Source organism: Xanthomonas cissicola (assembly GCF_008801575.1).
Taxonomy (GTDB): Bacteria; Pseudomonadota; Gammaproteobacteria; order Xanthomonadales; family Xanthomonadaceae; genus Xanthomonas; species Xanthomonas cissicola.
In genome coordinates this window covers 1-57,671 of record NZ_VZPL01000020.1, presented here as the reverse complement: position 1 = coordinate 57,671, position 57,671 = coordinate 1, and the positions used below count along the sequence as shown (strand labels likewise).

At 64.1% G+C, this 57,671-nt stretch carries 48 protein-coding genes and 2 tRNA genes (1 of these 50 running past the window's edge); 10 read left to right on the top strand and 40 right to left on the bottom strand.

Annotation, left to right across the window (positions count from 1 at the left end):
• From pilH to F7R02_RS10855, 3 genes are all read right to left on the bottom strand, one after another.
• Positions 1-186: the 5' portion of a twitching motility response regulator PilH gene (gene pilH / locus F7R02_RS10865; RefSeq protein WP_003483927.1), read on the bottom strand. The gene continues 201 nt to the left of window position 1, outside the view; only the first 186 of its 387 coding nucleotides appear in the window; the start codon lies at positions 184-186; the stop codon falls past the left edge of the window.
• 476 nt (positions 187-662) lie between these two features.
• Positions 663-1,562 (bottom strand): DnaJ C-terminal domain-containing protein, encoded by a 900-nt coding sequence (locus F7R02_RS10860; RefSeq protein WP_078590460.1) that lies wholly within the window; start codon positions 1,560-1,562, stop codon positions 663-665.
• A 411-nt stretch (positions 1,563-1,973) separates the two neighbouring features.
• A complete protein-coding gene (locus tag F7R02_RS10855) occupies positions 1,974-2,450 on the bottom strand; it encodes an Hsp20/alpha crystallin family protein (protein WP_005913951.1) in 477 nt (158 codons plus the stop codon).
• Positions 2,451-2,612: 162 nt separating this feature from the next.
• Between F7R02_RS10855 and F7R02_RS10850 the strand changes: the two genes are divergently transcribed.
• Complete coding sequence (locus F7R02_RS10850; protein ID WP_078590459.1) at positions 2,613-3,095, top strand: peroxiredoxin; 483 nt, start codon at positions 2,613-2,615, stop codon at positions 3,093-3,095.
• 42 nt (positions 3,096-3,137) lie between these two features.
• Positions 3,138-3,698, top strand: a complete 561-nt coding sequence (locus tag F7R02_RS10845) for a ferritin-like domain-containing protein (RefSeq protein ID WP_003483923.1) — start codon at positions 3,138-3,140, stop codon at positions 3,696-3,698.
• Positions 3,699-4,045: 347 nt separating this feature from the next.
• Here F7R02_RS10845 and pbpC read toward each other — a convergent pair whose 3' ends face one another.
• The 13 genes from pbpC to prpB all read right to left on the bottom strand — a co-directional run bounded on the left by pbpC (position 4,046) and on the right by prpB (position 27,168).
• On the bottom strand, positions 4,046-6,436 hold the full coding sequence (gene pbpC / locus F7R02_RS10840) for a penicillin-binding protein 1C (RefSeq protein WP_167521012.1): 2,391 nt from the start codon (positions 6,434-6,436) through the stop codon (positions 4,046-4,048).
• 435 nt (positions 6,437-6,871) lie between these two features.
• A complete protein-coding gene (locus F7R02_RS10830; protein ID WP_033481687.1) occupies positions 6,872-7,819 on the bottom strand; it encodes a glycerophosphodiester phosphodiesterase family protein in 948 nt (315 codons plus the stop codon).
• 147 nt (positions 7,820-7,966) lie between these two features.
• Entirely contained in the window at positions 7,967-10,954 is a 2,988-nt protein-coding gene (locus F7R02_RS10825; protein WP_078590476.1) for a TonB-dependent receptor, read from the bottom strand.
• Positions 10,955-11,280: 326 nt separating this feature from the next.
• Complete coding sequence (locus F7R02_RS10820; protein ID WP_172397265.1) at positions 11,281-16,182, bottom strand: alpha-2-macroglobulin family protein; 4,902 nt, start codon at positions 16,180-16,182, stop codon at positions 11,281-11,283.
• Positions 16,183-16,905: 723 nt separating this feature from the next.
• Positions 16,906-17,904 (bottom strand): nucleoside hydrolase, encoded by a 999-nt coding sequence (locus F7R02_RS10810; RefSeq protein WP_139371037.1) that lies wholly within the window; start codon positions 17,902-17,904, stop codon positions 16,906-16,908.
• Between the two features lie 77 nt (positions 17,905-17,981).
• Positions 17,982-20,198 carry a TonB-dependent receptor gene (locus F7R02_RS10805; RefSeq protein WP_078590456.1) on the bottom strand — a complete coding sequence of 739 codons (2,217 nt, stop codon included), beginning with the start codon at positions 20,196-20,198 and terminating at the stop codon, positions 17,982-17,984.
• Positions 20,199-20,411: 213 nt separating this feature from the next.
• Positions 20,412-21,611 carry a 2-methylaconitate cis-trans isomerase PrpF gene (gene prpF / locus F7R02_RS10800; RefSeq protein ID WP_078590455.1) on the bottom strand — a complete coding sequence of 400 codons (1,200 nt, stop codon included), beginning with the start codon at positions 21,609-21,611 and terminating at the stop codon, positions 20,412-20,414.
• 93 nt (positions 21,612-21,704) lie between these two features.
• Positions 21,705-21,848 carry a hypothetical protein gene (locus F7R02_RS26340; protein ID WP_157383730.1) on the bottom strand — a complete coding sequence of 48 codons (144 nt, stop codon included), beginning with the start codon at positions 21,846-21,848 and terminating at the stop codon, positions 21,705-21,707.
• Complete coding sequence (locus tag F7R02_RS10790; protein ID WP_016849835.1) at positions 21,845-22,021, bottom strand: type II toxin-antitoxin system RelE/ParE family toxin; 177 nt, start codon at positions 22,019-22,021, stop codon at positions 21,845-21,847. Before F7R02_RS10790 ends, F7R02_RS26340 begins: the two co-directional genes overlap by 4 nt.
• Positions 22,018-22,260, bottom strand: a complete 243-nt coding sequence (locus F7R02_RS10785; RefSeq protein ID WP_167521011.1) for a type II toxin-antitoxin system ParD family antitoxin — start codon at positions 22,258-22,260, stop codon at positions 22,018-22,020. The genes F7R02_RS10790 and F7R02_RS10785 overlap by 4 nt, the downstream gene beginning before the upstream one ends.
• Before the next feature lie 85 nt (positions 22,261-22,345).
• Positions 22,346-24,937, bottom strand: a complete 2,592-nt coding sequence (gene acnD / locus F7R02_RS10780; RefSeq protein WP_078590453.1) for a Fe/S-dependent 2-methylisocitrate dehydratase AcnD — start codon at positions 24,935-24,937, stop codon at positions 22,346-22,348.
• 104 nt (positions 24,938-25,041) lie between these two features.
• The gene (prpC, locus tag F7R02_RS10775) at positions 25,042-26,196 is read right to left on the bottom strand and encodes a bifunctional 2-methylcitrate synthase/citrate synthase (protein ID WP_033485130.1); all 1,155 of its coding nucleotides are present in this window, start codon (positions 26,194-26,196) and stop codon (positions 25,042-25,044) included.
• Between the two features lie 75 nt (positions 26,197-26,271).
• Complete coding sequence (gene prpB, locus F7R02_RS10770; protein WP_005913929.1) at positions 26,272-27,168, bottom strand: methylisocitrate lyase; 897 nt, start codon at positions 27,166-27,168, stop codon at positions 26,272-26,274.
• Positions 27,169-27,295: 127 nt separating this feature from the next.
• Here prpB and prpR point away from each other — a divergent pair, with 127 nt between their 5' ends.
• Complete coding sequence (prpR, locus tag F7R02_RS10765; RefSeq protein ID WP_139371036.1) at positions 27,296-28,912, top strand: propionate catabolism operon regulatory protein PrpR; 1,617 nt, start codon at positions 27,296-27,298, stop codon at positions 28,910-28,912.
• A 233-nt stretch (positions 28,913-29,145) separates the two neighbouring features.
• On the opposite strand, the gene F7R02_RS10760 is transcribed toward prpR, so the two are convergent.
• The 14 genes from F7R02_RS10760 to F7R02_RS10695 form a co-directional block, all read right to left on the bottom strand.
• Entirely contained in the window at positions 29,146-29,472 is a 327-nt protein-coding gene (locus F7R02_RS10760) for a hypothetical protein (protein ID WP_033485132.1), read from the bottom strand.
• 392 nt (positions 29,473-29,864) lie between these two features.
• Positions 29,865-29,939 (bottom strand) — tRNA-Val (locus tag F7R02_RS10755).
• Positions 29,940-30,103: 164 nt separating this feature from the next.
• Positions 30,104-30,457: a PilZ domain-containing protein gene (locus tag F7R02_RS10750; protein WP_078590452.1), complete on the bottom strand. Its 354-nt coding sequence runs from the start codon at positions 30,455-30,457 to the stop codon at positions 30,104-30,106.
• A complete protein-coding gene (locus F7R02_RS10745) occupies positions 30,454-31,413 on the bottom strand; it encodes a DNA polymerase III subunit delta' (protein ID WP_007969013.1) in 960 nt (319 codons plus the stop codon). The genes F7R02_RS10750 and F7R02_RS10745 overlap by 4 nt, the downstream gene beginning before the upstream one ends.
• Positions 31,410-32,483, bottom strand: a complete 1,074-nt coding sequence (gene mltG / locus F7R02_RS10740; RefSeq protein WP_005928095.1) for an endolytic transglycosylase MltG — start codon at positions 32,481-32,483, stop codon at positions 31,410-31,412. The genes F7R02_RS10745 and mltG overlap by 4 nt, the downstream gene beginning before the upstream one ends.
• Positions 32,484-32,543: 60 nt before the next feature.
• Positions 32,544-33,899 carry an aminodeoxychorismate synthase component I gene (locus F7R02_RS10735; RefSeq protein ID WP_078590451.1) on the bottom strand — a complete coding sequence of 452 codons (1,356 nt, stop codon included), beginning with the start codon at positions 33,897-33,899 and terminating at the stop codon, positions 32,544-32,546.
• Positions 33,900-34,065: 166 nt separating this feature from the next.
• Positions 34,066-35,301, bottom strand: coding sequence for a beta-ketoacyl-ACP synthase II (gene fabF, locus F7R02_RS10730; RefSeq protein WP_016850015.1), 1,236 nt, complete (start codon positions 35,299-35,301; stop codon positions 34,066-34,068).
• A 141-nt stretch (positions 35,302-35,442) separates the two neighbouring features.
• Positions 35,443-35,682, bottom strand: coding sequence for an acyl carrier protein (gene acpP, locus F7R02_RS10725; RefSeq protein ID WP_078590450.1), 240 nt, complete (start codon positions 35,680-35,682; stop codon positions 35,443-35,445).
• 204 nt (positions 35,683-35,886) lie between these two features.
• A complete protein-coding gene (gene fabG / locus F7R02_RS10720) occupies positions 35,887-36,630 on the bottom strand; it encodes a 3-oxoacyl-ACP reductase FabG (protein WP_003483876.1) in 744 nt (247 codons plus the stop codon).
• An 82-nt stretch (positions 36,631-36,712) separates the two neighbouring features.
• Positions 36,713-37,657, bottom strand: coding sequence for an ACP S-malonyltransferase (gene fabD / locus F7R02_RS10715; protein WP_078590449.1), 945 nt, complete (start codon positions 37,655-37,657; stop codon positions 36,713-36,715).
• A gap of 282 nt (positions 37,658-37,939) precedes the next feature.
• The gene (locus tag F7R02_RS10710) at positions 37,940-38,380 is read right to left on the bottom strand and encodes an MEKHLA domain-containing protein (protein WP_005913914.1); all 441 of its coding nucleotides are present in this window, start codon (positions 38,378-38,380) and stop codon (positions 37,940-37,942) included.
• 239 nt (positions 38,381-38,619) lie between these two features.
• A complete protein-coding gene (locus F7R02_RS10705; RefSeq protein ID WP_078590448.1) occupies positions 38,620-39,597 on the bottom strand; it encodes a beta-ketoacyl-ACP synthase III in 978 nt (325 codons plus the stop codon).
• A gap of 90 nt (positions 39,598-39,687) precedes the next feature.
• The gene (rpmF, locus tag F7R02_RS10700; protein WP_003483870.1) at positions 39,688-39,882 is read right to left on the bottom strand and encodes a 50S ribosomal protein L32; all 195 of its coding nucleotides are present in this window, start codon (positions 39,880-39,882) and stop codon (positions 39,688-39,690) included.
• Between the two features lie 97 nt (positions 39,883-39,979).
• Positions 39,980-40,489 carry a YceD family protein gene (locus F7R02_RS10695; RefSeq protein ID WP_005913909.1) on the bottom strand — a complete coding sequence of 170 codons (510 nt, stop codon included), beginning with the start codon at positions 40,487-40,489 and terminating at the stop codon, positions 39,980-39,982.
• A gap of 110 nt (positions 40,490-40,599) precedes the next feature.
• On the opposite strand from F7R02_RS10695, the gene F7R02_RS10690 reads away from it, so the two are divergent.
• On the top strand, positions 40,600-41,175 hold the full coding sequence (locus F7R02_RS10690; protein WP_078517611.1) for a Maf family protein: 576 nt from the start codon (positions 40,600-40,602) through the stop codon (positions 41,173-41,175).
• A gap of 287 nt (positions 41,176-41,462) precedes the next feature.
• Here the strand turns inward: F7R02_RS10690 and F7R02_RS10685 are convergent, their stop codons facing one another.
• Genes F7R02_RS10685 through F7R02_RS10675 form a run of 3 tightly spaced genes read right to left on the bottom strand, consistent with a single transcriptional unit; the run spans position 41,463 to position 46,140 of the window.
• Positions 41,463-43,295: a hypothetical protein gene (locus tag F7R02_RS10685; protein ID WP_078590447.1), complete on the bottom strand. Its 1,833-nt coding sequence runs from the start codon at positions 43,293-43,295 to the stop codon at positions 41,463-41,465.
• On the bottom strand, positions 43,295-44,290 hold the full coding sequence (locus F7R02_RS10680) for a glycosyltransferase (RefSeq protein WP_005920495.1): 996 nt from the start codon (positions 44,288-44,290) through the stop codon (positions 43,295-43,297). The genes F7R02_RS10685 and F7R02_RS10680 overlap by 1 nt, the downstream gene beginning before the upstream one ends.
• The gene (locus F7R02_RS10675) at positions 44,287-46,140 is read right to left on the bottom strand and encodes a glycosyltransferase family 39 protein (protein ID WP_139371035.1); all 1,854 of its coding nucleotides are present in this window, start codon (positions 46,138-46,140) and stop codon (positions 44,287-44,289) included. Before F7R02_RS10675 ends, F7R02_RS10680 begins: the two co-directional genes overlap by 4 nt.
• Before the next feature lie 37 nt (positions 46,141-46,177).
• Between F7R02_RS10675 and F7R02_RS10670 the strand changes: the two genes are divergently transcribed.
• The 4 genes from F7R02_RS10670 to F7R02_RS10655 are packed head-to-tail and all read left to right on the top strand — an operon-like array spanning position 46,178 to position 50,568.
• A complete protein-coding gene (locus F7R02_RS10670) occupies positions 46,178-47,131 on the top strand; it encodes an AAA family ATPase (protein ID WP_003483851.1) in 954 nt (317 codons plus the stop codon).
• Positions 47,132-47,136: 5 nt separating this feature from the next.
• Positions 47,137-48,093: a DUF58 domain-containing protein gene (locus F7R02_RS10665; protein WP_078590445.1), complete on the top strand. Its 957-nt coding sequence runs from the start codon at positions 47,137-47,139 to the stop codon at positions 48,091-48,093.
• Positions 48,086-50,038, top strand: coding sequence for a transglutaminase TgpA family protein (locus tag F7R02_RS10660; RefSeq protein WP_078590444.1), 1,953 nt, complete (start codon positions 48,086-48,088; stop codon positions 50,036-50,038). The genes F7R02_RS10665 and F7R02_RS10660 overlap by 8 nt, the downstream gene beginning before the upstream one ends.
• Positions 50,035-50,568, top strand: coding sequence for a Slp family lipoprotein (locus F7R02_RS10655; RefSeq protein ID WP_016850005.1), 534 nt, complete (start codon positions 50,035-50,037; stop codon positions 50,566-50,568). Before F7R02_RS10660 ends, F7R02_RS10655 begins: the two co-directional genes overlap by 4 nt.
• Positions 50,569-50,686: 118 nt before the next feature.
• Here the strand turns inward: F7R02_RS10655 and F7R02_RS10650 are convergent, their stop codons facing one another.
• The 4 genes from F7R02_RS10650 to dnaX form a co-directional block, all read right to left on the bottom strand.
• Positions 50,687-51,037 carry a histidine triad nucleotide-binding protein gene (locus F7R02_RS10650; RefSeq protein ID WP_078590443.1) on the bottom strand — a complete coding sequence of 117 codons (351 nt, stop codon included), beginning with the start codon at positions 51,035-51,037 and terminating at the stop codon, positions 50,687-50,689.
• A gap of 105 nt (positions 51,038-51,142) precedes the next feature.
• Positions 51,143-51,736: a recombination mediator RecR gene (recR, locus tag F7R02_RS10645; RefSeq protein WP_078590442.1), complete on the bottom strand. Its 594-nt coding sequence runs from the start codon at positions 51,734-51,736 to the stop codon at positions 51,143-51,145.
• A 97-nt stretch (positions 51,737-51,833) separates the two neighbouring features.
• On the bottom strand, positions 51,834-52,154 hold the full coding sequence (locus F7R02_RS10640) for a YbaB/EbfC family nucleoid-associated protein (protein ID WP_005913896.1): 321 nt from the start codon (positions 52,152-52,154) through the stop codon (positions 51,834-51,836).
• A 6-nt stretch (positions 52,155-52,160) separates the two neighbouring features.
• Entirely contained in the window at positions 52,161-54,230 is a 2,070-nt protein-coding gene (gene dnaX, locus F7R02_RS10635) for a DNA polymerase III subunit gamma/tau (RefSeq protein ID WP_078590441.1), read from the bottom strand.
• A gap of 135 nt (positions 54,231-54,365) precedes the next feature.
• Here dnaX and F7R02_RS10630 point away from each other — a divergent pair.
• Together F7R02_RS10630 and F7R02_RS10625 are read left to right on the top strand one after the other, a co-directional pair.
• Positions 54,366-54,458: transfer RNA gene (locus tag F7R02_RS10630), tRNA-Ser, on the top strand.
• Positions 54,459-54,539: 81 nt separating this feature from the next.
• A complete protein-coding gene (locus tag F7R02_RS10625; protein ID WP_078590440.1) occupies positions 54,540-56,027 on the top strand; it encodes a site-specific integrase in 1,488 nt (495 codons plus the stop codon).
• A gap of 122 nt (positions 56,028-56,149) precedes the next feature.
• On the opposite strand, the gene F7R02_RS10620 is transcribed toward F7R02_RS10625, so the two are convergent.
• The 3 genes from F7R02_RS10620 to F7R02_RS10610 all read right to left on the bottom strand — a co-directional run.
• Positions 56,150-57,145, bottom strand: a complete 996-nt coding sequence (locus F7R02_RS10620) for an Abi family protein (RefSeq protein ID WP_078590439.1) — start codon at positions 57,143-57,145, stop codon at positions 56,150-56,152.
• Positions 57,146-57,162: 17 nt separating this feature from the next.
• A complete protein-coding gene (locus tag F7R02_RS10615; protein WP_235900891.1) occupies positions 57,163-57,510 on the bottom strand; it encodes a BsuBI/PstI family type II restriction endonuclease in 348 nt (115 codons plus the stop codon).
• Positions 57,511-57,544: 34 nt separating this feature from the next.
• Positions 57,545-57,671 (bottom strand): integrase core domain-containing protein (locus tag F7R02_RS10610; protein ID WP_151210081.1); only part of this gene is annotated, 127 nt, incomplete at its 5' end.

Below are 57,671 nucleotides of genomic sequence, written 5' to 3'. Positions count from 1 at the left end.
CTGGAATCCGTTGAGGTTGGGCATCACCACGTCCATCAGCACCAGATCCGGCAGCGATTGCTTGGCCGCTTCCACGCCGGCGGCACCATCGGTGGCGGTGATGGTTTCGTGCCCCAGCTTCTCGACGATGCGCTGAATCCCCAGCAGCTGCGACGGCGAGTCGTCGACGATCAAAATACGTGCCATGTGTTTCCCCTAGTGTGCGCGGCGAGTGTAGTGCGCCGGCCGCGCTTTCGGTAGCTGGGCCAGGTGAGTTGCTGGAGGGTTCGTGGTCGGCGAGCGTGGCCAGACATGTATGGATCGACGCGCTGTTTTTGAGTAGCTGGAGCCATTACGTCCAATAGCACAGGCTGGATTCAATACAGGACTCACCGAGCGGCCGCGTTGATTCGCTCTCCTGCCTACTCCGCTTTTATGGCAGGGAAGGAGCGCGTAGCGCTGGAGGAGGTGGGATCCTGATCAAGTTGATGATCACGTTGCGGGGCAGCCAAACCCTCACCCCAGCCCCTCTTCCAAAGGAGAGGGGCTGGCCCCCTTCCCCAGCGCCGGCTGAGCCAGCGGCCAAGACTCGACGATGCGGATCGACATCAACCGCCTCAGCGCTGAGCGCGCGTGGCCTCACCCAACCCTTGCGCGCGCAAAGCTGATCTGGCCCGCGCTGCTCAGCTCACGGTCTCGCCGAACGCCTTGGCCAGATTGCGGTAGGCCTTCTTCTGCGCATCGTCGGTGGGGGCCGGGGCGAGGATTTCCAGTTCCACGATCTGGTCGCCCGGGGTGGTGCCCGGCAGGCCGCGACCGCGCAGCCGCAGCTTGCGCCCGGCATCCGAGTCGGCCGGCACCTTCAATTCGACCGGGCCGCCCAGGGTGGGCACGCTGATGGTCGTGCCCAGCGCGGCCTGCCAGGGCATGACCTGCAAGGTGTACAGGATGTTGCGCCCGTCCACCTCGAAATGCGGATGCGCCGCGTATTCGATCTCCAGCAACAGGTTGCCGCCGCCGTTGCCCTGCCCGCTCAGGCGGATCACCTGGCCGGGCTGCACGCCCTTGGGCACGCGCACATCCAGCTGCTTGCCGTTGATGGTGATGCGCACGCTGTCGCCCGAATACACCGCTTCCAGCGGCACCGCAAGCTTGGCGCGGGTGTCGCCGCGCGCCTGCGGGCCGGCACCTGCACCAGGCCCGGCACCCGGGCCGCGCGGACGGCCACCGCGCTGGCCGGCGAACAGGCTCTCGAAGAAATCGCTGAAGCCGCCACCAGCGCCGCCGTTGCCGAACACTTCTTCGAAATCGAAGCCCTGCCCGCCGCCGTAATTGGGCGGGGCCTGGAACTCGTCGCCCGGGCGGAATCCCTGCGCCTTCAACTGGTCGTAGGCCTTGCGCTTGGCCGGGTCGCGCAGCGCTTCGTAGGCTTCGTTGATCGCCTTGAACTTGTCTTCGGCGCCGGCTTCCTTGCTGACGTCGGGGTGATATTTGCGCGCGAGCCGGCGGTAGGCGGTCTTGATCTCCGCATCGCCTGCACTGGGCTCCACGCCGAGCGTTGCGTAGTAATCCTTGAATTCCATCTAATCACCTCTGGAAAAAAAACGGCCCGCAGCCGAGGCCACGAGCCAGTTCGAACGGCCAGCGCTCCGGCGGACAGCGCGTGTGCGGCGCGGAAGGCGTGCAACCCTGCACCGTACGGGCGTACGTGCCGAATTCGCATACCAGCCGCGTCCGCAAGCGGTCACGCCATGGAGCTGTTGGCCAATCTATTCGCAGCCGGGCGGGCAACCGCGCCTATTCTACGGCGCGACTGTCGCCGGGGAGCGAAGCCGTGGCCTCGCCCCAGGTCCGGCGTCCTGCGGCGGCCAGTTCCGGCTGGCAGAGGTGCCGGTCGGAACTGCCGGTCGCCTGGCCGGCCTGCACGCACAGTACAGGCCGGCCAGGCGAACACCACGCGCCTGCATCGCGCGCCGCCGCGACGTTTCTTGCGCTTACTGCACCGTGCTGCCGCTGGTGTTCTGACCGTTGCCAACCTGGATACGGCGCGGCGTGGCGGCCGGGCGCTTGGGAATGCGGATTTCCAGCACGCCGTTATGGCCTGCAGCCGTGATGCCATCGGCGTCGGCGCTGTCGGGCAGCGCGAAGCGGCGATGGAAGCTGCCGTAGCGGCGCTCGATGCGCGAGAAGCGTTCGGTTTCGGTGCTGGATTCGCTCTTGCGCTCCCCCCTGATCGACAGGATGCCCTTGTCCATCTGCACCTCGATCTGGCTCGGATCGATGCCCGGCAAATCGGCGTACAGCACGAAGTGATTCGCCTCTTCCTTGATGTCAACGCGCGGCACCCACTGCGCGGTCACCACGGCCGATTCGTCGGTGTCGCCGTTCTGCTCGAAGAAGCGATCGAACACATGCTTGATCTCGTTCTGCAGCGCGTGGGTGGGAAATTGGGGATAACGAACGATGTTCATTGCAAGCCTCCAAAAAGGTTGATGACGGGACCGGCGACTGCAAGGTGCGCAGCTGCGCCGGCCATGTGCGTCAGATAGGCGTGGCCGGACGGATTTCAAGCGCGTTGACGCGCTTTTCCCCTGCCCCTTTCTAGAATCCGTTCAGCCACAGGAGCCTGCCGCATGACCATCCACGTTGGTGACCGCATTCCCGAAGTCGTGCTCAAGCGCCTGCGCGACGGCATCGAGGCCGTCGACACCCATAGCCTGTTCGCAGGCCGCAAGGTGCTGCTGTTCGCGGTGCCGGGGGCCTTTACCCCCACCTGCTCGGCCAAGCACCTGCCGGGCTATGTGGAACACTTCGAGCAATTCCGCAAGCGCGGTATCGAAGTGCTGTGCACCGCGGTCAACGACCCTTACGTGATGCAGGCCTGGGGACGCAGCCAGTTGATTCCCGACGGCCTGCACCTGTTACCCGACGGCAACGCCGAACTGGCGCGCGCCCTGGGCCTTGAAATCGACGCCAGCGGCTCGGGCATGGGCCTGCGCTCGCGCCGCTACGCGCTGTATGCAGACGACGCGGTGGTCAAGGCGTTGTTTGTTGAAGAACCCGGCGAATTCAAAGTCTCTGCAGCCGATTACGTGCTGCAGCATCTGCCGGATTGAATACCCCTTTCTCCCATCCACCCAGAAGGAAGACGGCCAGCCATGTCTGATCAGCCAGCCACCAACACTCCCGCCGGTATCACCGACACTGCCACCTTGCGCGCCCGCGCGCGCCAGAGCATCGAAGACGGCGCCATCACCGAGAGCTACCACGCCGATCGCGAGAAGGTGATCGAGTTGCTCAATACCGCGCTTGCCACCGAATACGTGTGCACGTTGCGCTACTACCGCCACTACTTCATGGCCAAGGGCATGCTTGCCGACGCAGTGAAGGGCGAGTTCCTGGAGCACGCGCAACAGGAACAAGAACACGCGCACAAGCTGGCCGAGCGCATCGTGCAGCTGGGCGGCGAACCGGATCTCAATCCGGACACCCTGACCAAGCGCTCGCATGCCGAATACAAGGAAGGCACCGACCTGCGCGACATGGTCAAGGAAAATCTCATCGCCGAACGCATCGCCATCGATAGCTACCGGGAGATGATCGATTTCATCGGCGACAAGGACACCACCACCAAGCGCATTCTCGAAAGCATCCTGGCCCAGGAAGAAGAGCATGCCGATGAATTCGCCGACATGCTGGAAGGCTGGATCGGCGAGTGAGTTGAGTTTTGCGATGTAGCGATGCGTTGCGATGAAAGATCGCAGCGAGTTGACATCGGAATCGACTCGATGATGAAACAGACAGGGAGCGCCTTGAGCGCCCTGTCTGTTTTTTTGCCGCTAGATTGCGCGTATACGATTGCGCCCCATAGGAGCAACGACCCTACGAGGTGGCCAGATCCCGACGCGCCGCCGCCCTCGCCCACGCATATGTCGGAGCGCACCCAGGCGCGATGGAGCATCCCCGGTAACGCCTCGTCGCGCCCAGTGCGCTCCTACAGGGGTTGTCGCAAGCAGCAGGTGTCTGCCGCTGAGCACGGGGCGGTAGCACTTCGTTGGCGACCCGATCAACGCAACACCCGAAAGCGCACCTGCGTCCATGCGCCATCGCTGGCCAGTGCGGTGAGCGTGTGCAACCCAACCTCTTCGAAATCGCGCTGAAATCCTTGTCTTCCGTTGGTCTGTGCAATCCAGCGGCCATCCAGCAGCCAATCGATGCGCGCCTCGCTGCCCAACGCACGTAACTGCAACCGCACCGGGCGTGCGGCGTCGTTGGCCCGCGCAAGCGTGGCGCGGTCGCTCAACCCATCGATGCGTAGCATCCCGCCACCGGTCATGCGCCCGTCCGGCGCACAATCTTCAGCCAAGGGCGGAAGTTGCGCGGCGGCGCGTTCGGATGTATTGAGCCAGGGCGAGACCAACGCCGGCCAGCGCGCCACCGCGCGCGGCACACGCTCATGCGGTTGGCTGCATTCCTGCGACAACCGCTGACCGCTGCGCGCATCGACCTCGAAGCGCACTTGCCCGCTTTGCCAAAGACGCGCATCGCGTTCGGCAAAGGTGGGGGGCACAGCACCGTCGAGTGCATACGCATCGGCACGACGTGCGCACAGAGCCGGTGGCGTTTGATCGGCAGCGCCGCCCAGCGGCCAGCAGATGTTGATTGCCTGCACGGTGGCGGGCATCGGCAACGGGGCGCTGTCGCCGGCGCTGCGCGGCAAGGCATCGATGACTTCGAACATCAACGGCAATGCGGTGACCGCACCGTATTGGCCCGGCAACGGCGTGCCATCCGGCCGTCCTACCCAGACGCCGACGGTATAACGCCGCGTCCCGCCAATGGCCCATGCATCGCGGTAGCCATAACTTGTGCCGGTCTTCCACGCCACGCCGGGGCGTGCAGTGGTGTCGAAGGTACCGCTGCCGTATCCGGAGCGCGGATTACTTTGCAAAATTTCGCGCACGATCCAGGCCGCACCCGGCGACATCAAGCGGCGATCGATGCGCGCATCGTCTGGCGTGTAGCGCACACGTCCGGCAATACCGCCGCGATTGAGCGCGGCGAACGCGCCCACCAACTCCTGCAACTGTGCGCCGGTGCCGCCCAGTATCAACGCCAGCGATGGCGTGCTGCCGGAAGGAAAATGCAGCGCGATCCCGGCATTGGACAACCGCGCAGCGAAGCGTGCCGGGCCGATGCGCTCGAGCAGATCCACCGCCGGCACGTTCAACGACAGCCGCAACGCCGTGGCCGCGCTCACCGGACCATTGAACGCCGCATCGAAGTTGCCGGGCCGGTAGTCGCCGAAACTCTGCGGCGCATCCACCAACAGGCTCTCGGAATGGATCAGGCCATCGTCCAGCGCCATGCCATACAGGAACGGCTTGAGCGTGGAGCCGGGCGAACGCCATGCCTGCACCATGTCGACATGACCCAGGCGCTTGCGGTCGCCGAAACTGGCCGAGCCCACGTAGGCGCGGGCCTCCATCGTGGCGTTGTCCACCACCAACAATGCCGCGGAGGTGCGCTCGGGCAACTGCGAAAAATACGTGGCCACGCGCTCTTCCAGCGTGCGCTGCAATTCCACATCCAGCGTGGTGACGATACGCGCCGCACGCGGCTGCGCACTGTGCAGGCGCTGTGCCAGCAAGGCCGCATGCAACGGTGGCTTGAGCGAGCGTGTGACCACCGGTTCGATGCGCGCATCGTCCACCTGCGCGCGCGACCACACGCCCAGCTCGACCATGCGGTCGAGCACCTTGTCGCGTGCGCGCTGCGCCGCTTCCGGGTGCCGGTCCGGGCGCAGGCGGCTGGGCGATTGCGGCAATACCGCCAGCAACGCGGCCTCGGCGTGCGACAAGGCCTTGGCCGGCTTGCCCAGATACGCCCAGCTGGCCGCCTCCACCCCTTCGATGGTACCGCCGTAGGGCGCGCGCTCCAGATACAGCATGAGAATCTCGTGCTTGCTCAGGTGCGCTTCCAGCTGCAATGCGCGCAACAACTGCTTGGCCTTGCCCCACGGCGTACGCGTATGCGGGTCCAGGATGCGCACCACCTGCATGGTCAGCGTGGAGCCGCCGGACACGATGTGGCCCTGCCCGATCCACTGCCCACCGGCACGCAGCAGACCCCAGGGATTGACGCCGGGGTGACGCCAGAACCAGCGATCTTCGTAGTTCAGCAGTGCCTGCAAATACAACGGCGACACGCTCTGCGGCGTGGCGGGGTAGCGCCATACGCCATTGCGGTCGGCGAATGCACGTAAGGGCGTGCCGTCGCGCGCAACCACCAAGGCGGAGGTGTCGCGGGACTTGGGCAACGGCAACGGGAAGGCCAGATCGAGCAGCAGCATGACGCTCAGCAAGGCAGCCGCACCCAAGCGCAGCCACCGCAGCCAGCGGCGTCCGTTGCGGGCCTGATGGTTCGGCGTTTGCGGGCGCGACTGCGTCCGATCCATCCCTGTTGGTGCCTGCGGCTGTTCATCCATCGCGCAAAGCATGCAGGGCAAAACGCGTTTCGGCTACCGCTGCGCGATTCCAGGCCAGCGTATCTGCAGCGCGATCAGCCGCACGACCAACTGCACGGCCAGCCGGACAAGCGACTGGCCCAAGGACAGGCGCAGACCCTGAGCGACATGCGGACATCCTTGCGCGGCAACCGTTTACTCCCACCTGTGGTCGCCGCATGCAGGTGCCTGCGATGATCAGGGCACTCACACCGAAGGTGCGGACGGCACCCTTCGGCAGCAGCACGCATCATCGGCAGGTGGTAGCGATACCCCGCCAATGCACTCGTTTAGACGTGACATCTCGTCCGTCGAGTTGTTTGGTGCGCGGCGCGCCGTGCTAGACCTCGTTGCCACCGCTTGGGACGGCGGCCTGGTCGCTTCCGCTCAGCGCTTTTCCAACGTGGCGCGATAGCGCAGCAAGGCTTCCGGCGCATCGGTCTGGATGATCGACACACCGTCGCGATACATCCGGCCCCAGACCTTGTCGGGATCGCGCTCGGCGTCCGCATCGCCGCCATAGCCGGCAATGAAGCCTTCCCACAACGAATTGACCATCAGCCGCACGTTATGCGCCTTGCTTACCGCTGCCAGTGCCGGCAATTGCGCGGCGGTCATCTTGGGCAACTCGAATGCCATCGGGCGTGCATTGCGTGTCTGTGCCGTTGCAATAGCAGCAAGATCGGCCTTGCCATGCGCGTTGATCAGGATCGGGAAGAAGTACACCGTATCGAACGGCGGCATCGCCGCCAGTGGCGCGGTGAACATGCCGGCTTCGGCCTTGACGATCACCTGATGCTGCATGCCGGCGCGTGCGACCGCGTCGATCACCTGCACGTAGATCGCGTCCTTGACATCCAGGTTGAGCAGGATGTGCCCCTTGGCCCTGGCCAGCATCTGATCGAGCGTGACCACGCGCTGGTCGGTCAACGGTGCCTGTGCGCCACCTTCGTCGCTGCGCAGGCGCAGCTTCTGCAGATCGGTCAGGGTCAACTCGGACAGCTTGCCGGTGCCATCGGTGGTGCGGTCCACGGTGGCGTCATGCAGCATCACCAGGCTGCCATCGGCGGCACGCCGCACATCGGTTTCCATCACATCGGCGCCGATGGCGATGCAGCGCTCCAACGCCGCCAGCGAATTTTCCGGCGCGGTCTCGGTGAAGCCATGCTGTGGCGCGGCGGCATGACACCCGCGGTGCGCAACCACCACGAGGCCGCCCTGCGGATTGGTCAGGCGCGCCTGGATCGCGGCCACGCCTATCGGTGCGGCGCTCGCCGCAGTGGCCACGACCGCGCACAGCACGGCGGCGAGGACGGCAATAGGGCGTGATGTCATCGAACAGCTCCAATCAGATGTTTGCAATACGGTAGCGCGGCAGACGGGCGTTGCCACGCTTCGCACACGCTGGTGAAATCAAGCGGGTAAATGGCAGGCATCGATTTCAGGCTGGCAGGCATTGCCCACCTGTCGCCCGGGCCGCGCTCACAGCGTCGGCGTGAACCGCAAACCCACCCAATAGGTGGTGGGCACCGAATAACTGTCCTTGAGCAGATTCTGCCCGGGGCCGGTCACGCTGGTGATGCGGCTGTGGGTGATATTGCTGACCTGGCCGATCACGCTCAACTGCTTGCTCACCGCATAGGTGGCGGTGAAATCCAGTTGCGAACGCGACGACCAATACAGGTCCTGCCAATCGATGTTGCTGACGATGGAACGCAGCGCCTTGCCTTGCCGGTTGTAGGCCGCGCGCAGTTCCAGCCCGCCGGCGTTGTAGAACAGCGTTGCGTTGGCGGTGTAATCGGGCTGACCGACCAGATTGTCGAGCTTGCGTTCGCGCTGGGTCAGGCTGCTGCCGCTGCCGACGCTGTAAGGCACATCCAGGCTGCCATCGAGCAATGCGAGGTTTGCGCTGAAACCGACGCCACTCAACCACGGCGCGATCGGCCCCAATGTGTTGACGATGCCGTTGAACTCTACACCGCGGATACGCGCCTTGGCGGCATTGGCCGGTGTGCTGATCAACGCATTCGCATACGTGGTGCCGTCGAAGGTGAAGCTATCGGTGCGCGAGAGCGTAAAGATCTCGTCCTGGATATGTTTGTCGAAGACGGCAGCGGACGCGAACGCACCGAAATCCCCGGGAAGGCGCCATTCCAGCGATAGATCCAGGTTGTTGGACACACGCGGCTTGATGTCTGGGTTGCCGATGGTGACGGTGACGCCCTGCGCGTTCGGGTTGCCGGCGTCTGTCGTATTGACGAAGCCGATGGAGGTACGCGCCGCATAGGCATCGTACGGCGGGCGGCCCAACGTGCGGCTTGCACCGGCGCGCAGATCCAGCGCATCGGTCAGGTGATAGGTCATCACCGCCGACGGCAGTAGGTAGTCGTAGTCCGCACTGGTCGGGTTATCGACGTACACGTAGTGATTGGTTGCCGCATCCAGCTGCCGTTGGCGGCCCACCGTGTCGAGCTTGGTGCTGTCGAAATGCACACCGGCCTGCACATTCAAACGATCGCTGCGATAGCTGATCAAGCCATAGCTACCGAAGGTCTTTTCGGTATGCGTGAAATTATCCTGATTGCTGAAGGCCTGCTGGTCGGTGCTGTTGAACGCGCTCAACGGCGTGGCCGCCAGCACGCGATTGGCCTTGTTCGGATCGATGCTCAGCAGGTTCAAACCGGCATAGCGCATCGGCGCCCTGCCGGTGCCCACCACGTCGGCCAGGCCGAACGCCGGCGCCGTCGTATTGGGCTGATACTCGACGCGATAGATCTCGTAGGACGGCTTGTCGGTGGTATACGACACGCCTGCCGCAAAACCGATGCCTTGATCGCTTTCGCCTTGGTTGAAACCGTAATCGAGCCGACCGGTCAGGATGCGATCGGACGCGGTGCGCTGATAGTCCGGGCGCCAGTACGACAGGGTGTAATTGTCGAGATTGTCATATGCCTGCGGCGACACGCCGAACCGTTGATCGAAGCCGGAGGTGTCGTAATTGAACGCATAGTTGGGCGTGGCATTGACGGTTACGCCACTGCCGGTCTGGCCCACCGGCACCGGTGCCGGGCGCGTGATGCCGGTGGCGTACTTGATCATGCGAATCGGCTCGTCGTAGGTCGCGTCCGACCACGCTCCGCGTGCGGAAAACTGTTGGCGATCGGTAGGCCGCCAGATGGTTCCCAGCTGCGCAACCTTGGTACGCGTGGTGACGACCTGGTTTGAATAGCCCACCTCGATGTCGCCACCGGGATAACTGCCGGACGTTGCGGTTTGATTGAAGACACGGCCACGGTTGCGCGGATCGATGATGACCTCGTTGCGCTCCATGTCGTCCTTGAAATAGTAGTAGCCGGCCATCGCGTAAGCTTCGAGCGCCGCGCTGGGCCGCATCTCGAACTTGCCGGTGAGGCCATAACGGTCGCGCTGATCCTGCACGTACCAATATTTATCTTGCTGCGGCACCGCCCAGCCATTGCCGAGACTGTCGCCGGTCTGCAAGACACCGCTGTTGTCGTAGAACCCGTAGTGCACCGTGTCGGTGGTCATATGGGTTTCGGTGTAGCTGCTCAGCGTTTGATAGTTGGCAGACACGGTGACACCGTATTGCTGCTCGCTACCGAAGGTGCGGCTGCCGGTGGCGTTGAGGCGATAGCCAGGATCGTCCTGATCGCGCGGCTTGCCCACATCGTTGGCGTGGCCTAGCGCCGCCTCGGCGCTGAAGAACGGCTTGCCGCCGTTTTCGAAGGCGCTGCGGGTTTTCAGGTTGATCGCACCGCCGGTGGCGTTGGGATCCAGGTCGGGGGTGAAGGTCTTGACCACCTGCAATTCGCTGACCATCGAGGCCGGCAACAGGTCCAGGCGCACGCCGCGCGTGATCGAACCGAGCGTGCCGTTCGGTGTGCCGGGCGAGGCGATGGTGAGCCCGTCGATGGTGACGTTGTTGTACGAGGGCCCCAGGCCACGCAATACCGGCGTGGCTGCTTCATCGCGCGGATGCTCGTTATCGGTGGCAGGCAGGACGGACAAGCCAGGCACGCGCCGCAATGCCTCGACGATGGTGCTGTCGGGCAAGGCACGCACGTCGGTGGCGCTGATCACATCGGTGATATTGGTCGCCGCGCGCTTGCTTTCCACCGCAGCCGCGTTGGCGCGACGCACGCCGGTGACCTGCATGGCATCGAGGGTCATTACGCCGCTTTCAGGCGCGTCTGCGGCGGGCGCCCCGCGGCCGTCTGCATCATTGCGCGAGGTTGTGGAGGCGGTGTTGGAGGGATGCTCTGCCACCGACGCCGTCTCTGTGGGACGCTGACTCTCATTGGATGACGCCGTGTCCGGGCGTATTGGTGACGCAAGACCCACGGCGTCGGATGACACGCCGACGGTTTGCGCCTGCACTGCAGGCGAGCATGCGGCAATGGCCACGGCGAGAACGGACAGGTGCATACGGTACGGATCGAAGCGCTGCATGGAATCCCGTGAGTTGCGCAGCACTAACGCTGCGCCGATGAGAAAGCACGCCACCGTAGAGCGTAAAAATGACCTTCGCGTGTCGCCTGCGTCGCAGCGAAAAGACAATGCGCAGCGATGTCGCGGCATGCGAAGCAAGCGCTCAGCGGCTACCGGGAAACGTCGCAAGCGCCCTGCAAAAGCCCCTCTCCCTGCGGGAGAGGGGTTGGGATGAGGGTACGGGCGAAACCACTCATGCCACGCCAACTACACGAGACTTCGCTCGTACCCTCATCCGCCCCTAGCGGGGCACCTTCTCCCGACGGGAGAAGGGCGAACGCGTCACCTTACGGCTGCACCACCGTCATCGTGGCTGGCGTGCTGCGCCCCACACCACGCAGCTCCGGCCGGTACATGTCTTCCACCAGCGATGGCGGCACCGTGTAGGTACCCGGCGTGACGGCACGCACCAGGTAATACACCTGCGCCTTGCCGCCAGATGACAGCGCAAGCGCGGCCACATAGCGGTCGTCGCGGAACTCTTCGTGCTTGACGTCGGCGGCGCTGGACCGCTCGCTGATGCCGATGCCGTCCACCACCACATCGGCCCACTGCTTGGCATCGCCGAGATTGAAATTCTCGATTTCCAGGCCGGCCGGCAACAGGTCGGTGAGCAAGGCGTCGGGCATGCTGCTGTTGGCAGTGATGCTGACGCGCACGATCAACGCTTCGCCTTCCTTGAGTGGGCGCGGGGTCCACGGCTTGCCGTCGGTGGTGTACCAGCTGCGCTCCACGCTGAGATTACGCGTATCCGGTTCCGGTGCGCTGCGCGGAATGCCGGCCACTTCCAGACTGGCGTACATCGGCGCCTCGCCTTGTGGTGCGAACTGCACACCGCGTGCCAGGGCGGCACTGTCGAAGCTACGCCCAAACAGACGTGCAGGTGCAATCTGCTGCACCTGGTCGCCCACCGTCAAGGTACCGGACACCTGCTTGCCCTGCCCGACCATCAAGGCCTTGCCCAACCGCGCAAGCGCCACTTGCTCCTGCGTGCTCAGCCATAGCCAGCCGGTCGCGCGACGCGCATCCAGGGCGCGGCCCAGGGCCACCGCGCGGGTGTCGTACTCGGGCTTGGACAACCCGCGTTCGTGCAGCAACGCCATCATCAAGGCATCGTCCCGGATCGCGCTGCCGTAATCGCCGAAGTACGGCGGACGCTCGCTGCTGTCCTTGGCAAACCCGGCCTTGATCGCCGCTTCGCCACGCTTGGTATCGCCCTGCAGCGACAAGGCAATGCCCAGATGGACCAACGACAGGCCCGTCAGCGCTTTGTCGCGCTGGTTGTCGTACAGCGCGCGCAGCGTACCCAGCGGCGCGCGGTTGACGCGTGCCAGCACGTACCCGGACCAAGCCTGATTGGCGAACTTCAAGTTGTCGCGACGGTCCTGCCCGTAAAACTCGTTGCCACCGGACAACAGATCTTCGCTCAGGCGATTGAGCGCCTTTTGCAACACGTTGTCGGGCACCGCAAAACCGGCGTCCTTGGCGTCGAGCAGGAATTCGGCAATGTATGGGCTCAGGCCCGGATTGACGTAGCCATCGTCGCCCCACATCGAAAAATGCCCGCTGGCGATCTGCATCGACGCCAAACGCCCGAACGCGCCTTCCATGCGCTCGCGGCGCTTGGCCGGCTCCAGCCCCTTGGTGCCGAGCGCCCTGGCGGTGGCATCGTCGAGCAGCAGCGCTGCATAGCCCTTGCTGGTGGTCTGCTCGGCGCAGCCGTACGGATACTCCAATGCACCCTGCAATGCGCTGGCGAACGGAATCGGCGGCAACGCGCTGACCACCATGCGTGCGGTCACCGAGCCGGCCATCAGGCCATCGGCAAATCCGCTGTCCAGGGTGATCGGCGCCAGCGGATCGAGCACGCGGGTCTGCGCACGCAACACCTGCGGCCAGCCGGCGCGCACCGGCAACTCGTAGCTGCGGTCGGCCTTGAATCCGTTGCCGTCCACGCGCACGCGCACCTTGGCCACGCTATAGCCTTCGGTAGCGCTCAGCGGGAAACTCAGCGTCTGCTTGGCGTCCACGCCGAGCTTGACGCTGCGCGACGCTTCGCCGAGGGCGAGCGGGCCAATGCCCTCCACACGCACGTTGAACTCGCCCGGCTTGCCGGTGAAGTTCTGCACGTCCAGCGTCACCGTACTGCGGTCGCCCGGGGCCATCACGCGCGGCATGCTGGCTTCGGCCAGGATCGGCGCACGCACGATGGTTTCCATGTCGCGATTGCCGTAACGCGTGTCCGAGTACACCAGCGCCGACACACGCAAGGTGCCGTTGAAATCCGGCACCGGCAGTTGCACGCGCGCGTTGCCTCGGGCGTCGAGTTTCACCGAGCCGGAAAACAGGTCAACCGTCTGCACGCGCGCGGTCGGGCGCTTGGCCTGCGGCAGGGCTTCCAGCGCCATGTCGCCGCCGAACTTGAGCTTGCCGCTGGCGCCTTCGAAACTCTCGATCACCCGCCCATAGATGTCGTACGCATCGGTCCCCAGACGACGCTGCGCGAAGAACTGCGCGTTGGCATCGGGCACTGGGAAACGGGTGATGTTGAGGATGCCCACGTCCACTGCCGAAATGGTCACGTGCGCGGCCTTGCCTGCCAACTCGGGCACGCTCACCGTCACCGGCAGGGGCTGCTCGGGGCGCATCTGCTTGGGTGCGGACACGCCCACCGCCACCCGCCGCGCCTTGCGGTCCATGGGCACAAAAGCCACACCCACCGCACGTGCCGGGGTGATCTTGCTGGGCGCACTGCCGCCGCGGAAGACCAGTGCGGTGACATACACATCGTGGCGCTCCCACGCCTCGGTCACCGGAATCTCGAAGCTGCTGCACGGCTTGACGTCGATGTCCTGCACGTACAGCAGCTTGTCGCTTTCCACCAGCAGCACGCCCTTGCCGGCATGCGGCGGGGTCAGCGTGACGGTGAGCGTATCGCCGGCGCGGTAGCCGGTCTTGTCCAGCGCCAGCTTGACCTTGTCCGGGCGCGCATCCAGGCCACGGTTTTCATCGTTCCAGCTCCAGCCGGCGCGGAACGGGTAACGCGTGGTCAGCCCGCTCGCCGGGTCGAAGACGTCCAGGCGGTATTCGCCCCATTCCACCGGGAAATCGATCTTGGCATTGACGCTGCCCACATCGAGCGTGCGCGTGTCCTTGTTTTCGAAGCGCCGGGTGAAGTCGTAATCCCAGTGATTGTCGGTGTAGTTCCAGTGGTAGTCGCGCAGCTCTCGCACCAACGTGACCTTCAGGCCCTTTGCCGGCTGCGGCTTGCCATCGGCATCCACGCGGGTGACTTCGAAGCGCGCCGTCCCATTGGCATCGGCGCCGTCTCCGTCGTCGAACAACGGCCGCACGCCGACCAGGGCCTTGGCCGGCCACAGCACGCGCTTGAGGGTGCGGGTGACCGTGCGCCCGCCGGTTTCGTACACGCTGCCGGAGACGACCGCGGCAATCGTGCTGACCGGCTTGGCCTCGTCCGGCAATGCGATGTCTTCGCGCAGGATGCCGTCGCCACCGAACTCGGTGTCGATCACGTCCTTGGCTTCGCGCGGCAGCTCCAGCGTGGGGTCGCCGAAGAACCAGCCGGGCAGCGTTTCAAGCGGATGCTGCTCGACGCTGACTGCCAGCTTGGCGGTGAAAAGGTTGCCAGCGGCCGGTGCGCCGTACAGATACGCGGCATTGGCCACCAGCTTGAACGGCTGGCCGGCGCTCAAGATCTTTTGCGTGCCGTCCAGGTCCAGCTTCATGCGCTCGGGCAGGAACTCTTCCACGCGCACGGTCATGCCCTGCACGGCGTCCTTGCTGGCCGGATCGGTGCGGAATTCGACCTGCCAGCGGCCGGTCGGCGCATCGGCCGGAATCTGCTGGGCGAATTCGAAATAGCCCTGCTCGCCCGGCGGCAGTTTGGTCTCGCGGAAGGTCTTGCCGTCCGGCTGCTTCAGGCGCAGGAACACCGGTTGCGGCTTGGTCGGTTTGCCGTCGTTGTCGCGCAGGATCGCCGACACCCGCATGGTTTCGCCGGGGCGATACAGATCGCGACCGGCCCAGGCGAACACATCGAACCACGCGCCCTGGCGCCCGGCCACGGCGAACTCGCTCAGATCCAATGCCGGCTGGTTGAACGGCAGCAGCGAAATGTCGGTCTTGCTGCGTGCGGTCAGCACATGGCCGGCGTCGAGCGTGTAGTTGAGCAGCGCATTGCCGTTGCCGTCGGTCGCACCTTTCAGGAACAACTCGCCCTTGGCGTCGAGGATGCGCAGCTCCACGTTCTTGATCGGCTCGCCGCTCTGCAACGAGGCGGTGTGGACGAACAACTTGTCCTTGTAGGCGCGCGTATGCAGGCCGATGTCGCTGACGGTAAAGAACGCGGTGTCGAATTCGTTTTCGAAACTGCCGGCGCGCTTCATCACCGCGAAATACAGACCCGGTTCCTGCAGCTCCTTGATGTCCTGCGTCGGCAGGTAGGTCAGCACGCGCTCGTTCTGCTTGCCGCCAAGAATGAAGCGATTGACGTACACCGGGTCGGCCAGTTGGGACAACGGCTGGTTACCGCTGTACTCGCTCTCCAGATCCCAGCTGCCGCGGCGCCCGCCACGCTGGAACTGCTGGAAGAACGCCGGCAGCGATTTTTCGCGCACGCGCAGGAACTCGACATCCACCTCCGGCACGTTCACCGACACCATCGGCAGGCCACGGCTCTCGCGCGCCGGCAGCACGCTGCCCTGCGAAGCGAACCCGGCCACCGGCTTGAGTTCGCCGGTGTAGACCTTCTGCTTGAGCGGCTTGCCCAGGCGGCTGCCGTCGGCGGCCAGCAGGTTGGCGTCGACCAGTACCGTGTAGTCCTTGGCCGCTTCGACGTACGGGTAGCGCAGCGTCTTGCCGTCCTCGGACAGTGTCCAGCTGCTGTCGCCCGTGCCGACCTTTTCTTCGAAGCGCACCAGCGCATCGAAATCCTGCGTACCGACCAGCGGCCGCGAGAATTCCAGTGCCAGCGACAGGCCGTCGCTGGTCTGGTCGGGATAGGCACGCGCCAGCGCGAAACCGGTGATGGCCTGCTTGTCGGCCTTGATCGCCTCCCCGCTTGCTGCGGGCAGCTGACCGCTTTCGTTGCGCTTGCACGCCACCGCGCCGATTGCCACGGCCAGCAACACCGCCCACAGCAACATCCGCCGTGTGCCCGACCGCATCATCCGTGATCCCTGGCTGTCCATTCGTGCTACTCGCAATGTGAGAACGCAAGTATAGCGACGCCGCGCATCTGGCTGATGGCGCCAAAGCGACGACCTGGCTGCTTGCCGATGGGCGGCAAGCGTGCGCTGCTGGCGAGCGTTGCGATGGCAAACTGGCGGTGAGCGCATGATTGGTAACCGCGCTTGGAGCGACTGCCGAACCACGTCATGCCGCCTAGTGCAGACAGCTGGGCTGAGACTTGGCTGCAGGGCCCTTGCGCGCCCGCCATCGCAGGACACGCTGCAAGTACGTCCATGTAAGCTTCGTGGCGGCATCCAGGCCGCCCAGGGTCCCGCGACGGTGAGCGGGCAAGGACCAATGACGATTGGCCGGTGTCTCTGAGAGCAGTGCTCAAAGCGCTTTTTTGATCGCCCCTCGCTCGTTCTGTCGTCGCGTCCATCGAATGCCAAACAATCGATCCGCGACAGCACGCTAGCCGAGTCGAAATGACCCGCTTTCAGTTGGTCGCCAGCTGACTGTCTGGCGCGGTGACCTCGCCGATTGCGGGACAGTTGGCGGCATGGATGCCGCCATCGGGCCTCCAAGGCTGGATTCACGGCGTGTCCCGCAAGCGGTGAGGGCATCGCGCTGTCGACCAACCAGGCTTTTGACTAGCTCACAAAGAGCTGCAAAAAAAGCACTCGCCGCGGGGCACAGGCATTGACGACATTTGTTCCCCGCTATCAGGGCAACTCCAGCAACGCACGCATGTACAGTTCGATCAGCGCCGGCTTATCCACGCGCAGACAGGCCTGCACATTGGGCGCACCAGCGCCTTCGCGGGTATAGCCTTGCGCATCCACGTCCAGATGCAGCGGCGTGGTCGGGCACAGCGCCGGGCGTAGCAGCCAGGCCACCGGCACTACGTCGAACAATGTGGGCGTGGCACTGGCCCAGGGCTGGTCGGTGTTGCGCCACTGGTAGTACAGCTGCGTCAGCGCATCGGTCAGTCCGTCACCGTGCGCGAACAAGGCCACGCGCTCGGGCTCTTCCAGCGTGATCTGCGTGGCATCCAGCGGCAACAACACGATCGGCACACCAGATGAGAACACGCGCTGCGCTGCCGGCACGTCGGCCAGGATGTTGTACTCCGGCACCGGCGTACTGGCCGGACGATACGCAGACTTGCCATAGCCCACCCGCACAGATCCGCCCATCGCCAGCACACGCTTGAGCTTGGCAAAGCCGGCCGGGTCGCGTTGTTGCGCCAGCGCCGCATCGGTCATCGGCCCCAGCACCAGCAAGGTGACCTCGCCCGGATGCTGGCGCGCCTGCTGCAGGATCATCGCGGCCGCATCAGGCAGTGCCGCCGGTACCTGTCCCTTGGCCGCCCAGCCTGCCTGGCTAATCGCAATGCTGCTGGTGGTACGCGCACCCACCGCCAGCGGGATCTCGCTGCGCCCGGCCTGCTGCAACAACCGCTGCAGCAACTGCACGCGCAACGTGGTGTCGCCCCATGCCGATGCGATGCCCAGCACCTGCAACTGCGGACGACGCAGCAGCAATCCCAACGCGAACGCATCGTCGATATCGTCGCCGATGTCGGTGGAGACCACCACTTTCTCGGTCTGCACCGATGCCGGCGTGGATGGCACGGCCGCGACGGACTGCTGCGCCCAGGCGGCAGTGGACACGCACCACATCGCTACCAATCCCCACGCGCGCTGCCAGGTCCGCCGCATCTGCCCACTCCTGCTGCCATAAAAAAAACCGCCGGCATGATCGCCGGCGGTTCGATAGTGCTACACCAAAGCGCCGATCAGAAGTTGGCGCGGAACTGCGCACCCACGATGCGCGGGTCGTTGATGAAGCCGGTGAGGTTGTTGAAGTCGATCGCACCGGTCACACGGATCTGGTTGGTGCAGTTGCGGCAGAACACCGACAACTCGTACGCACCCGCGCCCCAGTTGTAGCCGATCTTGGCGCCACCTTCGACCAGCGGCTGGCCGGTGAATTCCTTGGAGTCGTACAGGAAGAAGTTCACCTCGCTGCGGTACGACCAGTCGGTGTAGAAGAACAGCTCGCCGTCGTTGCCCATCGGAATGCCGTAACGCAGGGTGGCGTTGGCCATCCACTTCGCCGCCTGCGGCAAATCGTTGCCGTCGATCACTGCGCGGCCGGCCGCATTGATCGGGTCGGTGACGGTGCAGGTGCGGCAGATGCCCACCGACAGATTCGGGTCGTCGATGCGGGTCCAGTTGTAGGCGCCGCCTGCGGTAACGCGCAGGTTCTGGGTCAGCAAGGCTTCGAAATCGAACTCCGCACCGCGGGCCTTGGTCTTGTCGGCGTTGAGCAGACGTACGTCGTTGGACGCACCACCCACCGCCGTGAGCTGCTGGTTCTTCACCCGGAAATCGTAGATATCGAAGCTCAAGCGCGCGCGGTTGTCGAACAGGTCCGACTTGATGCCGAGCTCGAACGAATCCACCGTCTCCGGCTCGGCCACGGTCAGCGGCGCGGTGCCCGACGGCACGCCGAAGCTGGCGCCGCGGAAACCGCGTGCGGCACGTGCATACACATTGACGTCGTCGTTGATGGAGAAGGTTGCCGCCAGATCGCCGGTGACCTTGGAGTTGTCGGTCTGCCCGCTGGACGGTTCGACCAGGGTGACGCGGTCCAGCGCCAGCACGTCGAATGTCTTCTTGTCGTAGGTATAGCGGATACCGGCGCGCAGGTTCAAACGGTCGGTGGCCGCGTAGTTCAACGAGCTGAACGCCGCCCAGGAGGTATTGCGCTGGCGGGTCAGTTGGTAGCTGGCCAGATCGCCGCCGCTGAGGGTGTTGTAGGTGTAATTTTCGCCTTCCACATCGTCATGGAAGTAGTACAGGCCGGCCTGCCAATTGAGCGGGCCGTCGTACTGCGATTCGGCGCGCACTTCCTGGCTGTACTGATCCAGGCTCTTGATGCCGCCGGCGGTTTCCACCGGGAACGGAATCACGCCCGGGCCCGACGGCGGTGCGAACACCGCACCGAAGCCACCGTCGATATCGCCACGGCTGTAGTACTTGCCGATGCCTTCGTATGCGGTGATCGAGTGCAGCGCGATGTCGCCCAGATCCCAGCTCAGGTTGGCGCTGCCGCCGTAGGTCTGCAGTTCCTGGCGGTTGGCGCCGTCGATGAAGGACTTTTCCGCATCGAAGCCATCCACCAGCTGATTGGTACCGGGCTGGATGATGTTGGCGCGGAACAGGCGCGCGGTGCCGTCCAGATGGCGCGCATGCGCATTGAACAACGCGCTGAAGTCGTCGCTGGCCTGGTACAGCAGCTGCAGGCGCACGGCCGAATCGGTATAGCCTTCCAGATCGCGGCCGTCGCGGTTTTCCACCCAGTCGTCGCGGCGCTGGCCCAGCGTGGACAGACGCGCCGCCCAATGGTCGCCCATCGCGATGCTCAGGCCGCTTTCCAGGGTCATGGTGCCGTAGGTGCCGTAGGACAGGCTGGCGTAGCCGTCATTGGCGCCGATGGTCGGCTTGACCGAATTGAACTTGACCACGCCTGCCGGCGTGTTGCGGCCGAACAGCGTGCCTTGCGGGCCGCGCAGCACTTCCAGGCCTTCCAGATCGAAGATCGGGAAGCCCTTCAGGAACGCGTTTTCCTGCACCACGTCGTCATAGATCAACGATACCGGCTGCGAGGCGTAGGTGTTGAAGTCGGTATTGCCGTAGCCGCGGATGTACACGCGCGGGAACACACGGCCGTTGGACGATTCGATGTTCAGGCTGGGCGCCTTGCCGGCCAGCACGCGGATGTCCGAACCGCTGGTGGAGATGGCATCCAGGAATTCCGGACGCAACACCGATGCCGATACCGGCACGTCCTTGGAGTCTTCCGAACGCCGCTCGACCGTGACCTTGACCGCATCCAGACGCACGACGCCGTCGTCGCTGGGCGTCTGCTGGGCAACAGCATGGAGCGGAAGAAGGGAAACGACGGCAACGGCAAGCGCGCTGATCTTGAGCGACCGGCTGGCGGACATGGGAAGAACTCCGGATTCTGGTGGCGGGGCGGCCCGGCCTGCGTGCCGCAGCGCAACAGAATTAACACGATTTACACAAATATGGCAGAGCGCGTGCGAAAAAGTTTCTGGAATTCGAAAACATGTTCGAATTAATGCAACGCAGTCTTGCGATTTATACGACGGCACGTGGAAGCTCCGTTAGCAGCGCTGGCCATATCCCCCTTTACAGGCTTATCCAACCTCGGCAACAGGCGCCGACACCCTGACCCAACCCTCCATCAACACCCGCGCACTGCGACTCATCAGCGCCTTGGTCACCTGCCACTGGCCCTCGACCAGCTGCGCCTGCGCGCCGACCCGCAAGGTGCCGGACGGATGCCCGAATCGCACCGCCGAGCGCGCCGCACCGCCGGCAGCCAGATTGACCAGCGTGCCGGGCACGGCCGCAGCGGTGCCGATCGCAACTGCTGCAGTGCCCATCATCGCGTGATGCAATTTGCCCATCGACATCGCACGCACCAGCAGATCGATTTCTGCCGCGTGCACCGGCTTGCGGCTGGACGCGGTGTAGTCGGCCGGCGGTGCCACGAAGGCGACCTTGGGCGTGTGTTGCCGCGTCGCGGCGTCTTCCACCTTCGCAATCAGACCCATCCGCACCGCACCGTGCGCGCGCAATGTCTCGAACATGGTCAAGGCGCGCGGGTCGCCATTGATGGCGTCCTGCAGCTCGGTCCCGGTGTAACCCAGGTCGCGCGCGTTGACGAAGATGGTGGGAATGCCCGCATTGATCAGCGTGGCATCGAGCGTGCCCAGCCCGGGAATCTCCAGTTGATCGATGACGTTGCCGGTGGGAAACATCGCCCCGCCGTCGCCTTCGGCATCGTCGGCCGGGTCGAGAAATTCCAGCTGCACTTCCGCCGCCGGAAAGGTCACCCCATCCAGTTCAAAGTCGCCGGTCTCCTGCACCAGCCCACCGGTCATCGGCACATGCGCCACGATGGTCTTGCCGATATTGGCCTGCCAGATCCGCACCGTGGCCACACCATCGCGTGGCACGCGTGCGGGATCGATCAAGCCACTGGCGATGGCGAATGGCCCCACCGCCGCCGACAGATTGCCGCAGTTACCGCTCCAATCCACGAACGCGCTATCGATGGACACCTGCCCGAACAGGTAGTCCACATCATGCCCATCGCGCGTGCTGGCCGACACGATCACGCTCTTGCTGGTGCTCGATGTGGCCCCGCCCATGCCATCGATCTGCTTGGCATACGGATCCGGACTGCCGATCACCCGCAACAACAACGCATCGCGTGCAGCCCCCGGCTGCTGCGCGGCGGTCGGCAGATCCTGCAGACGGAAAAACACGCCTTTGCTGGTGCCCCCGCGCATGTAGGTGGCGGGGATGCGGAGTTGGGGAAGATGCGGCATGGAACCTCGGTTAGCTCACTGGATGGAGTCGCAGCAAAGGGGATATCGATTGCAGCAGTGCAAGCGCTCAGCACCACGCGTGCGTTATGCAGTTCATTGTGCTTCGCTCATCCATGCGGGGAGGTCGCGCTGCATCTGCAGCACACGCCAGATCACAATGCTGGTATCACGCTCAACGTAGAAAAGTAGGTAGGGAAATCCGTTGAGCGGCCACACGCGCACATCCTGCAGCTTCACATCACCGCATAGCGACTTGGACCAGCGCTAGGATGCTGCACGAGCATGTCGACCGCCGATTCCAGTGCGTCAACAAACGCCAGTTCGACCTCCAGCCCCGCCTGTTCGCCGTACCACGCGGCTGCGGCCTCAACATCGCGCAGCGCCAACGGACGCCAGTGCGCAGGCTTCACTGCTCGCCGGCACGCGCGTTGGCACGCGCTCGCATCGCGTTGAAGAAGCCGGCGTCGGCCGCCACTGCCGGTCCGGAGTTCGCTCCACCAAGCAACACACCACGCAGCTGTTCGATATCGCGTTGCTTGCGAATCAACTCACGTAAGTACTCGCTGCTGGAACCGTAAGCATGCTCCGCCACCTGCTGATCGACGAAATGCTTGAGCTCGTCAGGCAAAGAAATGTTCATGGTGGCCATACCGCCTCCGGATGGCAAAGATTGCCAAAGTGTGCGCGCCCCGTTCGGCAGGTGCAAGCCGACTGGGGCGTTTCAATCAGCGCTCTCAGGCAGCCGAGGCTTCCAGAAAATCCTGCGCAAACCGCTGCAACACGCCACCGGCTTCGTAAATCGACACTTCCTCTGCAGTATCCAGTCGGCAGGTCACCGGCACCTGCAGCTGCTCGCCATCACGCCGATGGATCGACAACGTCAGCGTGGCGCCAGGCGTGCGCTCACCCACCACGTCGAAAGTCTCGCTGCCATCGATGCCCAAGGTCCTGCGGTCGGTGCCCGGCTTGAACTCCAGCGGCAGCACGCCCATGCCGATCAAGTTGGTACGGTGAATCCGCTCGAAGCCTTCGGCGACAATCACTTCCACACCGGCAAGCCGCACACCCTTGGCTGCCCAGTCGCGCGACGAGCCCTGCCCGTAATCGGCGCCGGCAATGATGATCAACGGCTGCTTGCGCGTCATATAGGTTTCGATCGCCTCCCACATGCGCAGCACCTGGCCCTCCGGCTCCAGCCGGGCCAGCGAGCCGGCTTTGATCTGCCCATCGACCACCGCCATTTCGTTGATCAACTTGGGGTTGGCAAACGTCGCACGCTGGGCGGTGAGGTGGTCGCCGCGATGGGTGGCGTAGGAATTGAAGTCCTCCTCCGGCACGCCCATTTGCGCCAGATATTGCCCGGCGGCACTGCCGGCCATGATCGCGTTCGACGGCGACAGGTGATCGGTGGTGATGTTGTCGCCCAGCACGGCCAACGGGCGCATGCCGCGCAGCGTGCGCGCGCCGGCCAACGCGCCTTCCCAGTACGGCGGGCGCCGAATATACGTGCTGGCCGGGCGCCACTCGTACAACGGGTTCACGCTGATCCCCTGCCCCGCGCTGCGCTTGAACATCGGGTCGTACACGCTGCGGAAGTGTTCCGGCTTGACGCTGCGCGCCACCACTGCGTCGATCTCGGCATCGCTCGGCCACAGATCCTTGAGCGTGACCGGCACGCCGTCGGCGTCGATGCCCAACACATCCTTCTCGATATCGAAGCGCACGGTGCCGGCAATGGCATAGGCAATCACCAGCGGCGGCGAAGCAAGAAACGCCTGCTTGGCATACGGATGAATGCGCCCATCGAAATTGCGGTTGCCCGACAGCACCGCCGTGGCATACAGATCGCGATCGATGATTTCCTGCTGGATCGCAGGATCCAGCGCCCCGCTCATGCCATTGCAGGTGGTGCAGGCAAACGCCACGATGCCGAAGCCCAATTGTTCCAGCTCGCTCAGTAAACCGGCTTCTTCCAGGTACAGTTGCACTGCCTTGGATCCCGGCGCCAGCGAGCTTTTCACCCACGGCTTGCGGGTCAAGCCACGCGCATTGGCATTGCGCGCCAGCAAACCGGCAGCGATCACGTTGCGCGGGTTCGAGGTATTGGTGCACGAGGTGATCGCTGCGATGATTACTGCGCCATCGGGCATCTTCCCCGGCACCTGCTCCCACGCACCGGCAATGCCACGATCCGCCAGTGCGGTGGTGGCCACGCGTTTGTGCGGATTGGACGGCCCGGCCATGTTGCGCACCACGCTCGCCAGATCGAACTGCAGCACGCGCTCGTACTGCGCGGTGGCCAGATCGTCTGCCCATAGGCCGGTATGCCGCGCATAGGTCTCCACCAATGCGACCTGCGCATCGTCGCGACCAGTGAGCCGCAGGTAGTCGATGGTCTGCTGGTCGATATAGAACATCGCCGCCGTCGCACCGAATTCCGGCGTCATGTTGGAAATGGTCGCGCGGTCGCCGACGGTCAGCGCCCGCGCACCATCCCCGTAAAACTCGAGATACGCCCCAGCCACGCGTTGCGCGCGCAGGAATTCGGTCAATGCCAGCACGATGTCGGTGGCGATGATGCCAGGCGCCGGCCGGCCGGTCAATTCCACGCCGATGATGTCCGGCAGGCGCATCCACGAGGCGCGGCCCAGCATCACGTTCTCCGCTTCCAACCCGCCGACGCCCACCGCGATCACGCCCAGCGCATCCACATGCGGCGTGTGGCTGTCGGTGCCCACACAGGTATCCGGGAACGCCACGCCATCGAGCGTGTAGATCACTGGCGACATCTTCTCCAAATTGATCTGATGCATGATCCCGTTGCCTGGCGGAATCACTTCCATGTTCTCGAACGCACGCTTGGTCCATTCGATGAAGTGGAAGCGATCGGCGTTGCGGCGATCTTCCACGCTGCGATTCTTGGCGAACGCCTGCTTGTCGAAGCCGGCGTATTCCACTGCCAGCGAGTGATCCACGATCAACTGCACCGGCACCACCGGATTGACTTGTGCCGGGTCGCCGCCCTGCTCGGCAATGGCATCGCGCAAGCCGGCAAGATCGACCAATGCGGTCTGGCCCAGGATGTCGTGACACACCACACGTGCCGGAAACCACGGGAAATCCAGCTCGCGCTTGCGCTCGATCAACTGCCGCAGGTACGCCTCCAGCAGTTGCGGCTCTGCACGCCGCACCAGGTTCTCGGCATGCACGCGTGCGGTGTACGGCAAGGTCGCATACGCACCGGGCTGCAGCGCATCGACGGCAGCGCGTGCATCGAAGTAATCCAACGAGGTGCCCGGCAAGGGCTTGCGGTACTGGCTATTCATGGCTGGCGATATCGAAGCGGGCGGGGGTTTTTGCGGTTGCGCCCTTCTCCCGCAAGCGGGAGAAGGCGCCCGAAGGGCGGATGAGGGCCAATGCCCCCACGCTCTTAGCTGCGCTGATCCAGCGGCACGAACACCTGATCTTCCGGCCCGGTGTAATTGGCCGAGGGGCGAATGATCTTGCCGTCCACGCGCTGCTCGATGATGTGCGCGCTCCAGCCGGCTGTGCGCGCCAGCACGAACAAGGGGGTGAACATCGCTGTCGGCACGCCCATCATGTGGTAGCTCACCGCACTGAACCAATCCAGGTTCGGGAACATCTTCTTGATGTCCCACATCACGCTCTCCAAACGCTCGGCGATGTCGTACATCTTGCGGCTGCCCTGTTCATCGGACAGCTCGCGCGCCACCTCCTTGATCACCTTGTTGCGCGGATCCGATACCGTGTACACAGGGTGCCCAAAGCCAATCACCACTTCCTTGCGTTCCACGCGCGCCTTGATATCGGCTTCTGCTTCGTCCGGGGTGTCGTAGCGCTTCTGCACTTCGAACGCCACTTCGTTGGCGCCGCCATGCTTGGGCCCACGCAGCGCACCGATGCCACCGGCGATGGCGCTGTACATATCGCTGCCGGTCCCGGCAATCACGCGGCTCGCAAAGGTGGACGCATTGAATTCGTGCTCGGCATACAGGATCAGGCTGGTATGCATCGCACGCACCCACGAATCCTTGGGCGCGAAACCATGCAGCAGGTGCAGGAAATGCCCGCCGATGGAATCGTCCTCGGTCTCTACCTCGATGCGCTTGCCGTTGTGGCTGTAGTGATACCAGTACAGCAGCATCGAACCGAGCGAGGCCATCAGCTTGTCGGCGATGTCGCGCGCACCAGGGTGGTTATGGTCGTCTTTTTCCGGCTGTAGGCAGCCCAGCACCGACACGCCGGTGCGCATCACGTCCATCGGATGCGCCGACGGAGGCAACTGTTCCAGCGCGGTTTTGACCGCAGCCGGAACGCCGCGCAGCGAGCGCAGCTTAGCCTTGTAACCGCGCAGCTCGCCGCGGTTGGGCAGCTTCCCGTGCACCAGCAGATACGCAATCTCTTCGAACTCGCTGGTGGTGGCCAGATCGAGAATGTCGTAACCGCGGTAATGCAGATCGTTGCCGCTGCGCCCCACCGTGCACAGGGCCGTGTTACCGGCAGCAGTGCCGGACAAGGCGACGGACTTTTTCGGCTTGAAACCAGAAGTGGCAGTGTCGTTCATGCGATGAGCTCCCAAACTGTGTGGTGTCGCGGTATGGCGTGCGAGGTGGCAATGAAGATGATCAGCAACGCGTCATCATGCGCCTTTGCGCGCAAACAACGCGTCCAGCCGCTGCTCGTACTCGTGATAGCCGATGCGTTCGTACAGCTCTTCGCGCGTCTGCATGCTGTCCAGCACGCCCTGCTGATGACCGTCGCGCCGAATCGCCGTATAAACCGCCTCAGCCGCCTTGTTGGCGGCGCGAAATGCCGACAGCGGAAACAGCTGGATCGCCACGCCGGCTTGCGCCAGCTGGTCGCGCGTAAACAGCGGGGTCTTGCCGAACTCGGTGATGTTGGCCAGCACCGGCACGCGCACTGCATCGACAAAACGCTTGTAGGTATCCAGGTCGTAGGCGGCTTCGGCGAAGATGCCGTCCGCACCCGCTTCCACGCAGGCGATGGCGCGTTCGATCGCCGCCTCCACGCCTTCCATCTGGATTGCGTCGGTACGCGCAATCAGGAAGAACGCCGCATCGGTCTTGGCATCGGCTGCGGCCTTGACCCGATCCGCCATCTCGCCCTGGCTCACGATTTCCTTGCCCGGCCGGTGACCGCAGCGCTTGGCACCAACCTGGTCTTCGATATGGCAACCGCCCGCGCCCGCCTTGATCAGCGACTTGATGGTGCGCTCGATGTTGAATGCGCTCGGGCCAAAACCGGTGTCCACATCCACCAACAGCGGCAGCTCGCACACGTCGGTGATACGGCGCACGTCGATCAGCACGTCTTCCAGCGTGTTGATGCCCAGATCCGGCAACCCCAGCGACCCGGCCGCCACGCCGCCGCCTGACAGATAAATCGCCTGATAGCCTGCGCGCTGCGCCAGCAGCGCATGGTTGGCATTGATCGCGCCGATTACCTGCAACGGCGATTCGGCAGCCAGTGCGGCGCGAAACCGCGTGCCGGCAGAGGGAGCGGACGAGAACGTCATGGCGGTTCCTTGGATGGGATGACCGTGCAGGCGCAAACACCATGCCAATTGTAACTCGTTGATTTTCATACCGCCCAGGGCATCGATTGTTGCAAAATTGCAACGGCTGATTCACCCTGAAACACTCTTGAAACGCGACAACGTCATGCGCAGCCCTACCCTTCCGGAAACCGCGGACGCTTCCTTGCCCTTCATCTGGACCGTCAGCGTCTCGCGCCTGACCGGCCTGCTGGCCGATGTCATCCCCGAGTTCGACCAGCGCGCACGCATCGAGCAGATCAACCTCGGCTTTGCCGAAGCGGTCGAGGTCATCGGCCAGCGGCTGCGACGCGAGCGCTGCGACGCGCTGGTGGCGGGCGGATCCAATGCAGCGTACCTGCGCAGCCGGCTCGCGCTGCCCTTCGCGCCCATCCAGGCCACCGGGTTCGATCTGATGGAAGCGCTGGCGCGGGCGCGCCGCATTGCGCCGCGCATCGGCGTGGTCACCCATGCCACCGATGTGCCGTCGTTTCACGCCTTCCAGCACAGCTTCGACCTGGAGATCGAACACCGCCGTTTCGTCACCGCCGAAGACGCACGCGACTGCATCGCCGATCTGCGCGCCAGCGGCATCCAGGTCATTGTCGGCACCGGCATGGCGATCGACTTCGCCGAGCAGGCCGGGCTGCCTGGCGTGCTGCTGTATTCGGCCGATTCGGTGCGTCATGCGCTGGAACAGGCCATCACGCTGGGCACTGCTCCAGGCACGGATCGCGTTGCCGGCCGTACCGCCACGCGCCGCGCACGACGGGCCGACGCCCTGCTGGGCGACGACAGCGCAATGCTGCACGTGCGCGAGTTGGTGCAACTGTACGCACCGCATGCCGGCACCGTGTTGATCAGCGGCGAAACCGGCACCGGCAAAGAACTGGTCGCACGACAACTGCATGCCGGCAGTCGCCGCCGCGGCCGTTTCGTGGCGATCAATTGTGGCGCCATCAGCGAATCGTTGCTGGAGGCGGAACTGTTCGGCTACAGCGACGGCGCCTTCACCGGAGCCCGCCGCGGCGGCCACACCGGCCTGATCGAAACCGCGCAGGACGGCACGCTATTCCTCGACGAAATTGGCGAGTTACCGATGCCGTTGCAAACGCGGCTATTGCGCGTATTGGAAGAGCGCGAAGTGCTGCGTGTCGGCGCAACCATGCCCGTCGCGATCGACGTGCGCGTGGTCGCCGCCAGCCTGCAGGAACTGCAGCAGTTGGTCGAACAAGGCCGCTTCCGCCGCGACCTGTTCTATCGCCTTGCCGCGCTGCGCATTGCACTACCGCCGTTGCGAGACCGCCACCACGACATCGCCCTATTGCTTGCGCATTATTTCCAGCAACTCGGCAGCATTCCATCGCCGTTGTCGCCATCTGCATTGCAACGCCTCCAGCAACACCCCTGGCCCGGCAACGTGCGCGAACTGCGCAACCTGGTCGAACGCCTGTGCATTCACTGGAAAGCCCAAGCGCACGACAGCCTGAGCCTGGAGCAACTCGAACGCTGGGCGCCGGAATTATTCGATACGCCTGCCGACAACCGCGGCGCACCACGTGAGCGTGCCGATTTAGCGACCTCTCGCCTGCAGCTCACTGCCAGTGCAGTCCGCGTCGCGCTCGACCGCGCCAACGGCAACCGCGCCCTTGCCGCGCAAGCGCTCGGCGTCTCGCGCACCACGCTGTGGCGCTGGATGCAGGCGCAGACGGCGGCGCGTGCATAGGGCAAGCGCGAACTTACACGACTGGTCAGGCGACGCATGCATGCACGACTTCCACACTCAGGCGCGGTAAGTGAAGACATGGTATGCGCACTCAGCGCATGGATGCGCAGCCCACGCTCATCGCCGTATGCGCCGCAATCCAAACGACATGAGGCAGCTATCTGGCGAATCGATCACCTCGCCTATCGCAGCGCCGCACGCCCATCGCATGCCGTTGACCAAGCGTCTCGCCGTCACTTCACCCGCATGTATTCGGTATCGCCCGTGCTCAGCTTGCCGGTCGCCTCATCGATCGCGTAGTTGACAGTGCCGACCCCGTTGGACACCTGCAGCACCCCCTTGGTCAGCAGCGCCGGATGATTGCGCGTCTTGACGCCATTGCCGAACAGTTCCGGCTGGGTGTCGCGAATGATGAAACTTTCGCCATTGTGCTCGATGCTCAGCACGTGCTTTTCCGACTTCACATCGACCCACTTGCCCACGTACTGCTCGCCCACATCGCGGGCACAGCCAGCCAGCAACGCCATCGCAACCAGAGCACTTCCAAGCGGCGCCTTCATCGCTACACCTTCTTCAACGCGGGGCATCGAAGGATGGCAAGTCCTTGCTGAGCCCGCAACAAGCAGACACAAGCGATTGACTAAGCCATCGGCGGCTTGAACATACCGTTGCCCACCAGCAATGACGAACACCGGATCGTCTAGAAAGCCAACGATGGCATCGTGCTGATCGCCCAACTGCGTTGTCACGACGCATAGCGTCGGCAATTGCGGTCAGCCAGGTTCGTCCATTGCAACGCCATGCATTCAACATGGTTGATCGCGTCTGCGGCCTACCACCTGATGAGGTGGCCGATAGAGAAGGCTTTGCAGGATGGCGGAAGACAACAAAAAACCGGCGCATGGCCGGCTTTTTTCTTCGCGTCGAAACCCATGGAATGCCTGGATTTCAATGGTGGGCGGTACAGGGTTCGAACCTGTGACCCTTGCCGTGTGAAGGCAATGCTCTACCGCTGAGCTAACCGCCCGGTGACTCGAGCCGCACATTATAGGGCAGCGGCGGCAGTCGTCAACAATTGTTTACTTGCCCTCTTGCACGCCAGCGAGATGGCACCTCCATCGCACCGGTCTGCCGCGATGACCTAGCGGCTCCACCGCAAGCCTCGCTGCCGTCTTGCCGCGCCGCTGCCGCTTACATCGTATGCGTCGGCTTGTCCGAGGTGGTCAATCCGGCCAGCAGCGTCTCGATCTTGTTGCGCACCGCCTCGCCTTCCGGGCCGTCGGGGAACTGCACGCCGATGCCGGCGGCGCGGTTGCCCTGTGCGCCGGCAGGCGTGGTCCAGATGACCTTGCCGGCGACCGGCAGACGCTCGCTGGAGTCCGGCAGGGTCAGCAGCAGGAAGACTTCATCGCCCAACATGTAGCGCTTGGGCGTGGGCACGAACATGCCGCCGCCTTTCACGAACGGCATGTAGGCGCTGTAGAGCGCTGGCTTGTCTTTCAACGCCAGCGACAAAATGCCTTGGCGTGCATTCATTGCACTCATCGAGTTCCCCTAGAACGTGGCTGGCGCTCTCCCTCGCGCCAGGACAGCAACAATTCCGTCACCGCCAGGTCGGCGCGGACGGTGGTGCGCAGCAGATCGCGGGTGCGGTTGGCAGCGTCGAACCAGGTCGCAAGCTTGTGCAACCGCGATGGATCGGTCAAGCCGGCCGATGCCTGTGCCAATGCCAGATCGGCGGCATGGCGCAGGCGCTGGTCGGCCTGGCCATCGTTGGTCCAACGCTGCGCGACATCGACTGCGCCGGCGCGTCCATTGGCGATCTGCTCCAGATCCTGCGCAACCGCACGCCGGACGGCCAGGCCATCTTCGCGCAACCACTGCGCAGCCAGACCGGGGTGGCCGCGCGCGGCGTCCAGCGCTTCCTGTGCGGCGCGCTCGCTCACACCTTGCGAGAGCAACCAGGCCAGCGCCTCGTGCGCAGGCGGCAACTTGAATTCCAGGCGCTGACAGCGGCTGCGGATGGTCGCCGGCAGACGCGCTGGCTGCGCGCTGATCAACCACAGGTAGCGCCCCGGCGACGGCTCTTCCAGGGTCTTGAGCAAGGCATTGCAGGCCGAGCGATTGATCGCATCGGCCGGGTCGACGATCACGACCTGGGCAATGCCGTACTGCGGGGTCAGCGCGAGCTTCTGCGAAATCTCGCGCACCTGCTCGATGACGATCTCGGTACGCAGCTTGTCGCCGGTGCGATTGGGAATGAACGAGACCAGTTGCAGGTCCGGGTGGGTACCGGCGGCAATCAGCTGGCGCGTGCGCTGCGCCAGTGCCGGGTCTGGCGAGCTGGCCAGGACGTGCTCGGCCAGGGCCAGGGCGACGGCACGCTTGCCCAGACCTTCCGGGCCGCAGATCAGCAACCCATGTCCAAGGCGCCCCGCATCCAGTGCAGCCACGGTCTGGTCGAAGGCGCGCTGCTGCCAGGGCGAAAATGCGGCGGTCATGGCATAGGCTCCGTCTGCGGCGTGCTCGGCAGCCGGCGGCGCTGCAGATAGCGCGCCACCGCTGCGTTATGTTCGGCCAACGTGGCCGAGAACGCGTGCGCCCCGGTGCCATCGCCCACCGCCACGAAATACAGCGCCTCGCCGGGCGCCGGCCGCACCGCCGCCAGCAGCGCCTCGCGGCCCGGCATGGCGATCGGCGTCGGCGTCAGGCCGGTACGGGTGTAGGTGTTGTACGGCGTATCGGTGGTCAGGTCGCGGCGACGGATATTGCCGTCGTAGCTGCTGCCGATGCCGTAGATCACGGTGGGGTCGGTCTGCAGCTTCATGCCCAGCTGCAAGCGGCGCAGGAACACCCCGGCGATGAGCGGGCGCTCGGAGGCCAGGGCCGTTTCTTTTTCGATGATCGAGGCCAGGATCAATGCCTGCTCCGGCGAGGCGAGTGGCAGGTTCGGGGCGCGCTGCTCCCAGGCCTGCGCCAATGCCTTGTCCATGGCCGCATGCGCGCGCTTGAGTACATCGATATCGCTGTCGCCACGCTGGTACACATAGGTTTCCGGCAGGAAGCGCCCTTCCGGATGCTGCCTGGCAACTCCCAGCCGGGCCATCAGTGCCGCATCGTCCAGCGCATCGATGGAATGTTGCAGCGGCGTGGCGGTCGCCAGTGCGGCGCGCAGCTGACGGAAATTCCAGCCTTCCACGATCGTGAAGCGGTACTGGATCACCCTCCCCTGGCGCATGCGCGTCAGCAGTTCGCGCGGCGACAGCGCTGGCGACAGCGCGTACTCGCCCACCTTGAGCTTGCCGGCCGCATCGACCTGGCGCGCCAGCAGCTGCCATTCCAGCTCGGTACCCTGCGCCAGGCCGGCAGCGCGCAGCTTGCGCAATGTAGCCTTGAGCGAATCGCCGGGCGCAATCACCACGCTGGGCGCGCTCGCAGGCACGGGGGTATCGGCGAAGTGCAGGTAATGCCGCCACGCCACCACGGCGGCAATCGCCAGCAGCGCTACGAGCAGCACTACCGTACCCAGCACGGCCAGACATCCGCGTTTGCCAGTCACCGCCACACCCACCTCGTCATTGCCCCTGCGCCGCGCAGGATACCGCGCGCCGGTGATGTCCCGTTGAAGCGCTCATGTCTGCTCGATCGCACGCAACACGCCACGCGCCTTGGCGCGGGTTTCATCCAGCTCGCGCTGCGGATCCGAATCCACCACGATCCCGGCACCGGTGCGGAAATGCACATGGTGACCGGCCACCTCGGCGGTGCGGATCAGGATATTCAGATCCATGTCGCCATCACGATTGAGCCAGCCGAATGCACCGGTATAGGCCCCGCGCGCAGTTTGTTCGAGCTCGGCGATGACCTGCATGCAGCGCACCTTCGGGCAACCGGTAATGGTGCCACCGGGAAACACCGCGGCAATCACCTCACCGGGCGTTACCCCGGCGCGCAGACGCCCGCGCACGTTGCTGACGATGTGATGCACATGCGCATAGCTCTCCACGCACATCAACTCGTCCACCTCCACGGTGCCCGGCGCGCAGATGCGGCCCAGGTCGTTGCGCTCCAGATCGATCAGCATCACGTGCTCGGCGCGCTCCTTCGGATGCCCGACCAGCTCCCGGATACGTGCGGCATCGTCGTCCCCGGCAAACCGCGCGCGGGTGCCGGCGATCGGGCGCGTCTGCACCACATCGCCCTGTACCGAGACCAGCCGCTCTGGCGAGGAACTGGCCACTGCACGCCCGGCGGCAACGAACAGGCCGGCAAACGGCGCCGGATTGGCCGCACGCAGGCGCGCATGCAACGCGGCCGGATCGACCACCGCAGCGAATGCCGCGTGCCAGGCGCGCGAGATATTGGCCTGGAAGACATCGCCGACACGCAGGTAATCGAGCACGCGCTCCACTGCCCCGGTAAAACGCTCGGGGGCCTCTTCGTCCACCGCAAGCGGCCCGACCCAGGCAGGCAGCGGCGGCAGTGCGGCGCAGGCAGCAAGGTCGTCGCCGATCTGCTGCAACAACTCCTCGCGGCCCGGCTCTGCCAGCGCCACACAGCGCCCGTGCAGGCGATCGCGCAGCACCGCTGCCGGCGCGCGCAAGGCCAGCGCGGTGGGCACGCCATCGCGGCGCGTGGGCAGTTGCAGAATCGGCTCGACCTGCGCGGCAAGTTCGTAATCCAGCAGCACCGCCCAACCGCCGCGAAACGGCCATGGGCTTGCCGCGTCGTGCGGCACGCGCTCGGCCTGCCAGGCGGCATCCAGCGCCGCCAGAAAGCCGCCCTCCAGCAACCGCCCAGCGCCATCGCGCGTACATCCGTCCGGATCCAGCCGCAGGCATGGCCCCTCTGCCAGCAGCAGCACATCCCAGCGACCATGCTCGGTGCCGGAAGCGCTGGACTCCAGCAGGGCCGGATAGCGTTGCGGTGACAGCCGATGCAGCGCCAGCAGGTCGATGTCCGCGTGCAGTGATCGGGTAAGCGTCATCGGTCCGGCATGGCGTGAGATACGGACGCACCGCTGCCGTACGCAGCACGCGCGATGAGTTGATCAACGGTTGATCGCAGGATTGAACATCAACCCGCAAGCCGGCAGTGCATGCGACAGCCAGGCAGGTCGCGCGCCGATGACGCCACGCGACCGATATGCTGGGTCAAACGCGCTTGAACACCAGCGTGCCGTTGGTGCCGCCAAAGCCGAAGCCGTTGGACATCACCGCATCCACCTGCACCTCGCGCGCCACGTTCGGCACGTAATCCAGGTCGCAGCCCTCGCTTGGCTCTTCCAGGTTGATGGTCGGCGGGATGATGCCGGTGTGCAGCGCCATCACCGAGAAGATCGCTTCCACACCGCCGGCCGCGCCGAGCAGATGCCCGGTCATCGACTTGGTCGAGCTCACCATGGTCTTGTAGGCGTGATCGCCCAGCGCGCGCTTCATCGCCATCGTTTCGGCCAGATCGCCCAGCGGCGTGGAGGTGCCGTGCGCGTTGAGGTAGCCGATCTGCTCGGGGTTGAGCTTGGCGTCGCGCATCGCTGCCGCCATGCTGCGCGCCGCGCCCTCGCCGTCTTCGCTGGGGGCGGTCATGTGGAACGCATCGGAACTGGCGCCGAAGCCGACCAGCTCGGCATAGATGCGTGCGCCACGCGCCTTGGCGTGTTCGTACTCCTCCAGCACCAGCACGCCGGCGCCGTCGCCCAGCACGAAGCCATCGCGCTGCTTGTCCCACGGCCGCGACGCGCCGGCCGGGTCGTCGTTACGGGTGGACATCGCTTTCATCGCACAAAAGCCGCCCACCGAACTCGGCGACGAACCGCGCTCGGCACCGCCAGCCAGCATCACATCGGCATCGCCGTGCTGGATCATGCGCATCGCGGTGCCGATCGAATGGTTGGATGTGGCGCAGGCAGATACCGCCGAGAACGTCGGGCCTTTCAGGCCTTTGATCAGGCTCACCTGGCCGGGCAGCATGTTGATGATGGTGCTGGGCACATAGAACGGCGAAATCTTGCGCGCGCCGCCCTCATGGAATTTGATGGTCTGCTCTTCAATGCCGAGCAGCCCGCCGATGCCGGAGCCGAGAATGGCGCCCACGCGTTCGGCATTGCTTTCGTCGATTTCCAGTCCGGAATCGTCCAGCGCCATGAACGAGGCGCCGACACCGTAGTGGATGAACGAATCCATCTTCTTGACGTCCTTGGCGGACACAAAAAGCGTGGGGTCGAAATTCTTGATTTCACCGGCGATCTTGGTGGTGAACTGCGAGGCATCGATCTGCGTGATCGGGCCAATGCCTGAGCGGCCGTGGACGATTCCGTCCCAGCTGGTGGCCAGATCATTGCCCAGCGGCGACACCATGCCCATGCCGGTAACGACAACACGACGACTCATTGCAGATCTCCTCACCACGGAACGGACGGTGCTTGGGGTTTGCGGGTGACACTTGAAAAACACAGGGCCGCATCAGCGGCCCCATGGAATGTCTGATGCGGCAGCGGCTTGATGCACGCCGCCACGATCAGGAACAACGCATCAGCTCCTGACGTGAGCCTTGACGTAGTCGATCGCCTGCTGCACCGAGGTGATCTTCTCGGCCTCTTCGTCCGGGATCTCGCACTCGAACTCTTCTTCCAGCGCCATCACCAGCTCGACGGTGTCCAGCGAGTCGGCACCCAGATCATCGACGAACGATGCGCTGGTGGTGACTTCCTCTTCCTTGACGCCGAGTTGTTCGACGACGATTTTCTTGACGCGTTCTTCGATGGTGCTCATTGGGGATATCGCTCCAGCTGGAGTAGTGGTGGTTCGAGTTTTAGGATCCCCGCACACGGATGTGCGGTGCTCCTGTGAGGGACTCACAAAACGCCATCGGCGCTGCGATGGCCGCGTTGGATAGTGTAGTGGAAGCGACCGGGCCTTGCATTGCATCACAACTCCCGGCCGATCAGCCACTTAGCGTCTCCCGGCGCCGCACGCTTACGGCATGTACATGCCACCGTTGACGTGCAGGGTCTCACCGGTGATGTAGCGGGCCGTCGGGCCGGCCAGAAACGCCACCGCATTGGCGATGTCTTCCGGCTCGCCCAGATGACCCAGCGCAATCTGCTGCAGCAAGGCGGTCCTGGCCTCGTCCGGCAGCGCCTTGGTCATGTCGGTATCGATGAAACCGGGCGCCACCACATTCACGGTCACTCCGCGCGAGCCGATTTCCTTGGCCAGCGATTTGGAGAACGCGATGATGCCGGCCTTGGCGGCGGCATAGTTGGTCTGCCCAGGATTACCGGTCACACCCACTACCGAGGCGATATTGATGATGCGGCCCTTGCGCGCCTTCATCATGCCGCGCATGACCGCCTTGGAGGTGCGGAACACGCTGGTCAGGTTGGTGTCGATGATCGCCTGCCAGTCGTCGTCCTTCATCCGCATCAACAGGTTGTCGCGGGTGATGCCGGCGTTGTTGACCAGGATCGAGATGGCGCCGAACTCCTTGCCGATGGCATCGATCACGCCATCGACTGCAGCCGCGTCGGTGACGTTCAGTTCACGACCGTGTCCGCCGTGGGCGGCCAGACGCTCGCCGATCGCCGCAGCGCCGGAAGCCGAGGTGGCGGTGCCGATGACCGTGGCGCCGTGGGCGGCCAGGGTATCGGCAATGGCCGCACCGATGCCGCGGCTGGCGCCGGTGACGAGGGCGATTTCGCCCTGCAGGGGCTTGCTCATGATTGCTGTTCCTCGATGGGGGACGCCGCAACCGTGGCCGCGAACGTCGAGGGATGCCGGCACGACCGGCAGCGGCGTTGGATCAGTGCGTCCACGCGTCGAGCGCGCCGGCATAGTCGGCGGGCGTTGCCAGCGTCCGCGCATCCAGGCTATTGTCGATGCGCTTGATCAGCCCGCTCAGCACCTTGCCCGGGCCGCATTCGGCAATGCGGGTGATGCCCTGGCTGGCGAGCGCCTGCACGCAGCCGGTCCATTGCACCGGCAGGTAGAGCTGTTCCACCAAGGCCTGGCGGATGGCGGTGCTGCCCTCATGCACGCGCGCGTCCACGTTCTGCACCACCGGAATCTGCGGGGCGTGCCAGGTCAGCCCGGCCATCGCCTCGCCGAGCTGATTGGCGGCTTCGCGCATCAGCGGGGTGTGCGAGGGCACGCTCACTGCCAGCTTGACCGCCTTGCGCACGCCGCGCTCGGCCAGCAGCCCCAGCGCGCGATCCACCGCCGCAGCGTGGCCGCCGATCACGATCTGACCGGGCGAATTGAAGTTGGCCGGCACCACCACGTCGCTGCCGGACGCCTGGTCACAGACCTCCTGCACCACAGCGTCTTCGGCGCCCAGCACCGCAGCCATCGCGCCGACGCCCGCCGGTGCCGCAGCCTGCATGAACTGGCCGCGCAACCGCACCAGATGCGCGCCGTCGTGCAGCGACAAGGCGCCAGCCGCGACCAGCGCGGTGTATTCGCCCAGGCTGTGTCCCGCCAGCAGCACCGGGCGCTGCCCGCGCTGGGCAGTCCACAGACGCCACACCGCAACGCCCGCAGCCAACAAGGCGGGCTGGGTGTATTCGGTGCGATTGAGCATTTCTTCCGGGCCGCCCTGGGACAACGCCCACAAGTCGACGCCAGCGCCATCGGAGGCTTCGGCGAACGTTTCGCGAATCTGCGGGTGCAGTTCGGACAGTTCGGCCAGCATGCCTAAGGACTGCGAGCCCTGGCCGGGAAACACGAAGGCGAGAGTGGATTCGGTCACGCGTTGCTGCCTACAAAAATCGAGCCGGGATCATACGTGCGAAATCGCCCCGGCGTCTGTACTGCCGCGTATGCAGAAGGCCACGCGACTGTGTCGCGACGTCGCAAAACCGCACACCGGGCTTGGTCGGGCCAGGCGCACAACGGCAGCAGTGACGCTGACGCGCCGCCGTTCGGATTCGATAGTGAAAGCGCTGCCGGCCAAGGCGGCGCACCAGCGCCGGCAAGGCCGGCGAGGAAGCCGAAGGGTCGGGCGCAGCCGGTGCTGCCGCTTGCGCTTCGTCTAGCCTGGCAGCGGGAATGTCGCCGCTTGTCCATGCAGCACCCCATCCTCATCGACGAGTTGCCAGACCACACCTTCGGCGATCCGGAAGCGGGAACCATCTTTCGCGATCCGCACACCCGCGTAGTCCGTGACGACGCCATCGCGGGCGACCGCGTCGAGCAAACGCTGACGTTCCGCTCGTTCCGGCAATTCTGCCGATAGCCGCGAAGGCATGCCAACGAACTCGCCCCAGCTGTAGCCGAAAACGCGCTGTGCCGCCTGGTTCGCATAGACAAACCGCGGGTCTACAGCGGTATCGTGCGCAAGAAGGGCGAACGGCGCATCGTGATACAGCCAATCGGGCTCGATCTGTCGATCTGCGACCAGCGGGCGGCCTGCAAACCGCTGGTAACTGCCGGTGAGCAAGGCGACGAAGACAGGATCGTGGGCGGGGTGCATGCGCTGAATTTACTTGCCGGCCGGCTTGTCCGACGCGCTAGCCCGCAAACTGGTCGCATTGAGCGAATCACGCGACCTAAAAGCGTGCGCTGCCCTTGGCGGACTTCAAGCGCCCCCGAAAACGTACACCGGGCCCAGGAGGCAAGGTTGCCCCACCGCAAGGGAAGACGAGTGTCCCCGCCATGTACGAATCCGACTGAGTGCACGTGCGCGTCTACTTGGCGCAGGAAGCAGAACCGTCAGTAGCGCAGCAGCGCCGAGCCCCAGGTAAACCCGCCACCGAAGGCTTCCAGCAACAACAACTGGCCGCGCTGCACGCGACCGGAGCGCACCGCTTCGTCCAGCGCCAGCGGCACCGAGGCAGACGACGTGTTGCCATGGCGATCTACGGTGACGACCACCTGCTCCATCGGCAACTCCAGCCGCTTGGCAGTGGCTTCGATGATGCGCAGGTTGGCCTGATGCGGAATCAGCCAATCCAGGTCGTGCTTGTCATAGCCACTGGCCGCCAGGGTCTCATCGACCACCGAGTCCAGCGCCTTGACCGCATACTTGAAGACGTCGTTGCCCTTCATCAGCAATGCACCGCCGCCATTCTTGCCTTCGCCGAATCCCACCGAGACCCCCACCGGGTCCCACAGCAGCTCTTTCTTGCTGCCATCGGCGTGCAAATGGGTGCTGAGGATGCCGGTCTCTTCGTCGGCCTTGAGGATCACCGCGCCGGCGCCATCGCCGAACAGCACGCAGGTGGTGCGATCGGTCCAGTCGACGATGCGGGTCAAGGTTTCTGCGCCAACCACCAGCACGGTCTTGGCGTCGCCACTGCGCACGAACTTGTCGGCCACGCTGAGCGCGTAGACAAAACCCGAGCATGCAGCGTTGACGTCCATCGCACCGCAACCGATGTTACCCAGTCGGGCCTGCAGCAAACAGGCGGTCGACGGAAAGATCAGGTCAGGGGTGGTGGTGCCGATGACGATCAGATCGATCTCATCGGCGGTCACACCGGCCGCTTCCATCGCCTTCAGCGAGGCGAAATACGCCAGATCGCTGGTGGTCTGGTCGTCGGCGACGATGTGACGTTCACGGATGCCAGTGCGCGAGAAGATCCATTCATCGTTGGTGTCGACAATCTTCGACATGTCGTCGTTAGTCAACACCTTTTCGGGCAAATAACTACCCGTGCCCGCGATTCTGGAATAGATCCGCTTGCTCATACTGTTCCCTATTGCAAGAGCCGCGGTGATCGGCGGCTCCTGAAGAAGCGAGAGTCACCCGGCCGCGCCGAACGCGGCGGGCGCCACGGATCAATCTTCTTGGACGGCCGACGACTTGGTCGCGATCACCTTCTTGCCGCGGTAGTAACCGTCAGCGGTGATGTGGTGGCGCAGATGGATCTCGCCGCTGGTCGGGTCGGTCGACAGCTGCTTGGCGGTCAGGGCATCGTGCGAACGACGCTGGCCGCGGCGGGACGGGGTGACACGGGATTTCTGCACAGCCATGGGATTGCTCCAACTTTAGTTCGATAACTTGTCTGTTGAGTCGAACAGCACGCTCTACGCCCGCGTCGACCTGTCTTACCGCCCTTAACAGCGGCGGTTACTGTTTCTTCAACGCTGCCAGCGCCGCAAACGGACTGGCCCTGTCTTGCTCTTCCTGGGTCGGAACCCATTCGGCGTCGATCGCTTCGCTACCCGGCGCCACCGGCACCACCGGCACTGAGAGCACCAGCTCGTCCTCGATCATGTCGACGGCCCGCAGCATGCCATCTTCCGGCACCAGCAACGCTTCGTACTCGGCCGGCAATGCAGCTTCGTCGGCCTCGTCACGGATCAAACCAAGACGCTGTCTGATTTGCACCGGATACAGGAAGCGTTGCAGGCTGCGCTGGCAGGCCAGCGGAAGCTCCACATCGATACTGAGTTCGACATAGGCGACCTTGAGCAGAGGGTCTTGATCGAATTGAAGCGAATAGACACATTCGCCGTCGGTATCGACAAGGCTTCCCTGCAAACGGGTCATCGCAGATAGCGGGATGCGGCCATCGAAGCGCCTGCGCGCTGCGACCATCCGCCAAGCATCCAGCATTTCGGGCACGTTCGCGGACATAAGCCGCAGAATGTTAAAGACCCGCGGCAGCCCTGTCAAATGACCCAATTCATGCGATTGCCGCGCGGCCCGCAGGACGGCAGACTCCCCTGCCCCCTCGCAGCGGCCCCATGATGCCACGCCTGATCCTTGCTTCCACGTCTGTCTATCGGCGCGCGCTGCTCGGCCGCCTGCAGCTCGACTTCGACACCGTCCGGCCGGAGGTCGACGAGCAGGCACGGCCGGGCGAATCCCCGAGCGCACTGGCCAGCCGCCTGGCCGTGGAAAAAGCCGCCACGGTGGCAGCCCGCTTCCCTGACGCCTGGGTGATCGGCTCGGATCAGGTCGCCGACCTGGACGGCCAGACGCTGGGCAAACCCGGCACGCACGAGCGGGCCCGGATGCAGCTGACTGCCATGTCTGGCCAGACCGTGCGCTTCCATACCGCCGTCAGCCTGGTCGGCCCGGAGCGCCAGCTGCACGCGCTGGACCTGACCGAGGTGCAACTTCGCGCGCTGACGGTCGTCGAGATCGAACGCTACCTGGACGCCGAACCAGCCCTGGATTGCGCCGGCAGCTTCAAATGCGAAGGCCTCGGCATCAGCCTGTTCGACGCGATCCGCTCGGAAGATCCCACCGCCCTGGTGGGCCTGCCGATGATCGCGCTGGCAAGATTGCTGCGGCAGGCGGGATTCCAGATTCCCTGAGGTAAGCCACGGATCAGCACTGCGTGTTTGGCGGACCAATTTGTAGGGCCGCATGCGGCCTGCTGGAACACGCGCGCGCTCGAATTCCAGCCTCAACTGCGTGTCCCCGCAAACGCGCGCAGGCTGCCGGCTCGCACCTAACTTTCGGAGCGACCAATAACACGTCGCGCGCGGTCGCCATGTGGGTGTCGGCGGCGAGCAGGAACAGCAGTGCACGCGTGGCGCATGCAGCACCGCCAGGCGGCCGCGTCCGCCTGGCGGTGAGCGCAGGCGCTTGTTGGCTGCTCTTAATTCGGTAGCGCCAGCTGACAGAACTGATACGGATAGACGGCCTGCCCCACCTGCGAGGACAGCGTGCGGCAACGCGCGGGATCCAATGTCAGCCCGTACGCTGCCAGGCGCTGTTGCGCAGCCTCGCGCACGGCCTGATCTGCGGCTGCGATATCCAGCGCCTTGCCTTTGGGAATAGCCAGTACGCAGCGATCAGGCTGTGAGGTATCCAGTTCGGCACGTAGACCGCGTGCGACCAACCAGCGCAGCCGCGTGCAGCCCGGCTGACGCTCCCAGCCGAACTGCTGCGCCAGGCGATTCATGCGATCGATGCGCAATTGCTGCTTGTCACGCGCCGCCCCCAACATCGCGTAAAGCTGCGGTCGCTCGGTAATCAATGCACGCACGCGCTGTCGGTAGTGGTCGGTCTCGGAGATATTGGTGGCAACCCCGATATAGCGCGCCTGCGACGGCAACAACGGCACGCGCCAGGATTGCGGTTCGTCGCCGACCAGCAACACACTGGACGCTGCGGGATTCCCGAGCACCGGCTGCTCCACCTGGAAGCTGTCGCGCGCCCAGGACTCATGCCCCCAGTCCTTCCAGCCGACCACCGCAACCAGCGCGCATGCGCCGATCAACCAGGCGGCCTTGCGATTTGCGCGCGCGGCAAATGCATGCCGGCACACGATCCACAGCACCAGCGGCGCCAGCAGCTCCAGTACCACCAGATAGCGGTGGATGCTGAAAATCGCCTGCCACAGCGCATACGCCACGCCAAAGAACACCAGCAGCACGATGGCAGCGCGATCGACAGCGGCAGCACGCACCGGACGACGCACCAACGCACGCCCTGCAGCAATCGCCACCACCCCATACAGCACTGCCCAGCCCGCCTGCACCAGACCGAGATCGCCGATGCGCTGCGGCTTGAGCGTAAACAGCAGCGGCCAGATGAGCTGCTCGCCGATAGTGCGCGGCAACCAGCGCACATCAGCGATCGAGACCGGCTGGGCCAGCGGCGATTTGAACACGCCGTTGAACTGCGGAAACAGCGGGTTGCCCAGGTGCTGCCAGACCTGCCAATACCAAGGGCCAGCCACCAGCAACAGCACCAGCAGCGCAACGCCCGCCAGCACACTCAACGCGAGCACGCGCGAGCGCAGGCGGCCACCGTCGCACAGCACTGCCGGCACCAATGCCAACGCATACAACGCATTGGTGAGCTTGAGCGCCACCGCCAGGCCGATCAACGCACCAGCAACGGCCCACAGATGCACGACGTGCAAGCCATTGCGCGCCCTGAACTGCGCCAACAACACAACCGCCAATGCAGCCAGCACCGGAATTGCACTGGCTGTGTCCCCCATGGTGTTGCCGAGTTCGGACAGGAACACCGCACTGCACATTCCAGCCAACGCGAACAGCGGCACCCACTGCGCGCGGCGGGATTCATTCGACAATACCCGCCACGCCAGCGCCGCCAGCGGGATGAAGACCAGCGCATGCAAACCACCGAGCAACGCACCGGCCACCGGCCCGGGCAGCTGCAGCATCAGCCAGGCATGCATCGCATCGAGCAGCGGGCTGAAATAGCTCTGCATCTGCGCTGCGGCCAGATCCGTGCCCAGTCGGTCGGTTGCCCAGGCATCGCCGATATAAAGATGGTAATTGCGCAAATCCCAATTGGCGTCCTGCCCCAGGCCAAGCGACAGCAATGCCCCCAACAGGAGGACCGCGACCACTGCCGATGCGATCTGGCGCCGCGAATGAAACCCGAACCAGCGATCTGCCCACCGCAACACACGCTGCCGCCGCGCAACAGGTGCAGAGCCCGCAATCGATGCCATCAGCGACGTTCCTTGTTGTCTTCTACCGCGACCAGCCTGCCGACGCCCGGCTCGGACAAATACGCCAGATGCTTGGCCTCCACCCGTCCACGCGTGACGGTATCCAGAATCAGACCGCAGGCCAGCAGCAGAAAGCCGAGCAGCATCAGCGCCACGCACAGAATTGCAGTGGGGAAGCGCGGCACCAGCCCGGTCTGGAAATAGGTCTCGAACAAGGGGATCGCCAGCACCACCGACAATGTGGCGCTGAGTACGAAGCCGATCGAGAAGAACAGTAACGGCCGCTCGGCCTTGAACAATTTGACGATCGTGACGAGGATGCGCCAGCCATCGCGCCAGGTGTTCAACTTGCTTTGCGAGCCTTCCGGACGCACGCCATAGGCGGTTTCGACCTCGGCCACCGGCATGCGCAGCTGCAAGGCATGCACGGCCAGTTCGGTTTCGGTCTCGAAGCCCTGCGCGTGGGCGGCGAACGATTTGACATAGCGCCGCGAGAACACCCGGTAGCCGGACAGCATGTCGTCGAAGCTGCGGCCGAACAGCAGCCCCGCGCAGCGCGTCAGCAAGACATTGCCCAACCGATGCCCCGGCCGATACGCGGCCTGCTGCTGATCGCGCCGCGCACCGACCACCATGTCCAGGCGCTCGTCGACCAGCTTGCGCACCAGCGCCGGCGCGGCGGCGGCATCGTAGGTGGCGTCGCCATCGACCAACACGTAGATGTCGGCCTCGACATCGGCAAATCCACGCCGTACCACGTTGCCCTTGCCCTGCAATGCGACACGACAGACCTGGGCGCCTGCCGCCGCGGCGATCGCTGCGGTGGCATCGCTGGAATTGTTGTCCAGCACATGAATCACCGCTCCCGGCAAAGCGGCAGAAAAATTGCCGACGACCGCAGCGACCGTCGCCGCTTCGTTGTGGCACGGCACCAGCACGGCGATTCGAATCCCGGGCACCGGCGCGGGATGAGCAACAGGCATGGCATCGGTCATCGCGTGCTCTGAGGTGCTGAAACGGTAAGGGGCTGCTCCCACCAATCCTCGACGCTGCCGTCGCGGCCATGCAGGCGCAGGCCCAGCCAGTGCGTGCCGGGCGGCAAGGCGTGGGTGTCGAGCGTTGCAGTGAAGCCGACGTTGGGATGCTGCGGGTCGGTGGAGATTTTCCAGTACGGACGCACATCCAGCGGCGTGCCGTAGGTGGCCTGCGCGATCGGGCGACCGTCGAGCAGCAGCTCGACATTCGCTAGCCCAACGCCATCCTTGAAGGCCCAGCCATGCACTTGAAGCGTGCCGGACACGGCGACATCCGGCAGCGGCGCATCGATCCACGCCATCGCCGGGGTCACGCACGGCCCGGGCTCGCGTTGCGCGGGCAGTGCGAACAGCAGAAAGCGCTGATAGCCGTGATCGGTGGAGACCACAGTGGGCGGCGGCAGCGGGCCGACCATGTCGCAGATGGCGTGGTGACGCGTGAGCAGGTCGCGGTAGCGCTGATCGCTGGGCGAGAGCACCAGCAGCCGCTGCCCGTCACGCGTACCGTCGCTGAGCAACCCCCACTGCTGCAGCTGCGCGCTGCGCCCGTGCTTGTCGTTCAACGCCGCACGCAGCACCTCGATCTTGGCATCGTGCAACTGGAAGCCGAGCTCGGCGCCAACCTTGAAGTTTTCCGCCAGCACACGCGTGCCCGGCGGCATCTGCGCCAGCCGCGATTTGACCGCAGCCGCCAGATCGTTCCAGCCGGCGAAGTTGCGCGGGTAGTATTTTTCGCCGGCGGTATGCGCGCGGATCGACGGCACCGACACCGCCAAGTAGTAGCCGTATGCGCCGAGCATGCCCAGCAGTGCGATCAACCACGCCGTGCGGCGTAGCGGATGCGGCCAGCGCATCAGGATCACCGGCACCGCCACCAGCAGCGCCAGATAGCCGGGCAGCGGCCAGTGGAAGCTGATCCGCTCGGCATCGCTGAAGAAGCCCAGCACGAAGATCGCCACGGTCGAAATGCCGCCGAGCAAGCCGAAATAGCGCCATTGCGCGCGCGAGCCGCCGCCGCTGCGGGTGCCGGCCAGACCGACCTTGACCATCGCCCAGGCCAGTAGCGGCGTCACCGCCACCGTCTGGATCAGCACAAACCACAGCCCGCCGATCTGGAACCGCCACGGATGCCGGTCGACCAATTGAAAGCGCAACCCGGCATCGTCGTGGTCGGTATTCCAGAACAGCAGCGGCAGCCAGCTCACCGCGCCGACGGTCAGCGCCATCCAGATGCGTGGGTCGCGCATCACCGCACGCCCCTGCGGGATGCACAGCAATGCGATGCAGCCCACCCCGATCACCCCGACAAAGCGGTAGTGGCTGAGCGCACCGATGACCAGGCCGATGGCGAGCTCCAGCGCGCTGGTGGCATCGACCTCGCGCAACAAGCGCGCACCGGCATCCATGCACAGCACCGCCGCCAATGCCATCGGCACATCCGGCACGGCCAGAATGCCCAGCGTGGCCGACAGCGGCATCAGCAAGGTCAGGCTGCCGGCCTGCCAGCCCAGCGTGGAGCCGAACCAGCGCGTGGCGATATGCGCGATCAACCAGGGAATCAGCGCGGAAATGGCCAGAAACGGCAGCCGCAACGCCAGCAGATGATGTCCGCCCAGCTCCACGCCCAGCCGCGCCAGCCAGGCGGTCATGCCCGGCAGATCCGAATACGCCGCAGCCAGATGCTGGCCTTCCTGCCAGTAGAAGGCCTCGTCAACGAAGAGCGGCAAGCGTGCGGCGATCAACAGCTTGACGGCTGTCGCCAGTGTCCACAGGATCACGAAGGTGCGATGTGCGCGTTGGTCCCCCTGCATTGCCCTGTGCACTCTTCTTTCCACCTACGGAATTGTGATGTCGACACCGCTGCGTTCCACGGAAATGCTAACCGATGCGCTGCGTCAATCGCTGCGGCGCGCACAAGACCAGGTCAATTCGCTGCTGCTGGGCAAGGCGCAGGAAGTGCGGCTGGCGTTCGTGGCACTGCTGTCCGGAGGACATTTATTGATCGAGGACCTGCCCGGCCTGGGCAAGACCACCCTCGCCCATGCGATGGCCTCCAGCCTGGGGCTGGGCTTCCAGCGCGTGCAGTTCACCTCCGACCTGCTGCCGGCCGATGTGCTGGGCGTGTCCGTCTACGACGCCGCCTCGCGGCAGTTCCAGTTCCATCCCGGCCCGGTGTTCACCAACGTGCTGCTGGCCGACGAAATCAACCGGGCTCCGCCGCGTACGCAGAGCTCGCTGCTGGAAGCGATGGCCGAGCAGCAGGTGACGCTGGATGGCGTGACGCATGCATTGCCGGAGCCGTTCTTCGTGATTGCCACGCAGAACCCGGTCGATCTGTCGGGCACCTTCCCGCTGCCCGACTCGCAGCTGGACCGCTTCCTGCTGCGGCTGAGCCTGGGCTACCCCAGCGCCGATGCCGAGCGTGCGCTGCTGTCGGGCACGGATCGGCGCGAACTGATCGCCCAGGCCGCCCCGCAATTGAGCGACGCCGACGTGGTCGCGCTGCGCGGGGTGGTCAACCAAGTCCATACCAGCGATGCGCTGATCGGCTATGTGCAGGCCTTGTTGCTGCGTAGCCGCCAGCATGCCGGGGTGCGCGTGGGCCTGTCGCCACGCGCCGGGATCGCCTTGCTGCGCGCGGCCAAGGCCTACGCACTGCTGCTCGGGCGCGAGCACGTGCTGCCCGAAGACGTGCAGGCGCTGTTTGTGGCTGTGGCCGGGCACCGGCTGGTGCCGGAAGCCGAATCGTCGTCCGGGCCGGCGCTGGCCAAGGCGCTGCTGCATAGCGTGCCGGTGGACTGACTCAGGTGCGTGCGCACATGCGCGGCATCGTCCGCCGACTCAGCCTGCTGGTGCGGCCGCGGGGCGCGGAAGGCTTGCCGATCGTGCTGGATCGGCGGCGCATCTATGTGCTGCCGACCCGCTTCGGGCTGTTCGTCACGGCATTACTGCTGGCGATGCTGCTCGGCGCACTGAACTACAACAACAATCCGGCGCTGCTGCTCGCACTGCTGCTGGCCACGGCCGGGATCGCCAGCAGCATCATGGCGCACCTGCAGCTATCGGCGCTGCGTATCGAAGCGGTATCGGCCGAACCGGTGGTCGCCGGCGAACCGCTGCGCATGCGGGTGTCGTTGGCGCGTCGCGATACCCGCGCACGACGCGGGCTGCGCCTGGATCACCTGGACCGCAGTGGCTTCTGTGCGTTGATCGAGCACGATATGGCCGAGGTCGATCTGCTGGTGCCGACCCAGCGCCGCGGCTGGCAGGATATCGAGCGCATTCGTCTGTCCAGCACCAAGCCGCTGGGCCTGGTGCGCGCCTGGTCGTGGGTATGGCCGGAAACGCCGTTGCTGGCCTATCCCAGGCCCGAAGAACAAGGTCCGGCGCTGCCCGATGGTGCGGGCTCGCCCAACAAGACGCGCCTGCATGCGCAAGGCGAAGAGCTGCACCAACTGCGCCCGTATCGCGCTGGCGACGCCCCGCGCACGATCTCCTGGAAACACTCGGCACGGCGCGACACGCTCTTGGTGCGCGAATACGAACAGCCACTGGGAATCGACGTCACACTGGACTGGCGTGCACTCAACGCGCTGCCGTATGAGCGCCGCATTGCGCGCCTTGCCCGCTGGGTCAACCTGGCCGAACGCGACGGGCGCCGTTATCGCCTGCTGCTGCCTGGCCAGCCACCGTTAGGTCCCGCGCAGGGACCTTCGCACCACCACCTGTGCCAACGCGCCCTGGCCCTGCTTCCGCATGACTGAGCCCACCCTCCCGATCAGCCAAGCCAGCCGCGCCTGGGTGCTGGCCACCAGTTGGCTGGCATTGACGCCGTTGCTGTTGCAGTTGCCGGGCCTGCTTGCGGCCACTGTCGCGGTGGCCGCGGTGCTGGTCGGCGTGCTGAGCTGGCGCGGCACCTTGATGGCGCCGGTGCGGCTGTTGTTGGTGATCGCAATGCTGGCGGCGGTGTATTGGCAGATCGGCATGCGCTTCGGCCGCGACACCGGCTGCGCGGTGCTGGCATCGATGCTGGCGATCAAGGCCTCCGAGCTGCGCACCCTGCGCGATGCACGCAGCCTGTTGGGTTTTGCGTTGTTCGCACCGTTTGCCGCCTTTCTGCTCGACCAGGGCCCGGCGACGATGGGCCTGGCGCTGCTGGCGGTGGTCAGCGCCTTGCTGAGCATGCAGCGGCTGGCCGACGAAGAACACCACACCGCCACGCCGGCCCTGCGCCTGCAATTGCGCGGTATCGGCAAGCTGGTTGCCATCGGCGTGCCGCTGGCCCTGGCCACGTTCTGGTTGCTGCCGCGCCTGAGTGCGCCGCTGTGGGGCGTGCCCGAACGCGCGCTCTCCCGGCCTGGCCTGTCGGACAACATGTCGCCAGGCGAATGGATCGACCTGATGGCCGACGACAGCCCGGCCTTGCGCGTGCAATTCGCCGGCAAGGCGCCACCGCCGCAACAGCGCTATTGGCGCGGTCCGGTGATGTGGGACTTCGACGGCCGCACCTGGCAGCGCGCGCGCTGGACCGACCGCGCCCAGCCCGCTTCGGTCACCGCAGGCCCGCAAACCTACCGTTACCGCCTGGATTACGAGCCCACCGATCGCCGCCAACTGGTGTCGCTGGATCTACCTACCCAGGGCGTGCCCAACGCCGAGTTATCGCCCGACTACGAACTGTTCGCGCAACGTCCGTTGAGCGCACTGACCCGCTGGGACCTGCAATCGGCACCGCCAACGCGCTTCGATGCCGACCTGCCCGATCAGTTGCGCAAGCGTGCCCTTGCCCTGCCGCCCGGTTTCAATCCGCGCACGCTGACGCTGGCACGGCAATGGCGTCGCGAGGCCGGCAACAACGACGATGCGGTGGTGCAGCGCGCGCTGCAGTGGATCACCCGCGAATTCGCCTACACGCTGGAAACGCCGCTGCTCGGCCGCAACAGCGTCGACGAATTCCTGTTTCAGCAAAAGGCCGGTTTCTGCGAACACTTCAGCTCCTCGTTCGTGGTGCTGATGCGTGCGGCCGGCATCCCGGCGCGCGTGGTGACCGGGTACGCCGGCGGCACTTACAACCGGCTGGGCAATTACTGGGTGGTACGGCGCATGGATGCGCATGCCTGGACCGAAGTCTGGCTGGCCGGGCGTGGCTGGGTGCGCGTGGACCCCACCGCCGCAGTGGCGCCGGAACGCATCTACGACACGCTCGAAGATCGCCTGCAAACCGGCGGCGGCAACGACTTCGCCGACCTTGGCACATGGGCCAGCCTGGGCCAGGTCAGCGACTGGCTGCGGCGAGGCTGGAACGAGCTGGTGCTGTCCTTCGATGCCGATCGCCAGCAACGGCTGCTGCAACCCTTCGGCATCGAGCGCCTGGACACCTCGCAACTGGCCGCCATCTTCGGCGTGTTCGCGGTGAGCGCGCTGGCGTGGATGGGCTGGCGGCTGGCACGGGGCGAACGTGAGCGCGACCCGTTGCTGCGCGCCTGGCACCGACTGAGCCACCGCTACCGCAAGCTCGGCCTTGCCCGTGAACCGCACGAACCGGCCAGTGTGTGGGCGCAACGTGTCGCCCGCTCACACCCGAATACGCCCCTGTTGGCACTCAGCCAACGTTTCGCCGCCGCGCGATACGCTGGCGCTGATTCGGACAGCGCCCCTCTCTTGAAAGACTTGCTGCAGCATCGCCCGCGAACCGGAGCTTCCTCATGAGTACCCGTTTTCTTGTTCCTCTTATCGCTGTGCTCGGGCTAGCAGCCTGCGCCACCGCACCCAAGCCGCTGCAGGGCCAGTTCCCCGCGGTCAGTCCGAGCGATTCCACCGCCAGCGCCCAGGTCGGCACGCCCGTGCGCTGGGGTGGCAAGATCATCAAGACCACGCCTGGCCAGGGCCAGACCTGCTTCGAGCTGATCTCGCGCCCGCTCAATGCCAGCGGTCGCCCCGACCGTAATGCCGTGGATGCCAGCGATGGCCGCTTCCTGGCCTGCCGCTCTGGCTTCTACGATCCAGCGGTGTTCGAGCCGGGGCGCGAAGTGACCTTCATCGGCAAGATCGAAGGCTACGAAACCACCAAGATCGGCGAGTACGACTACAAGCTGCCCAAGGTCAATGCCGACGTGGTCTACCTGTGGCCGATCGTGCGCGATGTGGAAGTCGTGCCGGCTTACCCGTATGGCCCGTGGGGCGACCCGTGGGGTCCGCGCTGGGGCGGCGGTTGGGGTTGGGGCCGCGGCTGGTGGTGATGCGCCGCTGACCTAAGCGTGACTCGCAAAAACGCCGCTCGCAGGGAGCGGCGTTTTTGTCTGTGCGCGATGATCGCTGGTTACGCGGCTTGCCCGCAACGCATGACCCAACGACCCATCACGGCGTACCGAAACGGCCCAGCGGCGCACCGGCCAGCAGATGCAAATGGATATGGAAGACCGTCTGGCCGGCATGCTCGCGGCAATTCATCACGATGCGGTAGCCGTCTTGCGCCAGCCCTTGCACGCGCGCGTAGGTCGCCGCCGCGATTGCCAACTTGCCAACCAACAGCGCCTGCTCCGGCGGGACATCGTCCAGGGTCGGAAAAGCGTGCTGCTTGGGAATGAAGAGCACATGCACTGGCGCCTGCGGCGCGATGTCTTCGAAGCCCAGCACCTCGTCGTCTTCATAGACGATGGTGGCCGGAATTTCGCGACGAATGATTTTGCCGAAGATGGTGTCAGACATGGGATGGGAATAGGGAATCGGGATTGGGGAATCGCAAGAGCTTACCGCGCGTGCTTCTGACTTTGCTTCTCCGATTCCCTATTCACCATTCCCGATTCCCGGCCCTCAAAGCACCTCACTGCGGGTGCCGAAGGCGTGCGACAGGGTGCCGCGGTCCACGTACTCCAGCTCGCCGCCCAGCGGCATGCCCTGGGCAAGCCGGCTCGGGCGCACTGCGTGCTGGCGAGCAAGCTGCGCCAGGTAATGGGCGGTTGCCTCGCCTTCCACGGTGGCGTTGGTGGCGATGATCATTTCGGTCACTTCGCCAGCAGCCAGACGTTCACTGAGCCGGTCCAGCCCCAGTTCGCGCGGGCCGATGCCATCCAGCGGCGACAGGCGCCCCTGCAGGATGAAATACAGCCCGCGGTAGCCGGTGGCGTGCTCGATCGCCAGGCGATCGGCCGGAGACTCCACCACGCACAGCTGCTGCCGGTCGCGGCTGCTGCTGGCGCAGATGGTGCAGATTTCCGATTCGGTGAAGTCGCGGCACTGCACGCAATGCCCTACCTTTTCCACCGCGCTGCCCAACGCAGCGGCAAGCTGACGCCCGCCCTCACGCTCGCGTTCGAGCACGTGATAGGCCATGCGTTGCGCCGATTTCTGGCCCACACCGGGCAATACCCGGAAGGCCTCGATCAGTTGTTCGAGCAGAGTGGACATTGGGTGGCCGGGATTGGAAATTCGGGATTTGGGATTCGCAACGGCAAAGGCTTTTGCGCTTCGCTAATCCCGAATCCCCACTCCCGAATCCCCTCGCTTAGAACGGGAGCTTCATGCCCGGCGGCAACTGCATGCCGGCGGTCGCCGAGCCCATGCGGTCCTTGGATTCGGCGTCGATCTTGTTGGAGGCGTCGTTGAAGGCGGCGGCGATCAGATCCTCGGCCATCTCCTGGTCGGAGAGGATGCTTGGGTCGATGCGCACCTTGCGGCACTCCTTGGCGCCGGTCAGCGTCACGCTGACCATGCCACCGCCAGCGGTGCCGGTGACTTCCAGCTTGGCCAGTTCTTCCTGGGCGCGCTGCAGGTTTTCCTGCATCTTCTGCGCCTGCTGCATCAGTTGGGCAATGTTTCCACGCATGGGTCGTTACTCGTCGTAAGGGCGGATGGAATCGGGCACGATCCGCGCGCCTTGCTGCTGAACCAGCAGCTGCACCGTCGGGTCGTTCATGAAGGCTGTTTCGGCCGCGCTCTGGCGCTCGCCTTTCTGGCGGCTGGCACGCTCATGCAAGGTTTCGACGTCGGCGCCGCCGGTTTCGACGACGATGCGCGGCGGGTTTCCCAACACCGGTGCCAGCGCCTGCGCGAGATTGGCGATGGAGCGCTCGGAGTTGAGATATTCGAAGCCCGGCGCGAGTGCGAGCCGCAGCACGCCATCGCGATGGCCGATAAACGCGGCGTTGGCGGCCAGCTGGCGCGACGGGCCATTCAAGCCACTGCGCGTCACCAGCTCCAGCCATTGCTCGGCATCGGCGATGCGGCCGTCATTGAGCAGGGCCGCCGCGTCGGTTGCCGCGTCTGATGCAGACCCTGCCGTTGCCGCTGACGCGACCACCGCTGGCTCTTCAGGCGACGAGGGCTCGACAAGCGCGGCCGGTGAAGGCACTACAACCGAAGCCGGAGCTTCCAACGCAGCGTCAGACGCAATCCCATCGGGTTGCGCGAGCTCGACGGGTGCAGACGGCGGAGCCATTGCCGCTTCAGGCGCAAGCACGCCCATCGTGTCGGGTGTAGGCGTGGCCCGCGCACGCACCGGCGCATCGTCCACTGCCCAGGGCGGCGTGTCGTCATTGCGCGCATTGGCTGCAGACGCGCGACTGGCCGGAGAAGACTCTTGGGGAGAAAGCACGACAAGGGGAGCCGGAGTTGCCGGGGTCCCTAATGCCGGCAAGGACGCCTCCGCAGCCGCAACAGGCATCGTATCCGTCACCGCAGTAGGCGCGGCCACTACGGCGGGCGCGGACGTCACCGGTGCCGCCGCTACTGGAGCAGCAAGCTGACCGCCGGCAGCGGCCGAACGCGCGCCACCGCCAGCAGTGGCACCGCGCCCGTCATCCGAGCCGCCAGCCGGTACCGCCGCTGCGGGGCGAAAGGCGAGCATGCGCAGCACCGCCATTTCGAAACCGGCGCGCGGGCTGGGCGCCAGATACAGATCGCGGCGCCCGTTCAGCGCCATCTGGTACCACAACTGCACCACTTCCGGCCGCAGCTGCGCTGCAAACGGGGTTGGGTCGATGCCGTCGCCGACAAAGGCCACCGAGGGCACCAGCTGCTGCACCTGCACTCGATGCAGTGCCTCGGCCAGGGCCTCCAGCACGCCGCTCCAGTCGGGCGAAAATTCGGCCAGCGCCGCTACTACCTGCAGCAGGCGCGCGCCATCGCCGTCGGTCAACGCGTGCAGCATGGCGCCGACCTGGGTGCGATCGACCGTGCCCAGCATGGTGCGCACCACGTCCTCGCGCAGCGCGCCGCCGGCATAGGCGATCGCCTGGTCCAGCAGCGACAGACCATCGCGCAGCGAACCGTCGGCCGCCTTGGACAGCTGCACGATCGCCGACGGATCCGATTCGATCTGTTCGGCGGCCAGGATGCGTGTCATCTGGCCCTGAATCTGATCTTCGTCCAACCGCTTGAGGTTGAACTGCAGGCAGCGCGACAGCACCGTCACCGGAAGTTTCTGCGGGTCGGTGGTGGCCAGCAGGAACTTCACGTGCTCGGGCGGCTCTTCCAGCGTCTTCAGCAGCGCATTGAACGCCGCCTTGGAGAGCATGTGCACTTCGTCGATCAGGTAGACCTTGAACTTTCCGCGCGAGGGCATGTACTGGGCGTTCTCGATCACCTCGCGCACGTCGTCCACGCCGGTGTTGGACGCGGCATCGATCTCCAACAGGTCGATGTAGCGCCCGGCGTCGATGTCCAGGCAGGCCGGGCACGTCCCGCACGGATCGGCACTGGTGCCGGTCTCGCAATTGAGCGATTTGGCGAAAATGCGCGCGATGGTGGTCTTGCCCACGCCACGGGTGCCGGTGAACAGGAACGCGTGATGCACGCGCCCACTGTCGAGCGCGTTACTGAGCGCGCGGACCACGTGTTCCTGGCCTACGAGTTCGGCAAAACGCTTCGGGCGCCACTTGCGGGCGAGAACAAGATAAGACATCGGGCAACCGGCTTTGTTTGAGCCGATATTGTGCCACGCCCGGTCTCCACGACTGCGGCTGGAAGATTCAGCTTGTGGTACGGGCCGGCGACCGCTAGAATTTGCGGCCCTGTTCGACCACTGTCGTACAGGCACGGAGAGGTGTCCGAGTGGTTGAAGGAGCACGCCTGGAAAGTGTGTAAGCGTCTAAACCGCGCTTCGGGGGTTCGAATCCCCCTCTCTCCGCCAGATTACGCAAACCCCTGTTTTTACAGGGGTCTTTGCAATCTGACAAGATCTTAACCGGGACACAAATCGGGACACATCCCGATGAGAATTCCCCATCATCTGATTCGCTCCGCCTCTGGCCGATGGTCTTTCCGACAAAGAGTGCCCCTTGACCTCCAAGCCAGGCTGGGGAGACGGGTCATCAAGCGAACGCTTCGAACAACAGAGCTGCGACAAGCGCAGATCCAAGCCATCAGGCTTGCGTCGAGCTATGCTCAGGTCTTCAACGCAGTTCGGGAACTGTCGATGGACCGGATGAGCACCAAGGATGTGGATACGCTCGTTGAGCGTTTAACCCAAGAACAGAGCCGGACGGATCTGACGCTCCATCGCACTCAGGCACCAGATGGGACGGTGACTGAGCAATGGCAGATCGATAATGAAGAAGATGTCCGGCTCTACCGTAAAGCCCAAGGATGGACAGCCTCTTCTGAGGTTGCCTCTATTGGCATGCTGCCACCCGAGCTGATTGAGCAAAGAAAGTCTGCTGTCGCTTCTGTCGATGAAATTATTACGATGGAAAAGGCCCGGGATGGCTGGTTGGCGACGTTGAAAGCCACCACGCTCCCGAAGACCTACACCATCAAAAAGACGGCGATTGACTTCCTCGTCAAATTTTTGGGGCCGAAGACCAAGCTGCACACCATCAAGCGTCCAGATCTGGCACGGTGGTATCAGCATATGCGAGAAGGTGGATCATCGACGCCACCCCTTGTGAACAAGCAGTCTTATATTGGTGGCAAGGGTGGGTTCTTTGATTGGGCCATGAACTCGGGCTTTTATCCCAAAGGCGACAACATTGCCTCAGGCCATGTTGCTTTTCCAGCTCGTGAAAAACGTGCTCGGCGGAAGCATGGCTTCAAGGCTTACGACAAGCATCAAATCCAAGCATTGTTTGACCCTAGCAACCTTGAAAAATTGTCACCCAGTGCCCGTTGGGCATCATTGATTGGTCTTTACACCGGAGCAAGAGCCTCGGAAGTTGGCCAACTTCTTTTAAATGATGTCTTCAAAGATGGCGATATCGTTTGCATTCGAATTAACGACGAAGGCGAATTTCAGAAGGTCAAAACGGATGTGAGCTTGCGCACTGTCCCGATCCATCCTGATTTATTGGCATTGGGATTTTGGGAATGGACGGAAGGACTTCGGGCAAAAGGCCACGACCGACTTTTCCCACAAGCCAAAGCCAATGCGACGAACGGTGCGGGCAACTGGATCAGTAAGGCTTTCAGCCGGCATGTTGCGGAGGTGGGGAAGAACTGGCCTAAGGCAAAGCGCGGTTTCCATTCTCTGCGCAAGACCTTGATCCAAGATATGCAGGGCGCTGGCATGCCCTCTGAACTGAGGGCTCAAATCGTTGGACATGAACTCGATGATGAGCATCATGCGACTTACAGCAGAGAGTTCACCAATGCGGAGAAGCTCCAAGGCATGGGCCATCACTCCCCTGGACTGAATTCACTAGATTTCAAGCTTCACTTGGCTACTTTGAGGCAGCATCTGGAAGCTCCGAACACCCCTAGCTAGTCCTGATCCGCTTGCCTTACACGTATTGACAACCCGCCTAAACGCTGCCTATAATTACCTCAATACGGCCCCTCTCGCCATACGCACGAACATCTGCGTATGGTGCTGAGGGGTTCTTCATTTCATTGATCCCATACTTCGGACCAGTTAGTTGGAGCTCCCATTTGGGATACGCCTAACCCATGCTTAGCGAGATCTGGAAAGCTTTCCAGATGCGCTTTGAGGCGATCTGCCCAAGTAGAGTTTGCATTGATGACCATCATGAGATGGCGAATCATCTTCAACAGCATAAAGCAACGCGCTCTGGCAAATCTGTCTGTGTGGAAATGAGCCACCCATGAAATTTCAGCCACATCAGGCAACCTGGGCTGCTCATCAACATTACGGTTCCACAACCTGCTGTGATGGGCGCAAACGTTTCTTAAATAATTCAAGCTCCGCAGCCAAGTTGCGAAAATACGTCCGTTAGCAATCCCGTATTTTTTTGCAATCACGTCCTGCTCTGCTTCGCGCATGCCGCCATAAAGCACCGACAGAGCACCGAAGTCCCATACCTCACACACTACCCAGATGGCAAGTGGTAGCCCATATTTCTCTTTATTGTGTTTAACGAAATCCTCTTTCGATCTATCGACAAGCTGATTATTTTTACTCAGCCATATCTCATGAGCTGTCCCGCCTTTTTGAGGATTGTAATGTGTTGCAAATTTCTGATGTAAAAGGCCAGGGTTCGTATAAGCAAACGTATCTAGCTTTCCCAATGTATGAGAAATGTCGACTCGGAGAGCCACCTCTATTCGTTCAAGCGCATCGCCCACAAGGTGCCGCAATCGCTTATCGAACACATAAAGTTCAACAACTTCACTGAACAATGTGCCACGCAAAAAATCATCAGTTGCAACACTTTTTACTTTTATCTTCTCAGGCCTTTCATAGCTTTCGGTCAAGTCAATGTATTTGGCGCGCAATCGAAACGGATACCAGTAGCCGCTCAACCGATAATAGCCAATCCTTTCCAAATACAAGAGTGCTTTCGGCTCATCAGTCACCCCCATGCCTCGGGATTTTAACTGATCCAACTGCTCTTGATAACTCTTCCATGATTTTTGATAAGACACGAAAGCTCCCCGGTAATTTATTTTGCGTTGTCAGCCAACTTAAAATTACTGCCCTTATGCATCTCAATCAGGTTGTCTGGCTCAGAAGCAAACCAGATGTAAGAACCCCAAGCAATGTTGGAAACACCTTTTTTGAACACCCCCTTCCCTCTATCTTGGTAGGCAGTCAGAAAGGCAAGGTTTTTTTCACTAAAACCAGCTTCAAGCGCAATCATGGTTAGAGCCACCTTGCGCTCTCTTGTGATCGGACCATCCGATGCAACGACCTCTACAAAAACGACTAACACATCTTGGTGATCATTGGAGTTTGACTCTAAGTCAACCAAAATAATATCAGGAAGTGTTTTTGCAGGGTTGATGTTCAAGCCGACGTCCCCCCACCCTGAGTAGTGGTTTGGTTTAGAGTCCGGGGGTAATGATATCGGTGTTTGCCAGATGTTGGGCATAAGCAGCCGGGGTCATGCCGCCGATCGCCTTCTTGGGTCGGTCCTCGTTGTATTCGCGTCGCCAGCGTTCGATTTCGGTG

Bases quoted from the DNA above. Each gene is read 5' to 3' on its own strand.
- F7R02_RS10655 (WP_016850005.1), top strand. From the start codon at position 50,035: ATGAGTACCCGTTTTCTTGTTCCTCTTATCGCTGTGCTCGGGCTAGCA.
- acpP (WP_078590450.1), bottom strand. From the start codon at position 35,682: ATGAGCACCATCGAAGAACGCGTCAAGAAAATCGTCGTCGAACAACTC.
- F7R02_RS10785 (WP_167521011.1), bottom strand. From the start codon at position 22,260: ATGGCCACCATGAACATTTCTTTGCCTGACGAGCTCAAGCATTTCGTC.
- F7R02_RS10830 (WP_033481687.1), bottom strand. From the start codon at position 7,819: ATGACATCACGCCCTATTGCCGTCCTCGCCGCCGTGCTGTGCGCGGTC.
- F7R02_RS10845 (WP_003483923.1), top strand. From the start codon at position 3,138: ATGTCTGATCAGCCAGCCACCAACACTCCCGCCGGTATCACCGACACT.
- F7R02_RS10850 (WP_078590459.1), top strand. From the start codon at position 2,613: ATGACCATCCACGTTGGTGACCGCATTCCCGAAGTCGTGCTCAAGCGC.
- pbpC (WP_167521012.1), bottom strand. From the start codon at position 6,436: ATGGATCGGACGCAGTCGCGCCCGCAAACGCCGAACCATCAGGCCCGC.
- F7R02_RS10650 (WP_078590443.1), bottom strand. From the start codon at position 51,037: ATGTCTGACACCATCTTCGGCAAAATCATTCGTCGCGAAATTCCGGCC.
- F7R02_RS10675 (WP_139371035.1), bottom strand. From the start codon at position 46,140: ATGCAGGGGGACCAACGCGCACATCGCACCTTCGTGATCCTGTGGACA.
- F7R02_RS10710 (WP_005913914.1), bottom strand. From the start codon at position 38,380: ATGCACCCCGCCCACGATCCTGTCTTCGTCGCCTTGCTCACCGGCAGT.
- F7R02_RS10760 (WP_033485132.1), bottom strand. From the start codon at position 29,472: ATGAAGGCGCCGCTTGGAAGTGCTCTGGTTGCGATGGCGTTGCTGGCT.
- rpmF (WP_003483870.1), bottom strand. From the start codon at position 39,882: ATGGCTGTGCAGAAATCCCGTGTCACCCCGTCCCGCCGCGGCCAGCGT.
- F7R02_RS10685 (WP_078590447.1), bottom strand. From the start codon at position 43,295: ATGGCATCGATTGCGGGCTCTGCACCTGTTGCGCGGCGGCAGCGTGTG.
- F7R02_RS10735 (WP_078590451.1), bottom strand. From the start codon at position 33,899: ATGACGCTTACCCGATCACTGCACGCGGACATCGACCTGCTGGCGCTG.
- F7R02_RS10680 (WP_005920495.1), bottom strand. From the start codon at position 44,290: ATGACCGATGCCATGCCTGTTGCTCATCCCGCGCCGGTGCCCGGGATT.
- F7R02_RS10745 (WP_007969013.1), bottom strand. From the start codon at position 31,413: ATGACCGCCGCATTTTCGCCCTGGCAGCAGCGCGCCTTCGACCAGACC.
- dnaX (WP_078590441.1), bottom strand. From the start codon at position 54,230: ATGTCTTATCTTGTTCTCGCCCGCAAGTGGCGCCCGAAGCGTTTTGCC.
- F7R02_RS10660 (WP_078590444.1), top strand. From the start codon at position 48,086: ATGACTGAGCCCACCCTCCCGATCAGCCAAGCCAGCCGCGCCTGGGTG.
- F7R02_RS10855 (WP_005913951.1), bottom strand. From the start codon at position 2,450: ATGAACATCGTTCGTTATCCCCAATTTCCCACCCACGCGCTGCAGAAC.
- F7R02_RS10820 (WP_172397265.1), bottom strand. From the start codon at position 16,182: ATGATGCGGTCGGGCACACGGCGGATGTTGCTGTGGGCGGTGTTGCTG.
- F7R02_RS10805 (WP_078590456.1), bottom strand. From the start codon at position 20,198: ATGTCCGCCAGCCGGTCGCTCAAGATCAGCGCGCTTGCCGTTGCCGTC.
- F7R02_RS10640 (WP_005913896.1), bottom strand. From the start codon at position 52,154: ATGCGTGGAAACATTGCCCAACTGATGCAGCAGGCGCAGAAGATGCAG.
- fabG (WP_003483876.1), bottom strand. From the start codon at position 36,630: ATGAGCAAGCCCCTGCAGGGCGAAATCGCCCTCGTCACCGGCGCCAGC.
- recR (WP_078590442.1), bottom strand. From the start codon at position 51,736: ATGTCCACTCTGCTCGAACAACTGATCGAGGCCTTCCGGGTATTGCCC.
- prpC (WP_033485130.1), bottom strand. From the start codon at position 26,196: ATGAACGACACTGCCACTTCTGGTTTCAAGCCGAAAAAGTCCGTCGCC.
- F7R02_RS10690 (WP_078517611.1), top strand. From the start codon at position 40,600: ATGATGCCACGCCTGATCCTTGCTTCCACGTCTGTCTATCGGCGCGCG.
- acnD (WP_078590453.1), bottom strand. From the start codon at position 24,937: ATGAATAGCCAGTACCGCAAGCCCTTGCCGGGCACCTCGTTGGATTAC.
- prpF (WP_078590455.1), bottom strand. From the start codon at position 21,611: ATGCCGCATCTTCCCCAACTCCGCATCCCCGCCACCTACATGCGCGGG.
- F7R02_RS10670 (WP_003483851.1), top strand. From the start codon at position 46,178: ATGTCGACACCGCTGCGTTCCACGGAAATGCTAACCGATGCGCTGCGT.
- F7R02_RS10625 (WP_078590440.1), top strand. From the start codon at position 54,540: ATGAGAATTCCCCATCATCTGATTCGCTCCGCCTCTGGCCGATGGTCT.
- F7R02_RS10810 (WP_139371037.1), bottom strand. From the start codon at position 17,904: ATGCGGCGGACCTGGCAGCGCGCGTGGGGATTGGTAGCGATGTGGTGC.
- F7R02_RS10705 (WP_078590448.1), bottom strand. From the start codon at position 39,597: ATGAGCAAGCGGATCTATTCCAGAATCGCGGGCACGGGTAGTTATTTG.
- F7R02_RS10695 (WP_005913909.1), bottom strand. From the start codon at position 40,489: ATGTCCGCGAACGTGCCCGAAATGCTGGATGCTTGGCGGATGGTCGCA.
- F7R02_RS10750 (WP_078590452.1), bottom strand. From the start codon at position 30,457: ATGAGTGCAATGAATGCACGCCAAGGCATTTTGTCGCTGGCGTTGAAA.
- fabF (WP_016850015.1), bottom strand. From the start codon at position 35,301: ATGAGTCGTCGTGTTGTCGTTACCGGCATGGGCATGGTGTCGCCGCTG.
- prpB (WP_005913929.1), bottom strand. From the start codon at position 27,168: ATGACGTTCTCGTCCGCTCCCTCTGCCGGCACGCGGTTTCGCGCCGCA.
- F7R02_RS10860 (WP_078590460.1), bottom strand. From the start codon at position 1,562: ATGGAATTCAAGGATTACTACGCAACGCTCGGCGTGGAGCCCAGTGCA.
- F7R02_RS10825 (WP_078590476.1), bottom strand. From the start codon at position 10,954: ATGCAGCGCTTCGATCCGTACCGTATGCACCTGTCCGTTCTCGCCGTG.